This is a genomic window from Corallococcus exiguus (genome assembly GCF_009909105.1).
In the GTDB taxonomy this organism is placed as follows: Bacteria; Myxococcota; Myxococcia; order Myxococcales; family Myxococcaceae; genus Corallococcus; species Corallococcus exiguus.
In genome coordinates this window covers 170,145-227,815 of sequence record NZ_JAAAPK010000013.1, presented here as the reverse complement: position 1 = coordinate 227,815, position 57,671 = coordinate 170,145, and the positions used below count along the sequence as shown (strand labels likewise).

Genomic DNA, 57,671 nt, shown 5'->3' with positions numbered 1-57,671 from the left:
TCCGCCCCTCGCCCACCACGGTGCCGTTGCAGAGGAGCCGCACCACGGCCGGCCCTCCTGGAATCCCCGGCGTCTCACAGGTGAACTCCATCCGAAGCTCGGCCTCGCCGCCAGGCAGTGCTGTCCCGGAGAGGATGTCGAAGCGCTCGAACCCGAACCAGTTGTAGTGGTAGCGCATCCGCCCGTCCTCCACGAACAGGCTCCATCCCGCGGTGTCCCCGCCCAGGCACACCAGCACGCCCTCGGCGCGCCCCTCGGGAAGCCGCGCGTGGAGGGTGATGGCGTGGTCGACGTTCGCCAGCTTGGGGCCGCTGCTCTCCGGCAGCCGCACCATGCCCGGGTAGAGGGTCAGCCGCCTGCGGCCGACGAAGAAGCCCGGCCGCAACGTCACATCCGCCCGCTCCGCGAAGCGGTCATCCAGAGGGAGGACGTCGTACTTCGCCGCTTCCAGCAGGAACAGGTCCTGAAGCTCGCGCAGCTTCTTGGGGTAGCGGGCCGCCAGGTCCTCGGACTGACTGAAGTCCTCATCGAGGTGGTACAGCTCCCAGGTGTCCTCATCGAAGCTGGCACTGCCCCGGGTGACCCAGGGGAGCCGCCCGTGCCGGCAGCAGGCAGTCCAGCCGTCGTGATAGAGCGCGCGGTTGCCCAGCATCTCGAAGTACTGCGTGGTGCGCGTGCTCTTCGCCTCCGCGTTGGCCCGGTCGAAGGTGTACGCCATGCTCACGCCTTCGATTGGCTTCTGCGGCACGCCATCGACGCTGACCGGCTCGCGGATTCCGACGGCCTCGAGGAGGGTGGGAACGACGTCGATGACGTGGTGGAACTGGAAGCGCTTCTGCCCCTTGTCGGCGATCCACGCCGGCCAGCTCACAATCATCCCGTTGCGGGTGCCCCCGAAATGGGACGCCACCTGCTTCATCCACTGGAACGGGGTGTCCCCGGCCCAGGCCCAGCCCACCGCGTAATGCGGCGTGGTTCCCGGCAGCCCCCACTCCCCCATCCGCGCGAGACTCGCCTCGATGGGCGGTTCGATGCCCTGCATGCTGGCGCTCTCGTTGAGGGTCCCGGTCAGTGCCCCCTCCGCGCTCGAGCCGTTGTCGCCGAGGATGTAGATGAAGAGCGTGTTCTCGAATTCCCCCAGCTCCTCGAGGACGTGCACCAGCCGGCCCACTTCGTGGTCGCAGTGCTCGAGGTAGTCCGCGTAGTTCTCGGCCTGGAGGCGGAGCAGTGCCTGCGCCTCGGCATCGAAGCGGTCCCAGGCCGGCAGCTCTTTCGGCCGGGGGGTCAGCCTCGTGCCCGGGGCGATGACGCCCAGCTCGAGCTGCCGCTGATAGACGACTTCGCGGTAGTGGTCCCAGCCCATGTCGAAGCGACCGGCATTTCGCCCGCGCCAGTCGAGGGGCGGCTGGTGCGGGCCGTGCGCCGCGGCGGGGGCGAAGTGCACGAAGAACGGTCGCTCCGGGGCGATGGCCTTCTGCGCTCGCATCCAGGCGATGCAGTCGTTCGCGAGGTCCCGCGTGAGCTGGTAGCCCTGTTCCGGCGTGCCAGTGGGATTGACGGGGGTCGTGTTCCGGTAGAGCGCCGGATAGAACTGGTCCGTCCCTCCGCCGAGGAACCCGTAGAAGTAGTCGAAGCCGCGCCGGGTGGGCCAGTGCGTGAAGGGCCCCGCGGCGGAGGCCTGGTTCAGCGGAGTGGAGTGATTCTTGCCCCACCAACCGGTGGCGTAGCCGTTGGGCGCAAGCAACTCCGCGATGGTCGCGCAGCTCCGCGAGAGGACTCCGCTGTAACCCGGATAGCCGGTGGCCATCTCCCCCACCACCCCGAAGGAGGCCGAGTGGTGGTTGCGGCCGGTGAGCAGCGCCGCCCGTGTGGGCGCGCAGAGCGCGGTGGTGTGGAACTGGCAGTAGGTGAGGCCCTCCTTCGCCAGCCGCTCCGAGGTGGGCATGCGCACGAGCCCTCCGTAGCTGCTCGGCCACGCGTAGCCCACGTCGTCCAGCAGCACGAGCACGATGTTCGGCGCGCCCGGCGGCGCCCGCTGGAAGCTGGGGGAGTCGGGTTCCGAGTCCTTCCAGGTCATCCCGATCTTCGCATCCGGGAAGCGGTGCTCGGGCCTCGGGTAGGTGTCCCGTTCAATCCGCCTCGGAGTCCGCTCCTTTTTCTTCGCCATCGTCGCGTGCCTCCTCCCGAGAGATGAGGACGACGAACGAGACTGCAAGCCGCGGGCTCGGTCCGGCCATCCGTCCGTGTGACGCTCACGCGGGGCGCGCAGGCGAGGAGCATCCAGCATGCGGCCCGCTGCATGGCACCAAGGTGGGGGCGGCAGCCGTGAGCCGGGCCTTGCCTGGCGGGCCGGTTGCGCGGTCGTCCCGGAGCGCTTGCGGTTTCGTGCGGGCACAGTGACCTTCAAGGAATGAGGGTCGGGTTCCTTCAGGCGCTGTCGAGCATCGGGATCCTGGTGTTCTCCGTATGCACCATGCTCGCCGTCGGACTGAACCACACGCTCCGCGAGATATCTGCCCCGCTGCTCGATTCGCGTGGAGCCATCCGCGCGCTGGTGGCGAACTTCGTACTCGTCCCACTGCTCGCGTACGGCGTGGTGCAGGTGGTCCCCTTGGACAGCTCCCATGCCACCGGCTTCATGCTCATCGGCATGGCGGCGGGTGCTCTATTCCTCATGAGGCTCACCGCGGCTGCGGGCGGCAACATGCCGTTGAGCGCGTCACTGACGGTGCTCCTCATGCTGGCCACCGTCCTCTACATGCCCCTGGTGGTCCCGCGGGTGGTGCCGGACGTGAGGGTGCGTCCGGCGGCAATCGCGTTGCCGCTGCTGTGGACGATGATTCTTCCCCTGGGCGCGGGGCTCTACGTCCGGGCCCGGCACCAGACGCTGGCGGAACGGCTCCGGCCCTGGTTGGGCAAGCTCGCCATGGTGGCGTTGGCCGTGCTGGTCGCGGCAACCCTCGTGGCCAACTTCGGGGGCGTCGTGCACATCATCAGCACTGGCGCCATCCTCGCCCCGCTGATCCTGATTCCGGGCGCCTTCGGCATCGGCTGGGTCTTCGGCCGCGAGTACCGCGGAGGACACGTGGTGTTGGGGCTGGGCACCGGGCAACGCAACATCGCCGCGGCGATGGTGGTGGCCACCCAGGGGATGGGGGATCAGAACGCCGAAGTGATGGTCGTCGTCTCCTCGCTGGTCGGGTTCGCGGTCCTCTTCCCGATTGCGTGGCTCCTCGCGTGGCGAGGCCGGCGGCAGCGGCCGCTGCGGCACGGGGGCATGGTCCGCGCCTGAGCGATGGGCAGCTCCTGCGTGGCGTGCACGTGCGTTTTCGGGCCACGTCCGGCAGTCCGGTAGGATGCTGGGGCCATCACCGGTCGCGCGGTGCTCCCATGAAACACAGGCTCGTCGACTACTTCCGCCGCATCGCGCCTCTGTCGGACGAGGAAGCCGGGGCCATCCTGGACAGCATGGTGGTGACGGCCTGCCCGAAAGGCGCGCACCTGATCATGGCCGGCCAGGTCTGCACCGAGGCCTACTTCGTCCTCCAGGGCTGTGTCCGCCAGGACCTTCTGCATCTCCCGGAGGGTGATGCAGAAGGTCCTGGCGGAGCAGCAGGAGCGGTTCGCGTCCTATCTCACGGATACCCCGGAGCAGCGCTACCTCAAGCTCACGAGGACGCGGCCGGACCTCCTCCAGCGGATTCCCCAGTACCAGCTGGCCAGCTACATCGGCGTGAAGCCCGAGTCGCTGAGCCGGATCCGAAAGCGCATCGCCACGCACGGCAAGCCGGCTACGCCGCGACGGAAGGCGTGACCGTCCGGAACCCCCTGGTGATGAGCCAGCCACCGAGGAACAGCTCGAACAGGCCCCCGGGTCCGGAGAAGAAGATGCCCCACGGCAGCCCGAAGAGCTCGAGCACGGCCCCCAGCGCCAGGAATCCGTAGCCCACCGCGCCCACCAGCGGGAGCAACGCGGGAAGAAGCCGCGAGCGGTACAGCGACATGCAGAACGCCACGCTGCCGGCCCCCAGGTTCGAGTCGGCCTTGGAAGGAAGCCTCGGCAGCACCTTCACCTCGTGTCGTCCGTCTTGCGTGCGCCTGCCCGACGCTCGTGCTCGGAGCTCGGCGGGGGATGGCGGCTTCGGTTTCGGCATCGTTGGGTCCTCCTCGCTCAATTGAACGGGCGCAGAGAGAGAGGACGCAACTCCAGACGCCGGGTCGAGAACAGCGGCAGGTGACAGGCCCCCATCCAGTCGTGCGCATACTCCATGCACTGCGGCCGGGTGTCCCCTGCGTGCAGGATTGCTCGGCATCGATGCGCAGAAATCCTCGCGCCGTACCCGGCCCCATGAGTCCGCTGTCGCCCAGCACCTCCGCACTCCAGCCTGATACGCCCCGCCTCCACAGCGAGCGTACCTTGCGCCCTCGAATCAGGTGGGCCTTGCCGCCGCATCACACGGGTGCGCGCGGGACCAGGGTTCCAGATTTGACAAGCGTGAGCGGCGGCACTCTGGAGCCTTACAGGTGGCTACCTACGCGGCAATCCCAGCGATTGGTCAGTCCATCCTGGCTCTGCTCGAGCAATCTCGACCCAAGCCTGAGTTCGAGGGCGCGAAGTTCGACCTGTACCAGGCCGCCAACTTCAAGTCCCCCATGAAGGAGGGCGTCTCCCTTTTCCTCTACCGAATCGCTCCCAGCACCGTCCGGCGCAACCTGACAGGGCGTACGGACGCGAAGGGGCGGCGGACCCGGCGGCCGCTGCCGCTCGATCTCTACTACCTGCTCACGCCCTGGGCCCCCACCGCCACGAGACAGCACCTGCTGCTCGGCTGGTGCATGCGGACGCTGGAGGACACGCCCACCCTCAACTCCAGCTTCCTCAATGAGCATGGGCGGCCCGCGGCCGACACCTTCCTCCCGGACGAGACGGTGACGCTCGTCTACGAGCCGCTCTCCGTCCAGGACATGCTCAATGTCTGGGAGATCGGCAAGCCCGACATCCAGATCTCCGCGACGTACATCGCGCGCATGGTGGTGATCGAGTCCGCCATGACAGACACGGAGCTGCCCCTCATCCAGACTCGCGAGCTCGAGGTGAGGAGGCTCGAAGGCCCATGAGACCCTCCTCCCAGGTCATCGATCGCGTGACACGGACAGCTCCGCTGGGGGTGTGCTTCCGCGACGAGGTGTCAGGAGCAGTCGTAGGCGAGGGCCTGGCCGTGAGCGCCTACCCCCAGGGGCAGCCCTCCTCGCGCCGCTCCTCGGTGGTGAACCGCTCCGGCATCCATGTGCTCATGGACCTGCCCGGGCTGCGCGAGCTGGAGTTCGGCGCGGGAGATGCCGCCTGGTGGCAGGGATTGACCGGGCGCAAGCGCTACACCGTCGAGGTGAGGGACGAGCAGCACCGCTTCCTGCCTCTCTCCTTCCAGGTGGACCTGCCCCACCGGGGCCTCTTCCAGCTCGACCAGCGCCCCTTCGTACCGCTCTTCTCAGCGCCCGCGCGCCAGGTGGAGTCCACGCTGGCGGTGGTGCGCGCGGAGCTCTGGGACACCCAGGCCAAGGCTCCCGCGGCGTGGGCGTTGGTGCAGGCCACCCTCCCCGGCGGGCGGCAGGTGCGCGGCGTGGCGGACGAGGAGGGCCGGGTCGCCCTCTTCTTCCAGTACCCGGCCCCGGTGGATTCCCCCACCGGCCCCCCTCCGCCATCCGGCAGCCCGCCGTTGCTGGAGCAGCAGTGGACGCTGCGGCTGAGGGCCTTCCATGCCCACCGCGCGCCCGGGCCCGAGCTCCCGGACCTCCGCGACACCCTGCGCCAACTGGACAGCGCGCCAGCGCGGCTGTGGCCGAACCTCGACGGCCCCCAGGAGCTGCTCGAGCCCACCCTCCTCTACGGCCGCGAGCTCGTCGTGCGCACCGAAGGCGAGCCGCGCTCCCGCCTGCGGCTCACGGGTTCACCTCTCTAGGAAAGACCGATGCCTGAATATCTCGCGCCTGGCGTATTCGTTGAAGAGACCAGCTTCCGCTCCAAGTCCATTGAAGGCGTGAGCACGACCACCACCGGCTTCATTGGCCCCACCCGCTATGGGCCCGTGGACCTGGAGCCCGGCCTCATCACCAGCATGGTGGAGTTCGAGCGCGTCTACGGGAACCGCCAACAGCTCGGCTTCCTCAACGCGGGCACGCTTCACAACTACGTATGGCACGCGGTGCGCGCCTTCTTCGAGGAGGGCGGGAAGCGGCTCTACGTGAGCCGGGTGTTCCGGCAGAAGAGTTCCACCAAGGCCGAAGGCGAGGCCTATGCAGGCTTCAAGGCCGAAACCAAGCTCGTCGCCACCAACCCGTCCTATGACGACGGCCACGCGCGCGGGCTGCTGGCCGGCGAGGCAACGGACGCCAAGAAGCAGGTCGTCGTCCACGGCCGCTATCCGGGCTCGTCCGGCAACCTGCGCGTGCGCTTCACGCTGCGCACGGGGCAGAACGTGCTGTCCTTCGAGGACAGCAAGCCTCGCGTCAGCGCGCTGCAGGACCGCGACGTGGTGGTGCTGCGCGACTTCACCACCTCCGACGGCGGGACACCGGACCCGGGCGCCTTCTTCCAGGCGCGCTGGAACGAGCAGACGCAGGGCTGGGACCTGAAGTCCGACAAGGACACGGTCACGGCGCTGTCCAGCATCACCGATCCAGGCAACCAGCTGCGCATCATCACCGTGACGATGGCCGTCATCCCCACGGACGAGCCGGCGTCGTCCCAGGTGTGGGCCGGGCTGGCGCTGGACAAGGCGCACACGCGCGACGGTGCGGAGGACTCGTTGCATGCGCGCTTCGACGTCGACGCCGCGGACCTGGAGCGCAACCGGGACATCCCCATCGTCATCGCGCCGGGAAGCGACCTGGGAGACGGGCACCAGATGTTGACCGCGCTGCTGAAAGCCGACGCCACCGTCGCCGCGAAACTGAAGGAGCCAGACTCCACGGACTCCGAGCGCTCGGTGGAGGTGCTGCTGCAGGGTGGCAACGACGGCGAGCGGCCGAGCTCGGACGACTACAAGGGCGAGGAGATCGTCAACACCACGCGCAAGAACGGCCTCGTGCAGTTCGAGGACCTGGAGGACATCTCCATCGTGGCCGCGCCGGGATCGACGCTCGGTTACGACAAGAGCTATGGCCCTCAGTCGGCCGCCATCATCGGCCTGCTCATCTCCCACTGCCAGCGGATGAAGTACCGCATCGCGGTGCTCGACAGCGGCAACGGCCAGACGCTCGCCCAGGTGCGCGCGCAGCGGGCGAAGTTCGACTCCAGCCACGCGGCGCTCTACTACCCGTGGGTGAAGGTGCTGGACCCCGTCACGCGCCAGCCCATCTTCTTGCCCCCCAGCGGCTTCGTGGCCGGCATCTTCGCGCGCAATGACATCAACCGCGCCGTCTACAAGGCCCCCGCCAACGAGGTGGTGAACGGGGCGCTGGGCTTCGAGGTGAACCTGAACAAGTCGCAGCAGGAGGTCCTCAACCCCGAGGGCATCAACGCCTTCCGCTTCTTCGAGGGGCGTGGCTACCGGCTGTGGGGCGCTCGCACCATCAGCTCCGACCCCGAGTGGAAGTACGTCAACCTGCGCCGCTACTTCGCCTACCTGGAGCGCTCCATCGACAAGGGCACCCAGTGGGCGGTGTTCGAGCCGAACGGCGAGCAGCTCTGGGCCAACGTGCGGCGCACCATCGAGGACTTCCTGCTCAATGAATGGCAAACGGGCGCGCTGCTCGGGGACAAGCCAGAGAAGGCGTACTTCGTGAAGTGCGACCGCAGCACCATGACCCAGAACGACCTGGATAACGGTCGGTTGATCTGCCTCATCGGCGTGGCGCCGCTGCGCCCGGCCGAGTTCGTCATCTTCCGCATCGGCCAGTGGACCGGCGACCGGAAGTAGTCCCCTGGGAGGTTTGAGAAATGGCGATCCAACGAGAGCGTCCCTATGTGCAGTTCAACTTCCTGGTGGACCTGGGCACCGGCACGACAGACGGGGCAGACGCCGGCTTCCAGGAGATCTCCAACGTGGGCATGGAGGTCACCGTCGCGGAGTACCGCAACGGCAACGAGAAGGAGAACAGCGTCCGGAAGATCACCGGCCTGAACAAGGCCACGGACGTCACCATGAAGCGGGGCGTGATTGGCTCACTCACTCTCTACGTGTGGCTGAATCAGCTGCGCAACGGAGAGGCCAACGCGCTGCGCACCGTCACCATCCAGTTGCAGAACGAGGACCACACGGCGGTGGTGCAGACGTGGAAGCTCTTGCGCGCGCGGATCATCAAGCACGTGAGCGGCCCCTTCAACGCGAAGGGCACGGACGTGGCGATTGAAGAGCTGACCATCGCCTACGAGCGCCTGGAGATGGAGTGACGTGAGCCGCCCCGCCGCCAGACGCCTTCCGGGCATCCGCTTCGAAATCCAGGCGCCGCCCGTGACGGATGCGCTGCCACGGATGGACGTGGCTGCCTTCGTGGGCTTCGCCGCCTCCGGCCCGCTGCACGTGCCGGTGGTGGTGGAGGACGTGGCGGACTTCGAGGCGGTGTTCGGCGCGGCGCCCCTGCTGGCCTGGGACGCAGCGCGGGGCGAGCCGGTCCACGCGCACCTGGCCTCCGCGGTGCGGGCCTTCTTCCGCAACGGCGGCCGGCGGTGCTGGGTGGTGCGCGTGGCCGGCCCGGAGGCGCTTGCCAACAGCTTCCCCGTGCCAGGACTGCTGCGCCGCTCGGCCCGTGGGGAGTTGTCCCCCGCGCTGGCGCGGGCCCGCTCGGAGGGGAGCTGGTCGGACGCCGTCCAGGTGGCGGCCAGCATCACCGTCGAGCCCCTGGAGCTCCTCGAGCGGCCCACCCTCGATGGTCAGGGGGTGTTGACCGTCACGGCCCCTGGGGGTGTGGCCGTGGGCGACCTCCTGCGCGTCCACTTCGGAGGCACCGGCGTCATGCTGCTCCTCGCGGTGGAGACCGTGGAGATGCCGGGCCGGGCTCCCACGGGCACCCCTGTCAGCCTGGCGCTTCCACTGGTGACGGCCCGCGTGAGGACACGCCTTTTCCAGTGGCTGCAGGAGGGCGTGGGACTCGCTCCGGACACCTCCGCTGTGTCGTGGACGCGCGGAGAAGGGGACACGGTGTCCATTCCCGTCACCCACGTGGCGGACCCGGGCAAGGACGTCTCCCCCCGCCTCCTTACGCTCACCCTGAAGGTGGCCCCCGAGCAGGCGCCACCGCCCGGCGCGGTGTTGCGGGTGCAGTCTGGTGGCTCCGAGTGCTGGCTGCCGGTGCAGGCGGTGGAGGAGGAGCTGCAACCCGGGCTGGGTACAGGGAGCACCGTGAAGGTGTCCGGCCTTGCATCCCAGGTGCTGCTCTCGCCACCGGCGGTATCCTCGGCTCCAGCCCGGTGTGAGCGGCTGACGCTGAGCCTGTGGACCCGGCAGGGCGCGCAGAAGCCAGCGGGGCTGGAGCAGCTCGGCTTCTGCCCCCCGCACCCGCGCCACTGGGGCGCGCTGCCCATGGACGCGGAGCGCGCCCGGTGGGAGGACTCGCAGCTCGCCCCCTCCCGGCGCCCCGAGGAACGGCTGCCCCAGGACTGGCGCCAGGGTGTGCCCGAAGCCCGCTTCCCTCTCGCGGGGCCCGCATCCGGGAAGGAGGGCTTCTCCTCCCGACCGGAGCTGGCGGGACAACCCCTGGACTGGAAGGGGGACTTCTCCTTCCCGCTGGGGTTGACGGACCAGCCCACGGCGTACGTGGGCTGCACGCCGCCCGCGGGTGATGCGCTCGAGCGGGATGGGCTGAGCACGTTCAGCGCGGAGCTGTTCCTGGACGAGGGCTTGAAGGGCCTGGGCCCCGAGACGCTCCTGGACGAGGCGGGCTGGCTGCACGACCTGAGCAGCAAGCCACGGGCGCTCCGGGGCATCCACGCGGTGCTGGACCGGGACGAGGTCAGCCTGGTGGCGGTGCCAGACGCGGCACACCGGCCCTGGGAGCGCGTCCCCGGCCCGGACGCTTCGTCCCCCGCACCGGCGGCCCCTCTGAAGGAGCCAGCCTGGGGCACCTTCCTCGGCTGCGCCCTCCAGCCCCTGCCCGCCCCCGCCCCCCTGGTGGCCAGGCCCACCCACCCCGCGGCCGAGCAGGTCTTCACCCTGAGCTGGGCGCAGGTGCCCGGGACGGACGTGACCTATGTGCTGGAGGAGGCCACCCGGCGGGACTTCGTCGATGCCTGGGAGGCGTACCGGGGCCGGGACATCCAACGCACCATCTATGGCCTCCCCGCCGGCATCCGCTACTACCGCGTGCACGCCGAACAAGCCGGTGCCGCCGGTCCGCCGGCGACGGGCGTGGCCGTCACCGTGACGCCCCCCGTGAGCTGGCGGCTGAAGTCCTCGTTCTCGGCCGGGCCGCTGCTCGCGGTGCACCGGGCCCTGCTGCGCATGGCGTGCGCGCGCGGGGATCTGCTGGCCGTGCTGGCCCTCCCCGAGCACTACCTCGAGGACGATGCGCTGGCGCACGCGGTGCAGCTCCAGTCCCCGCTGGCCAGGGCCACCGAGGGCGTCCAGGCGCTGGGCTTCGCGGAGGAGCACGCCCTGAGCTACGGCGCCCTCTATCACCCGTGGCTCCTCGTCTCAGAGGAAGGCCAGCCCCCGCCGCCGCGCCGCATGCCTCCGGACGGGACGGCGTGCGGCGTGCTGGCACGGCGAGCGATGGAGCGCGGAGCGTGGGTGGCCCCGGCCAACGAGCCCTGGCGCGGCGTGGTGGCGCTCACGCCGCCGCTCGCCCGGGAGCGGTGGTTGGACCTCCAGGAGGCCCGGGTGAACGTGGTGCGCCAGGAGCCTCGGGCCTTCCTCACCCTGTCCGCGGACACGCTCGCGCTGGAGCCGGGGGTGCAACCCATCTCCGTGCGGCGGCTGCTCTCCCTGCTGCGGCGGGCGGTGCTCCGGCTGGGAGCGGATTATGTCTTCGAGCCCAACGAGCCCAGCTTCCACCGGCGGGTGCAGCGCGGCTTCGAGGCGCTGCTCGGAGAGCTCTTCACCCGGGGCGCCTTCGCCGGGAAGACGCGCGAGGGCGCCTTCCAGGTGGTGACGGGGGACGCGCTCAACACGCCCGCCCAGATGGATCAGGGCCGCTTCTTCGTGGACATCAAGGTGGCACCGTCCACGCCCCTCACCTTCCTGAACGTGCGGCTCGTCCAGAGCGGTGAGCACGGGCTCGTCACGGAGGCACGCTAGGCCATGTCCACTCCCCAGGACGAGACCACCATCGCCCCGTTCACCGCGTTCGCCTTCGCGGTGGAGATCGACATCCGGGACGTCAGCCAGAAGGCGTGCAGCGCCGCCTTCTCCGAATGCGACGGCCTGGAGATGACGATGGACGTGAAGACGATTCGCGAGGGCGGCAACAACGGCCGGCAGATCCGCCTCACGGGTCCGCTCGGCTTCGGGCAGCTCACGCTCAAGCGGGGGATGACCGCCAGCTTCGACCTGTGGGACTGGTTCGAGGCCGTGCAGCTGCGGCCCCGGCTGCGCGCCAACGCAGAGGTGGTGGTGTTCGCTCCGGGGCCGGGGCAGGTGGAGCGCGCGCGCTTCATCCTGTCGCGCTGCCTGCCGGTGAAGCTCAAGGCGCCGGCCCTCAATGCCAAGGATGGGGCGGTGGCCATCGAGGAGTTGCAGCTCGCCTACGAGTCGCTCACCCGCAAGCGCATTCCCGGAGGTGTCTGAGCCATGCCCGAGCCCACTCCCCTGGCCAAGGCCGAGCTGCGCCAGCTCAACGCCAAATTCACGGAGGAAATCGAGCGCGGCACCTGGACCCAGGTGCAGTTCAATCCGGAGACGCTGAAGGTCAGCTTCGCCAATCAGGTGCCCACGCCCTCCGGCACCGGAGACCAGCGCGGCACGCCGGGCCGGCAGTACGTGGGCGCCGGCACCACCAAGCTCGCCGTCCAGCTCTGGTTCGATGTCACCCATCCGGAGCACGTCGACGCGAAGCTGGATGACGTCCGCAAGCTGACCCAGAAGGTCGCCTTCTTCATCACCCCCAAGAAGGAGGGGGAGGACTTCATTCCTCCCGCCGTCCGCTTCCTCTGGGGCACCTTCGAGTTCGACGGCGTCATGGAGTCGTTGGAGGAGTCGCTCGAGTTCTTCTCCCCCGAGGGAAAGCCGCTCCGGGCGAGCGTGTCCTTCACCCTCACGCAGCAGAAGGTCACCGTCTTCTCCTTCCGTGCCGTCAAGGGCACTCCCGGGAGTGCCCGGACGCCGAGCGGCATGCCTCCGGGCACCGTGCCGATGGTCCAGGCGGCCGCCGGCGCCACGCTGCAGGGCCTGGCGTCCGCGGAGGGCGATGGCGCGGACTGGCGCGCCATCGCCAGCGCCAACGGCATCGAGAACCCGCGGCTGCTCCAGCCAGGGTTGCTCCTCGACCTGAAGGCGGGAGTGGGACTGGGAACCGGGGCGCAGGCGGGCTTCACCTTCAATGAAGGCTGACCGAGGAGCGGACCATGGCCGTCGTCATCAATGACTTCGAAGTCGTCCCCGAAACAGCCCCCGTGCCACGGCCCTCCGCCCAGCCCGAGCCCGGCGGCACGCCCCCTTCCGCGCCCGAAAAGGCAGCGGAGTTCGCCCTTCTCTTCCACCGCGAGTTGGAGCGCCAGCGCCGCGTGCGCGTGTACTAGCCATGGCCGACGGTACCGACTCCAGCCAACTCAAGACGTCCCGCCCCACCTTCCATGTGGATGGACAGGCGCAACCCACGCTCACGGGCGGGTTGCTCCTGCTCCGCATCGCGGAGAACACCCAGGGCCTGTACCGGTGCGAGGCGACGTTCGGCAACTGGGGTCCCTCCGGGGGCGGCACCGGCTTCCTCTACTTCGATCGGCGGATGCTCGACTTCGGCAAGCCCTTCCAGGTGCGGCTTGGCCAGGCGGTGCTCTTCGACGGCCGCATCACCGCGCTCGAGGCCCGCTTCCCCGAAGCCAGTCCCCCGGAGCTGACGGTGCTCGCCGAGGACCGGCTGCAAGAGCTGCGGATGACCCGGCGGACCCAGACGTACGAGGGCCTCAGCGACGCGGCCGTCATCGAGGAGGTGGCCCGCCGGCATAGTCTCACCGCGCAGGTGGACGTGAGGGGCCCCACCTACAAGGTGCTCGCCCAGGTGAACCAGAGCGACCTGGCCTTCCTGCGCGAGCGGTGCCGGACGCTCGACGCGGAGCTGTGGGTGGAAGGCTCCACCCTGCATGCGCAGACGCACGAGAAGCGCGCGGGCACGCCGCTCGTGCTGGGCTACCACAATGAGCTGCGCGAGTTCAGCGTCCTCGCGGATCTGGCCGGGCAGCGCAGCGAAGTGATGGTGGGCGGCTGGGACGTGCGGGGAAAGGAAGCGCTGAAGCACGTGGCCACGGACTCGGTGCTCGGCGCCGAGTTGGACGGCGGACTCAGCGGTGCGAGCGTCCTCGGCTCCGCCCTGGGCGAGCGCAAGGAGGTGCTCGTCCACACCGTTCCCCTCAACAGTGACGAGGCCCGTGCCCGCGCGGAGACCTTCTTCCGGCTCTCCGCACGGCGCTTCCTGGTGGGCCGGGGCATCGCGGAGCCCAACCCCCGGCTGCGGGCCGGAGCGCGCGTGGAGCTGCGAGGGCTGGGGCAGCTCTTCAGCGGCAAGTACTACCTGACGGACGTGACGGTGAGCTTCGACGGCACGCGCGGCCTGCGCACCGAGTTCGTGGGCGAGCGTCCGGGGCTGGGCAAGGAATAGGGGGCCGGCATGTACGACAGGACAGCCTTCGAGGCCATCATTGATGAGCGGGTGCCGGAGGGGCTCGGCGGGCGCTTCTACGGCCTCTATCCGGCCCTCGTCAGCGACGTGAAGGACCCGGACAACCAGGGCCGCGTGAAGGTGACGCTCCCCTGGGCCCCGGACTCCGGCGGCGCGCGCTACGAGGCCTGGGCCCGGCTGGCCACCCTCATGGGCGGCAACAACCGCGGCACCTGGTTCGTCCCGGACTTCAACGACGAGGTCCTGGTGGGCTTCGAGGCCGGCGACCCCCGCCGCCCCTTCGTGGTGGGCGCACTCTGGAATGGAGGAGATCGCCCACCGGAGAGCATGGATGGCGCCGGGAAGAACGCGCGCAAGGTCATCTGCTCACGCAACGGGGTGAAGCTCACCCTCGACGATACGGACGGCCAGGAGACGCTCATCCTGGAGACGCCCGCCGGCCAGAAGGTGACGCTCAAGGACGGGCCCGCCTCCATCGAGGCCCAGGACGCCAACGGCAACTCCCTGAAGATGGAGGCCAGCGGCATCACCCTCACCAGTTCGGGGAAGGTGACGGTGACGGCGAGCACGGCGGAGCTCTCCGTCAGCATGCTCACGGTGAACGCCGGCATGTCGAAGTTCAGCGGCGTGGTGCAGGCGGACACCGTCATCACCAACAGCGTGGTCAGCACCTCGTATACGCCCGGCGCGGGGAACATCTGGTGATGGCCGGGCTCCTTCCCCATCAGGTCCAGTGGGTGACCGCCTCGCCGCTGTGGAGCACGGCGAGCAGTGAGCCTCCGCGGATGCGGGCGCCCCAGCTCCTGTGCTTCGAGTCGGACCGCTTCATGGAGGAGCTCGCCACCCGGCTGCAGGCGCTCCCCGGGCCGGATCTCTCCGCGCTCGTGCCCAGCCCCGGGGGCGACGTGGCCCAGCCACTCAAGCTCTTCCAACCGGCGCACGGGCGCTTCTACCTGGTGTCGGCGAGCCTCGTCTGCCGGCTGGCCGGACTGCCCGACCATGTCGTCGATGCCACGCGGAGCGAGCGCATCGCCTTCGTGCTCCGCCGCATCGACCCGAGTGGCGCCGAGCAGGCCTGGGTTCCCGATCCCCAGGACGCCACGAGGCAGCGGCACCTCTGGGTCTCCCGCTCCCGCGGGGCGGAGAAGCAGCTCGCCACGGACGAGGAGCTCTTCCCCATGTTCCCGGTGAACTTCACCGTTGAAGGCCGCCGCCGTCGGCTGCTGGCGGGCTTCGTTCCCACATCGAGCCACGAGACCTTTCAGTCCGCGGGCTCCTTCGCCCCCGCGGATGCCGAGGGCAACCCGCTGGAGCGCCGGGCCCTGGAGCAGGTGGTGGAGCCCTACGCGTTCCTCCAGGCCATCCCCAGCACCCAGGCCGAGACGGAGCCGGAGCAGGACGCGTCACGCTTCCTCTTGCTGGACCTGGCCACCTTCCTCCAGGAGACCCTCCCTTCGCTCTGGGCCGCGCTCGACACGGGCGTCCCACCGCCGGGCGCCTCGCCCGCGAGGGCGCTCTACGACACGCTGGCGAGCCACCGCGCAGGCAGCAACTCCGCGCCCACCTGGCGCGAGGCGCTGAGCACCGCATGGAAGGAGCGCGAGCCCATCTCCTCCGGCCAGCGAGGATCGCTCGGCACCAACCTGCGCTTCAGCACCCTTCCGGCCGCCACGCTGCGGACGCAGCTCGCCCAGGCGCTGGCGGCGAGTCCCCGCGCCCCCACCCAGCCCTCCGGAGAGGTGGCCAGGCTGGAGCGGCCCGGAGAGAGCCGGTACGTCATCCGCTGCGTCTACCAGCGGCCACGCTGCGGGGCCCTCCAGCCGCCCGTCATCAGTGAGCCCACGGTGAGCTTCACCCTCGCGGCCTTCTTCGAGCCGGATGCTCCCGCCCGGCCGGTGCAGATCACCCTGCCCGTGGACACCAGCATCGCCGGGCTGCGCAAGTTCAAGAAGAACGTCAGCTTCGTCCTGTCCGCGAAGCTGCGCAGGCAGATGTCTCGCGTGGGCGAGCTGAAGGCTGTGATGGACAAGAAGCTCCCCGAGGAAACCCCCATCGAACTCGGGGAGATCTGCTCGTTCTCCATCCCGATCATCACGCTCTGCGCCTTCATGCTCCTGATGATCTTCATCAGCCTCCTCAACATCGTCTTCTGGTGGATGCCCTTCCTGAAGCGCTGCCTGCCCACGGTGAAAGCGACGTGAACGCCATGGATACCGGAAAGCTGCTGGGGCGAGGCATCAGCTTCCCCCCGAGGGTCGGGCCCGACGGCCGCATGCAATGGTCCGAGGGCGAGCGCAACGTGCGCGAGTCCATCCAGGTCATCCTCACGACGGAGCGGCGCGAGCGCCTCTTTTCGCCCGAGTTCGGCGGGAGCCTCGGCCAGTTCCTCTTCGAGCCGAACACCGCCACCACGCGTCACCGCATCGCCGAGCGCATCACCCGCGAGCTGGCCCAATGGGAGCCCCGCATCACGGTGGAGTCCGTCATCGTCGACGAGGACCCGGCCGACTCCCGCACCGCCACCGCCACCATCACCTACCGGCTCGTCGCCACCCAGGCGCGTGAGCGGGTCAGCCTGACCGTGACGCTCGTCGGATGAGGAGGCCGCCATGTCACTGACCCTTCCCAACCTGGACGACCGCCGCTACCAGGACCTGCTCGACGAGGCCCTGGCCCGCATCCCGGTCCACAACCCCGAGTGGACCAACTTCAACAAGAGCGACCCGGGCATCACCCTGGTCGAGCTCTTCGCCTTCCTCACCGAGAACCTCCTCTTCCGCGCCAACCAGATCCCGGAGCGCAACCGCAAGAAGTTCCTCTCGCTGCTGGGCATCCCGCTGCAGCCGGCCACCCCCGCCCGGGGGCTCGTCACCTTCACCAACGAGCGCGGCCCGCGTCAGGTCTTCACCCTCAATGCCGGCGTGGAGGTGCGCGCCGGCCAGGTGCCCTTCCGCACCACGCGCGGGCTGGACGTGCTGCCCATCGACGCCCAGGTCTTCTACAAGAAGCAGGTCACACCGGATGCGCAGATGCTCGCCCACTACACCGAGCTCTACGCGTCCTTCAACGCCACGCCCCCCGCCGCCGACCTGCGGCTGTACGCCACCACGCCCTTCTCTCCGCGGGGGACCGAGCCGGTGGACCTGGGCGCGGAGGCGATTGATCGAACGCTGTGGGTGGCCCTGATGCTCCGCGAAGCGGATCGGCCCCGGGCGGGAGAGGACTGGGAGCACAAGCGCGGGGAGGCACGCGAGGCGCTGCTCGGGAAGACCCTCAGCCTGGGCCTCGTCCCGGTGGTGGACGAGGAGGGCAGGAGCGTGTCCCCGGGAAACGGCTCGGCCCCGGGCGGGCAGCCGGCGGTGCTCCAGTTCCAGCTTCCCAGCCTGCCCCCGCGCGGAGAGCTCCCGGGGCGCCCGGGCCAGCGCAACGCGAGCTACCGGTCGCTCACCTCCCTCGAGGTGCCCACCGGGCCCGCCGTGGCCGACATCCCCCTGCCCTCCTCTCGCGAGGAGCTGGAGCTGTGGACGAACCTGGATCCGCTGGAGGCGGGCACGCTGGACTTCCCGCCCGCGCTCGACAACGAGGTGCTGGAGCAGCGCGTCCTCACCTGGCTGCGCATCACCAGCCCGGCGCCGGCCCGGCTGAAGCTGCTCTGGGTGGGCCTCAACACCGCCGAGGTGCTCCAGCGCGCCCAGGTGCTCAACGAGGTGCTGCCCCCGGGCAACGGCGAGCCGGATCAGGAGAAGAAGCTCTCGCGGGCGCCGGTGCTCCCGGGCACGGTGCGGCTCTCCGTCGCGCCGCCCAACGGCCAGCCCGAGCCGTGGAGCGAGACAGACGACCTGATGAGCGCGGGCCCGGAGGTGGCAGTGAGGGGTCCGCGCCTGCCCACGGGAACCACCCCTCCGCGCAACCCGCGGGTGAAGGTGTTCACGGTGGATGCGGAGGCGGGGCTCCTCCGCTTCGGCGATGGCCTGCGCGGGGCCCGGCCACCGTTGGAGGCGGAGCTGCGGGTGGACTACGACCACGGTCTTGGCAGCGCCGGCAACCTGGGACCGGATGCCATCACCAGCGGGCCCTCGCTGCCGGCGGGCTTCAAGGTCACCAACCCGCTGCCCACCTGGGGGGGCTCGGACGCGGAGACGACGCGCGAGGGAGAGAAGCAGATCACCCGCCATCTCCAGAACCGGGACAGGCTGGTGAGCGCCCGCGACTTCGAGACGCTCACGCTGCGCACGCCTGGCGTGGCCGTGGGCCGCGTGGAGGTCCTCCCCGCCTTCCACCCGCTCCTGCCCTCCGACACGCCCGGCAATGCCCCGGGAGCCGTCACCCTCCTGGTCATCCCCAGGAACGAGCCGGAGCCTCCCCCGGCTTCCGGGCCGGACCACTTCCTGGAGGCCATCTCCTGCTGGCTCGCGCCCCGCCGGCTCGTCACCACCGAGCTCTTCATCCTGCGGCCGGCCTACAAGGACATCTGGGTGACCCTGGGCATCGACGTGGTGGCCGGGATGTCTCCCGCCACCGTGCGCGAGAAGGTGAAGCAGGCGCTGCTGGACTTCCTGTCGCCCCTGCCCCCTCCGGGCGTGGAGCTGCTCGAGGACGAGGTGTCGCTCGCCGCCACCCCGCAGCACTCCACCGCGAGCCGGGGCTGGCCGCTGCGCAAGGCCGTGGTCGCGCTGGAGTTGGTGGCGGTGGCCAGCCGCGTCCCGGGCGTGGCGTGGGTGACGAAGGTGCGCCTGGCCCCGAGCGGCGGCGGCGAGCTGGACTCCATCCCCATGGACGGCCTGCAGCTCCCGCGCGTGGCCGGCATCTCCGTAGGAGTGGGTGAAGCCCCCCCGCTGGAGGAGCTGCGGGGCACCAGCGCCCCTGTCGCCGAGCGTCCCTTCATCCCGGTCCCCATCGTCCCCGAGGAGTGCCGGTAATGGACGCCAACGGCACCCGCTTCCAGCTGCTGCTCGGGCGCGACGACTGGGCGCGCTGCCTCCAGGTGGACGCTCCGCCAGGGACGACGCTTCCCCGGCTGGGAGATATCTGGAGCCGCATCGAGAAGAAGGAAGACCCACCGAGCCCGCCCCGACTGGCCTGGGACGCCGAGGCCGCGGAGCTCACCCTCCAACCCAAGCTGTTCCACTTCCTCGCCGCGCCACGCGATGTCGCGCCCGGGCTCGAGGCCCGCCGCGGCGCCGGGCGTGACCGGTACGGCAACACCTATTGGATTGGGGACGACCGGCGCTCGTTGCGGGTGCAGTCGAGCGGCTCGGGAACGGTCAGCCTCTTCTGGCCGGAGGAGCTCCCCTCGGCGGGGCCGTCCCAGGAAGGTGGCTTCGGGCCGGTGCAACCACCCGCGCCACCCGCGCCTCCGCTCCTCTGCGGGCTGGCCGTCACCTCCCACCACTACCTCGTGGTGGGCTCCGTCGAGCCGGCCGGGCTGCTGGTGTTCGACCTGCACGCTGGCGGGCCCCCCCTGCGCATCCTCTGGCCACCCGGAGTGGCCGACCCCTTCGACCTCGCGGCCACGCCCGATGGCGGAGTGCTCGTGCTGGATCAGGACCACCGCCGCTACTGGCGGCTGGACGCGGGCTTCCATGCACTGCCGTCCGGCGCGGACCTCGTCCTGGAGGAAGAGCGGGAGGAGACCTTCCAACCCACCGACAAGCGCTTCCTCCGGAAGACGCTGGCCCGGACCTTTCCCCAGGGCGTCTCACTGGAGGCGGCGTCACCGAGCCCGGCACCCGGTCCCATCGCCATCGAGGCGCTGGCGGACGGACGTGTGCTCGTCCTCGACCGCGGCGGCACGGACAGCCGCGTGCTGCTGTACAAGGACGGTGTCCTCCAGGGGAACCCCGTCCCCCTCGTCTTCGTGGGCCACGACTTCGCCTTCCTCCCGGCAGGGAGCGACGGCTCCGGCCCGGAGGCGACAAGCCAGATCCTGGGACGGCTCTACGTCGTCTCCGCGGAAGGCAACCAGACGTTCTCCTTCCTCGTCGAGGAGAAGAAGGCGGCCCCCGGACAGCTCCTCCTCACGCAGAGCACCGACTACTTCCCGATGCGCCTCTTCGGCGGCAAGGCGCTGGTGACCGGGCAGGGGCGGCTCTTCTACGACTTCCCCGACGGCTTCATTCCCCTCGTGCCCCAGCGCCGCCCGCGCTACGAGACGGAGGCCGTCCTCCTCACGCCCATCTTCGACGGACGCACGCCCGACTGCGTCTGGCATCGCCTGTTCCTCGATGCCTGCATGCCCCCGGGCACCTCCGTGCAGGTGCGCAGCCGCACGGCCAACGAGCTCGCGAAGGTGGAGCTCGCGCCGTGGAACCCGGAGCCCGGGTTCAATTACCTGCGCTCGGATGGCTCGGAGCTGCCCTGGGTGCCCCCCCCCTCCGGTGAGCACCGCGGCACCTGGGAGCTCCTCTTCCAGCGCGCCCGCGGCCGGCACCTGCAGGTCGAGCTCACCCTGCGCGGTCCCGGCAACGCCACCCCGCGCGTCCAGGCCCTGCGCGCGTACTACCCGCGCTTCTCGTACGCCGAGCGCTACCTGCCCGCCATCTACCGGCAGGAGCCGGACGCGGCCAGCTTCCTGGAGCGCTTCCTCGCCAACATGGAAGGCTTCTTCACCACCCTGGAAGACCGCATCGCCGCGGCGCAGGTGCTCTTCGATGCGCGCACCGCCCCGGCCGAGACGCTGGACTGGCTGGCGGGATGGTTCGGCCTGGTGCTGGACCCCGCCTGGGACGAGCCCCGGCGGCGGTTGCTGCTCCGCCACGCGGTGGACTTCTTCCAATGGCGTGGCACGCCGCGCGGCCTGCGCATGGCGCTCCGGCTGGCGCTCGACGACTGCCCGGACGAGTCCATCTTCCAGGAGAAGGAGCCGCTGGGCTCGCCCATCCGCATCGTCGAGCACTTCCGCGCGGTGCAGGTCGCGGCGGTGCCTCAGCCCCAGGCCAGTACGAGCGGCATCCGCGCGGTGGTGGTGCGAACACGCTGGGAGCCCTCCCAGGGCGGCGCGTCCCTCACCGAGCGCTACCGGAAGGCCCTGGCGGAGGCCGGGCTCTCCCCGGAGCCCCAGCGCTTCCCCCTGCAGGCGCCCGAGGACGCGGGCGCCGCGGAGGTGTGGCACACGTTCAGCCGGACGGTGCTGGGCTTCGTCCCCGCCTCCAGCCCCGAGAACGAGAAGCAGTGGCGGCAGTTCCTCGCCCGGCGCTACCGCCGCATGGGCGAGCTGAATGGCGCCTGGGGCACGGGCTACGCGGACCTCTCCCAGGTATCGCTGCCATCCACGCTGCCCGGGGATGGGGCTGCCCTGGTGGACTGGTACCAGTTCTCCAGCGTGGTGCTCCCCCTGCTGCGCGCGGCCCATCGCTTCAGCGTGGTGCTGCCCGTGCCTGGGGGGCAGACCGCGGAGCAGCACCTCACGCGCAGGGAACAGGCGAGGCGCCTGGTGGAGCTGGAGAAGCCGGCGCACACCGTCTTCGACGTGAAGTTCTACTGGACCCTGGTCCGGGTGGGCGACGCACGCCTGGGCGTGGACACGCTCGTCACGCTCGGAAGCCGCGCGCCAGAGCTGATGCTGGCGATGGTGCTCGGGCGCGGGCACCTGTCCGAATCCTATCTGGCCGCGGGCCACCCGCAGGATGTCGCCGACCGGCACATCCTCGGGAGAGACCGGCTCGCGAGCATTCCGACCCACAGGAGTGATCTCCGATGAGCACATTCGGCGCCGTCTCCACGGCCGCTCGGCGCGCCCCGATGGACCCGACCAAGCACGTCAACTACGAGCTCGGCATGGTCCTGGGCGTGGACGACTTCACCCAGGAGTTCGCCTACCTCTCCGAGCGGGATCGCTGGCTGGCGAGGGACCTGCTGGGCTACGGGACCGTCTGGGGCCTGGCGGTGACGACGGGCCTGGGCACGCGCGGCCCGGAGGCCCGGGTCTCCCAGGGTGTGGCGGTGAGCCCGCGCGGCCAGCTCCTGCGGGTGGCGCCCGCCCAGTGCGCGTCCCTCGACGACTGGCTGAGGACACGCACCCAGGAAGTGACGGATCGGCTCTCGGGATCGCCAGAAGGCACGCCGCTCAAGGTGTACGTCGTCCTCGGCTACGACGCCTGCACCACGGACCCCGTGCCCATTCCGGGCGAGCCCTGTCGCTCCGAGAGCGACTCGATGAAGGACTCCCGCATCGCCGACAGCTTCAAGCTGGAGCTGAGCTTCGAGCCGCCCAGGCAGTTCGAGGAAGATGCCCTGCGGGACCTGGTGCGCTGGCTGCGCGCCCACGTCCAGGTATCGCCCACGCCTGGCACCTCGCTCCCGCTGAAGGACTTCCTGAAGGCACTGCGAGACGCGGCAAAGCCCGCCCCTCCGGTGGACGGAGAGCCGGTCCCGCCCCCCCCTCCACCGGGGAGCCCGCCGGCCCCACTGCGGGATCCACCTTCCCCCCTGGTGGTGCTCGCGGACGACCTGTGCACCTATCTGCGCGCGGCGCTCCGCGTCTGGGTGACGGAGCTGTGGCCCGGGCGGCGCACCAACTGGCTGGGCGAGACGAACAGCTGCGTGGAGCGTCTGCCCTCCGCACCGCCCGGCGGCGAGGACTCCGTGCTGCTCGCGGAGCTGGGCCTGCCGGTGGTCCGCGAGCTGGGTGGCGGGCCGTGGAAGATCTCCTCCCATCTCGAGGAGCTCGTCATCGAAGAGGGTCAGCGCCCCTTCCTGGTGCACCTGCGGCTCCTCCAGGAGTGGCTGCTCTGCGGGCTGCGCCCCACCGAACCCACCGCACCCACGTCAGGGGTGTCCGTCGTCGCCGCGGGCCTCGTCCCGCCCACGCCACTCGCCCCGTCGTTCAACGGGCTGACCACCACCGCCACCGATGATGGCTCCGTCACCCTCACCTTCAAAGACTACCGGGACCCCACGGACCACGGGTTCCAGTACGTCGTCAAAGCGCTCCTGGCCTCCTCGAACCTGGTGAACGCGCCCGCCGTCACGTTCGGCGGATTCCAGGCCAAGGGCTTCGTCCTCAACGTCTCCGACGAGGGGAAACCGGTCCCCCGGCAAACCCTGGCCCAGCTCCAGCTCATCGTCGAGGTGAGCCGGTACGAGCACGAGTGACGCGAGCCATCCCAAGGAGAGCCAATCCATGTCCCTGACGCTCGATACGCCTCTCAAGCTCGACGTGCCCTTCCTGGAGGACGGCATCCGCTCGACCCACTTCTTCAACGGGCGGCTGCTCTCCGGCGAGGACCTGAGCCAGGAGCAGCAGGCCCGCGACGGGGGCCTGCAGCAGCTCGGCCGCGCCCTGGGCGAGGGCATCGCCAGCGGCCTGCGGGTGACCGCCCCCATTGGCGGCAGCACGAGAACGGATCCGATCGTCACCGTGGAGCCGGGCGTGTCCATCAACCGCCTGGGCCAGGTGCTCGAGCTGCGCCGTCAGATCCGGGTGAACCTGCGCGAAGGCGCCGTCGAGGGCCCCCTTCCCGCGCCGGTGGGCCCGGGCGGATTCAAGGCGTGCGAGCGGCCCGCGGCGGGCATCCATGTGGCCGGCACGGGGGTGTACCTGCTGGTCATCGCTCCCGCCGAGGGCCGCGAGGGCACCGCGGTCGTCAGCGGCCTGGGCAGCATCGACGCGCCCTGCAATGCCAGGCGGCGCGTGGAGGGCGTGCGCTTCCGGCTCCTCCGGCTGGATATCCGCGACGCCGACCTGGCGGACACCGCGCGCCTGCGCAACCGGGTGGCCCACCACTGCTTCGGCACCACGGACCCGAAGGTGCTCGGGGCGCTCGTCCACCCCTTCGGGGTGCCCCCGGAGAGTTACGGGCTGCTCGATGCGCATCGCCCCCTCCGGCTCACCGCCTGTGACGTCCCCCTGGCGGTTATCCACTGGGAGGACGGGTTCGGATTCCGCTTCGTGGATCTGCACTCGGTGCGCCGCCGCCCCACGCGCATGCTGGACACCGGGCGCTGGTGGGCGCTGGTGGGCGATCGCCGGGACAGCGAAGCCGAGGCCCGGTTCCTCCAGTTCCAGGAGCAGATCGACCAGCTCGTCCAGGACACGCCGGAGACGGTGAGGGCCCTGGACCACTTCGAGTATCTCCCGCCGGCCGGGGTGCTCCCGCTCCGGCACAAGGCCTCGCGCGGCTTCGACTCGGCGCGCTTCTTCCAGGGGCTCACCGTTCGCGGCCCCATGTTCATCGAGGGCGCGCGCTTGGAACCGCTCCTGCGGCAGGCCCGGTCCTCTCCCTCCATCGTGCTCGAGCGGCCCGAGCACGAGCTCATCTGGCTCTACCTCGTCCGGGAGAACGTGCCGCCCTCGCCCGCTCCCGGACAAGAACCTCAGCCCTACCTGGTCTTCGCCAGCGGGCACCTCGCGTACCAGGGTGATGCCCGGTTCGACGTCGCACGGTGGGACTTTGCCCACCACGCACTGGACGTGCCCGCCCCAGGAGCGCGCACGGGGGGCTGATGGCCCTTCTTCCCGAAACGGACCTCGCCAGCAGCCTACAGGAGAGACAGACCCATGCCGTCACCCATTCAGAAGGTGAACCCAGGCGACCTCATCACGTCCGAGTTCATGAATCACCTGCTCGACCGGATCGACAACCTGGAGGAGCGCGTCGCGCGAATCGAGTCCGAGGGCGCAGCCTCCGGTGCAGTCGTCATCCTGGACATCCTCCCCGAGGGAATCGTGAGGGTGGGAGACGAGATGCGGCTCATCGGTCGCAACTTCGGCCTGCGCGAGCTGATCGTCGTCACACTGGCGGGCAAGCGCATCGAGCAGTTCAAGTCCGGCAGCGATTCCACACTCGTCTTCGACGTGCCGCCCATCGTGGGCATCAATGAGCAGGGGCAGCCTGTGTTGTTGACGCTGAACAACCCGCAGGGCTTCGCCTCTCAGACGGTCATGCTGGCGAACAGGCCCCAAACTCTGCCCAAGGGAGAGATCCACCTCTCGCTGTCCAAGCCGCCAGCGGGGAAACTCATACCGGACGGCTCGACCTATTCCTTCGTCTTCGCCCTCACGGCCTTCAGCAACATGGACGAGACCTTCATCCTCGAGCCAAGCCTGGACGTGGGCTGGCCAGTGGCGGTGGTCGGCCCTACCGGGGCGCTAGGACCAAAGGCCGAGTTCTTCATTCACCAGGGAGGCTTCCCCGAGGGAACGAAGCTGAGCGTCACCGTCCAGGTCACCATTCCCAGCACTGCGTCGATAGGCACGCTGGCACACCTACAGCTGACCTCCAAGTCCAAGATCAATCAGGAATTTATCAATAGTTCGGCGAGCCTGCCCCTCATCGTAGGTGAGGCTTCGTCGCCCGCGCCTGCGTTCTCGGTGAGCCTCATCAGTGTCAGAGAAGGCTCGGTGCAGGGGGAGTTCGTCGTGGTGCCCGCCGACACACCCGACTTCCTCCTATTCAGAGCCGATGTGCCCAAGGGCTCCTATTCCATCAAGCTCGCAATCTCCAAAAACCCTCACGACCTCTGGAAAATCGAGAGCCGGATGACGCCCCCAGATTCGTTCACCGCGGACCAACCGGGGTTCGTCGACCTCAATACGAGGCTCACGGGCAAGACCGGCGCCGAGGCCACAGACCTGGTGGTGACGGTCATATCCACAACCAACCCCGCTGTGTTTGGCGAAATGATCCAACGGATCAAGCTGGCCTGAGAATCACCCATTCCCCTCACAAAGGAGCTGCACGCCATGAACACCCTGAGGATGAGAAGCTGGATAGGCAACCCCCTCCAGGTGCTCCTGCTGATAGGCTTGGTGGCGGCACCAGCCGAGGTGCTCGCGCAGAAGCTCTGTTTCCGAGACATCACCGGGCTGCCCGGTACTCCTGCCACGCCCAGCATCGACGGTGAGGTGAACGGGGACCCTGGGTGGAACAATGCGTTTCGCTATGTCTTCGAGAACGGAACGAACGGCCCCCACGCCGCCGTCCAGGGGTTGCGCAGCGCCACCGATCTCTACCTCTCCTTCGAAGTGCAAAATGATCCGACCGTGGACAACGCTGACGTCATCGTCCTGACGTTCAACTCCGGAGCGATGGATGAGTTCCATCGCATCCACATCTTTCCGTTCCCTCCAGGCCTGATGCATGGCCCAGGACAGCCGGTCCGGGAGCTCGCCTACAACATGGGGATGTCTGACGACGGAGCCACGGTCACCTGGGGCGAGAAGACCCATCCCGGCTGGATCGAAGCGCGCCGCGCCTCATCCGATGCGGGAGCAGGATCCCTCAAAAGCTGGAACGTCGAGATGCGAATCCCAATCAACAGGTTTGATGGAAACAGCATCGGCCTGCCCCAAGGCGTAGACTTCAGCTTCTTCTTCGCCATCCTCCGCGTCGACACGACGCGCACGCCGACGAAGCTCAAGGACACGGTGTCCCCATTCCGGTGGCCGCCCACTGCCCCAATACCGGCATTCTGGGACCTCGATCTGTCGACCCCGTCAGCGAATACGTGGGGCCTGGCCAACCTCGGCGGCGGCGGCTGCGGGGGCGTGTTCTTCGGGTGGAATGACATCGAGACCGACAGAAATCCGACCAGCAAGATCAGCTTGGACAAGCCGAACAAGTTCTCGGTCACCCCGCACAACAACTCGGCGGACCCAGCCCAGCAGGTCAGCGCCACCTTCAAGATCGCTAACTTTGGCATCTCGGCTGCGGGGTTCGCACCCTGGGCTTTGATTGGGGCCACTCCCGCGCGGGACATCCCCGCCAACACAGCGAATACCAAACTCGAAACCGGACCATGGGTGCTCAGCGACAAACAGAAAGAGGAGTACGACAAAAGCGACGCAACCAGACACCAGTGCATCTATGTGGAACTGGATGCCAAGCCGGGGGCGGGGAAGGTTGTGAACTTCGTCAACCGGAGCGCCTCTCGGAACATGGATTTCGGCCTGGGCTCTGTCTACAAGCGCACAGCCACCATCGACACCCGGGGCTTCAGTCAGCTCGTTGACGCGAAACCCCTCCCAGGATGCAAGCCCGTCTACCGGATGGAGCTGGTTACCTCACCCTCTGTACGCGAGCAGCTTGTCCGTACCCCGGAGGGTCTCCAGCACCGCGAGGAGATGAACCTGCTGTATCACGGATACATCCAGACGGACCGTATCATCCGCATCAACCAAACAGACTACCAAGAGAGCCTCCCAGTGGCATCGTACGGCTACGCCGTCGTGCACACGCGGCCCGCGACCCCGGAGGAGGAAAGATCGGACACGGCCCGCGATACGCCAGTGGTTACCCAGAAGGCTCTCACGGCTCCCGCGCCAAAGCTCTTCCAGCCCGAAGAGCTCATCCCTGGCCACCACTGGAAGCTCGATACCACCCTCCAGGATTCCTCCCGCCCTCCCACGCCACCGAACTGTCCCGGATTGAAGGTGACCATCCCTCCCGCCGGCCGCCCCGGGGAGGGCCCGAAGAGCCAGGTGATCACGATGGAGATCCCCCAGGATGAGGCCGTGCTGCTCGGCACCCGGGCCGAGTATCAGGACAAGCCGACACACCCCCCGCTCAGCGGCTGCGGGTGCAAGCGTGCAGGACAGACAGCCGGATCCACGGCCATGCTCGGGCTGCTCGCGCTCGGCTTCCTGTCCAGCCGGAGGAGGCGCGGCAAGAATGAATGAGAGGGGGGAGGTAGGCAGGGACGTCATTGGCCGTCTGACGCTGCGAAGCAGCTCCGACGAACCGCTCTCCGCTCGCTTGAAGCTGGGGCGCCTGCTGAACACTGTCCACCTCTCCCCGGCGGGACTCCCGCCCTCGGCCATTGTCTGCATCCGCCACCTGCGCGATCCAAAGCCCGGTGCGCTGTCGCTGCGGCGGCACGCCCTGGGCCCTCCGTCCGACTGGGAAAGGGCCCTCCAGCAGGCGCTGCGCGAGCGCCTCTCCCAGGCCGTGCGTTCAGCCCTCGGCGCCGTACCCGCCAACGCAGAGGCCGTGCTCTTCGCCGACCCCGCGGAGCTCCTGGCCTGTCTGGCGAGCGAAGTCAGCCAAGGCACCGCCGCTACGCACTGGTGGTGGCGAGGCCTGTTCCCCGGCGCGGACCTGGCACGAACCGTGGTGGCCGAGTGGATGCGTCAGCCTGAGTACGTGCCAGCCGCGCTGGAGCTCGGCACCCGGCGGGGCGAGTCCCAGCCAGTGCTTGAGCTGTTCACCGAGGACGAGGCCTGTACCCTTCTCACCCGGGTGGTCCAGGTCCATGGGCTGCCAGGGCCGCTCGTCGCGCAGGCTGTCTTCAAGGCTCCTGTAGCCGGCGGGGAAATGACGTCATCCTCCGGCCCCAGCCCTGCGCAGGAGCGCACAGTCGCGGGGACTGACGCGGCCTTCGCGCCATGGGAACCCTGGGCGCCAGAGGTGCGCATGCTGGGGCTTGGGCGGCAAAGGCAGACACTGCTCGGAGTGGCGCTGATGCTTCGACGCGCGCCCACGGAGGTGCGGCGCCCGTCCTTCGTCGCCAAGGTGATGGACTGGCGTGATGCCTCTCCTCGGACCGGGGTCCATACCCTGCCACGGCCGCCTACGCGCTCCGTACCGACCACCTCCGAGCACCCGGCTGCGCAGGCGCCCATCTCAGACAGGCGTCCGACAGCCCGGCACGACAGGGACGCCCACGCGGAGACGGGCCTCCTCGACATCAGCTCTGGCCAAACACAGGAACGGCCTGCCGTCCCACCAGCGCCCCACGCCTCCCGTCCGCCAGCACCCGGGCCCGCCACGGTCCCTGGCCTCGCCCCCGCGACGTCACTCCCACCGGAGTCGCGGGCCTCCACGACCTCCAGGCGCTCCGCGCCAGAGCCCGCCCAGCTCCCCTCCTCCACCTTCCCGCATCCTCCGGGCCGTGGATGGGGGCTGCCCATCTCCACGAAGCTGGGCGGCGTCTTCTATCTGGTCAATCTGAGCCTCTTCCTGGAGCTCTATGGGGACTTCACGCAACCGGCGCGCCCTGGCCTTCCCTTCTCCGTCTGGGACTTCGTCGCGCTGCTCGGCCGCCGGCTGCTCACGGACCCCATGCCCACGGACCCCATGTGGCGGGTGCTGGCCCGGCTCTCCTCCCGCGAGCCGGGCGAGGCTTTCGGCAACGCATTCGAGCCACCGGACACATGGCGCATCCCAGCAGGCTGGCTGAGCGCCTTCCGCCCACAGGAAGCCACTGAGTGGACGTGGGACCTCGAAGGTGGGCGGCTGCGTGTGCGCCATCCCGAGGGCTTCCTCGTGCTGGACGTGCCATGCGAAGGCGAGGATGCCGAAGCCCAGGTGCAACGTGAGACGGCCCCCTATTCCCAGGTGGCCGCGTTCACGCTGGCTCGCACCGGCTTCCCCCTCCCGGTCGCACCGGAGGCCAAGCACCTGGAGCAGTGGCTGGGTTGGCTCGAGCCCTACGTCCGCGCCCGGCTGGCGCGTGCGCTGGGCCTGGATGACGCGGAGGAACTGGAGCGCACGCTGCTCCTCCACGAAGCCCGGCTCCACGTGACGGAGAGCCACGTGGACGTGGTGTTCGCGCTCTCACAGCTCCCGCTGGCCGTGCGCATCGCCGGGCTGGATCGGAACATCGGGTGGATTCCGGCCGCCGGGCGCCACCTCTTCTTCCACTTCGAGTGAGCGGAGGCGCCATGACCGACCCATCGATCCCCGCTCCACCTTCCGACGCCCTGGAGCACTTCAAGCTGTACTTCTTCGCCGCCGCCACGCGGGTGCTGGCCCGGGCCGCGCGTGTGCTGGACGGCGAGGATGCGCTGCTCGCGCGCTTCCCCTTCCTGACCCACTACCGCGCCGAGCTCACGGCGCTGGGCATCAGCACGCTGGAGCTGGAGGAAGGTCGCGATCCCTGGCCCGAGGCCATCGCCGCGTGGGAATCGGACCTCTCCGGTCACCTGCCCCTGCGAGCGCTGCGCGAGGCGGCGGAGCTGGACCACGAGGCGCTGACGCTGCTGCTGACGGTGGGCATGGTGGAGGAGGACGCGCGCTTCGGGGCCTTCTTCTCCGCTCTGCAGGGCACTCCGGGCCTGCACCGCCCTACCCTGGGTCTGCTCAACGCGGGGTGGCGCGGCGAGGAGGACCATGGCCAGGTGCGCGCCCGGCTGAGCCGCCTGGGCGGGCTGGGCCTGGTGGAGGTGGCCAATCGGGAGGCGCCTCGCTCAGAGTGGGCGCTCCATGTGCCCGGCCCCATCTGGGACGCGCTGCGCGGCGAGGTGCCGGAGACGCTCACCCCCTGGATGCGACACCACGGCCTCCCGGTGCTCGAGCGCGATGAGCCGCTCCTCATCCCGGACGCGCTCCGGGATGCGCTCGGGCGCCTGCCGGCGCTGCTGGCTTCAGGCGAGGTCCGGGCGCTGCTGGTGCGCGGCCCGCGACACAACGGCCGGCGCACCCTGCTGCGCTCGGTGGCGCGCGCGCTGGGCCGTGGCGTGCTGGAGGTGGAGGGCCCGCGGAAGGCGGACGACGAGCGCTGGCGCATGGTGGGCGCGCTGGCCACGCTGCTGCACGCCCTGCCGGTGGCGCTGCTGGAGCCAGCCCCGGGAGAAACGGCCGAGGTCCCCCTGTTGGCGGGCCTGAGCGGGCCGCTGGCCGTGGTGCTGGGCCAACTGGGGGGCGTCTCCGGCCAGGGCGTGGACCGCGCGCTCACGCTGTCGGTGGACATGCCCGCCCCCGAGGAGCGCGCACTGCACTGGGAGCGAGGCCTCACCGGACGGCCGTGCTCCAGCCTGGGGGAGCTCAGCACCCGCTTTCGCCTCACGCGCGGCAACATCCGGCGCGCGGCACGGCTGGCACAGGCCCACGCGGCGCTCTCCGGGCGCGAGTCGGTAGGCCCCGAGGACGTGCGTGAGGCGGGCCGCGCCCTGAACCGGGAGGCGCTGGACACGCTCGCCGTGCGCCTGACCGCGATGGGGGACTGGGGTCAGCTCGCCGTGGGCGGCGAGACGCTGCGCGAGCTGCGCCTCCTGGAGACGCGCTGCCGCAACCGCGAGCGGCTGGCGGGGGCCGTGAGCGACACGCTCGCGCGCCAGCTCACCCCGGGCGTGCGCGCCCTCTTCCAGGGGCCGAGCGGCACGGGCAAGACGCTGGCCGCGCGTCTCATCGCCTCGGCGCTCCAGCTCGACGTGTACCGGGTGGAGCTGTCCTCGGTGGTGAACAAGTACATCGGCGAGACGGAGAAGAACCTGGCCCGCATCTTCGCGCTCGCCGAGGAGCTGGACGTGGTGCTGCTCTTCGACGAGGGCGATGCGCTCTTCGCCCGGCGCACGGGGGTAGGCTCCTCCACGGACCGCTACGCCAACCTGGAGACGAACTACCTGCTCCAGCGCATCGAGTCCTTCGAGGGCATCCTCCTCGTCACCACCAACGCGGCGGACGCCATCGACCCGGCCTTCCAGCGGCGCATGGACGTGGTGGTGGACTTCCGCGCGCCGGCCCCCTCCGAGCGCTGGGCCATCTGGCAGCTGCACCTGCCAGCCGCGCACGCGGTGGACGCGGGCCTGCTGCACGAGGTGGCCGCGCACTGCGACCTGAGCGGCGGACAGATCCGCAACGCGGTGCTGCACGCATCGCTGCTCGCGCTGGAGGACGGCGGCACGTTCAGCTCGGCGCACCTGGAAGCCGGGGTCGCGCGCGAGTACCGCAAGGCCGGTGACGTGTGCCCGCTGCGCCGCCCTGGCGCGACCTCCCTCCGAGGCTGAATCCCAATGCCTTCCACCCGAGCTCCCGCCCGAGGTCCCGCGGCCGCCCCCGAGCGCGCAGCGGCCCCCCTGCGCCCGAGCAGGGGTACCACCTCCGTGGATGCCCCCGGCGGCGCGGCCATCAGGGTGAGCAGCGAGGCCAGGACGGAGCCTCGTCTCCGCAAGGTCATCGAGTCCCTCCAGAAGCGGGCGGCACGCGCCAGCACACTCACGGGACCAGGCAGCGTGCCTGGAGCGCCAACGGGAGGAGCGCCCCTTGCGCCCAGCGTCCGAGACACGCTCGAGAGCACCCTTCAGACGGACCTGCAATCCGTCCGGGTGCACACGGGAGCCCGCGCACAGGACGCGGCGGCGAGCCTGTCCGCACGGGCCTTCACCTTCGGGAATCATGTCTTCCTGGGCCCTGGTGAGCGGGCCACGGATGCCGGCCTGCTGGCGCACGAGGCCGCCCACGTCGTGCAACAGCAGGGCGCCCCCGTGGTGCAGCGCTCGGCGCCAGGGCAAGGAGGGGCCCACGAGCAGGAAGCGCAACGGGCCTCCGAGGCCGTGGGGCGTGGCGAGCCGTTCAACGTGCGGGAGCGGACCAGCGGCTTCCGGGCGCAGCGATTGGGTATCGGCAATCCGCTCAACTACTTCGCTGAGAAGGCGAACAACATTCCCGGCTTCCGGATGTTCACCGTCGCCCTGGGAATGAACCCCATCAACATGACGCCGGTGGACCGGAGCGCCGCCAACGTCATGAGAGCGGCGGTGGAGCTCATCCCCGGCGGCGCGCTCATCACCGAGGCCCTCAACAACCATGGGGTCTTCGACCGCGCTGGCAGCTGGGTCGAGCAACAGATCCGGTCGCTGGGGCTGAATGGGAACGAGATCCATGCGGCGCTGACCCGGTTCGTCGAATCACTGAAACTGGCCGACCTCCTCGACCCGGGCGGGGTGTGGGAGCGTGCCCAGCGCATCTTCACCGAACCCATTCAGCGCCTCACCGGGTTCCTCGGCGGGCTCGTGAGCGGCATTGGCCAGCTCATCAAGGATGCCATCTTGCGGCCGCTGGCACGGCTGGCGGAGGGCACCCGCGGCTACGACCTGCTCAAGGCGGTGCTGCGCCAGGATCCGATCACAGGAGAGCCTGTCCAGGCCGATGCCGAGGCCCTGATCGGCGGCTTCATGAAGCTGATTGGTCAGGAGGAGACCTGGGAGAACCTCAAGCGTGGCAACGCGGTGGGCCGCGCGTGGGCGTGGTTCCAGGGGGCGCTCGGCGAGCTGCTGGGCTTCGTCCGGCAGGTTCCCGGGCAGTTCCTCTCTGCGCTGCGCTCGCTGGAGATTGCCGACATCGTGCTCCTGCCGCGCGCCTTCGCGAAGGTGGCGAGCGCCTTCGGTGGGTTCATCGGGAGGTTCCTGAGCTGGGCGGGGAACGCTGTCTGGAACCTGCTGGAGATCATCTTCTCCGTCGTGGCGCCGAAGGTGATGCCGTACCTGCGCCGCGCGGCGGCGACGTTCCGGACGATCCTGCGCGACCCGATTGGCTTCATCGGCAACCTGGTGAAGGCGGGGCTCCAGGGCTTGCGGCAGTTCGCGGGGCGGTTCCTCACGCACCTGCGTGCGTCACTGATTGGCTGGCTCACCGGGGCGATGAGCGGGGCGGGCATCTACATCCCGCAGGGATTCACGCTGGTGGAGGTGCTCAAGTTCGTCCTGAGCGTGCTGAGGCTGACATGGCAGAGCCTCCGCCAGAAGCTGATGCGCGCCGTGGGCGAGCCAGCGGTGCGGGCGATGGAGACGACGTTCGACCTCGTCCGGACGCTCGTCACCCAGGGGCCGGCGGCCGCGTGGGAGCAGATCCAGCAGAGCGTGTCGAACCTGCGCGACATGGTCATGGAGCAGGTCATGACCTTCGTGCGGGACCGGGTGGTGCAGGCGGCCATCACGCGCCTGGTGACGAGCCTCAACCCGGCGGGCGCGTTCATCCAGGCAATCATCGCCACCTACAACACGGTGATGTTCTTCGTGGAGCGGATGAGCCAGATTGCCCAGGTCGCCGCGTCCGTCATCGACTCGCTCGCCGCGATTGCCAGTGGCGCGATTGGTGCCGCGGCGAACCGTGTCGAGCAGACGATGGCCGGGCTGCTCACCCTGGTCATCAGCTTCCTGGCGCGCATCGCGGGACTCGGGCGGGTGAGCGACGCGGTGACGAACGTGATCAACGCCGTGCGCCAGCCCATCGACCGCGGGTTGGACCGGGTGGTGGATTGGATTGTCGCACAGGCGAAGAAGCTGGGACGGTTCGTCGCTCAGGCGGGGCTGCCGCAAGACCCGGCCCAGAGGTTGCAACTAGGAATGCAGACCGCAGTGGCTGCAGTAAGGAGGCTCGCTTCGGGACACGTGAGCCGTGCAATGATTGACCCTGCGCTCGCCGTAATCAGGCTCAGATACGGCTTCAAGTCGTTGACGCCGTTGCTAGAGGGCGGTGTCTGGCAGCTCGAGGGGGAAATCAATCCCAAGACGAAGCTCACCACCGAAGTCAAAGAAAACCTGCTTAAAGAGGCAAGGAATCAATTCCTCGCCACCTTCAAGTCCGGAGAGCTGAATAAGTTCCTACAAACGGAGGGAAAGCTCGGTAGAACAAGTGCAGTGACGCTCATGTCCTCCTGGGAGGGCACGGTGCTCTTCGTGTCCAGATCTCGCGCAGGAGACGCCGCGCCCATCATGAGCTTCAACATCAGGCTCATCCCCAAAGACGCGCGACAGACTGTCAGAGAAAATAGGACCAGCCTTACCAACGAGGAGCAAATAAGGTCATACCGGCCAATCGTGGCAAGCATCCTCGGTGCCGACATCGCAACTCGGTACGACACAATAATCCGTGCCGACGACTATCGCGACCGGATGCGAGTCGCCATTGCCGGAAAATTCATGAACAATCTGCCAGGCCTGCACGGCGTTTTCGAGAGCGGGACGATTCCATCGAAGCACAACCAGATCAGAGGACACATCTTCGAACTCTGGTGCGAACAGAATCTCGGCATGTCGCGCCCTGGCCCCATCTTCGTTATAACAGACGCCGAAATGATCAAGAAAATCAAGCGCAACCAGATTCGGGCCGACGGAGCCATCGGCAATGCGTTGGTCGACAGCAAGGCAAGGACGTCGAGAAAGGCACCAAGCAATGAAGACATGAGGCAAATGGACTGCTACGAATACATCATAAATCAGCCCAAAAACAAGGTCATCGACTCTCAAGCCAATACGATATACCCAGGTCCGTATCGCAAGGTAATCTACATCTTCAGCACTCCAGATCTCATTCCCTACTGGCTACCCGTGCTTGAGAAACGCATCACCCAGGGCCGCGTGACGGCTCGAGCCTGACAAGCGATGAACTACTATCTTCAAATCAAACTACAAGACAACGTCCTACACGAACTAGGCACGAATGAGAGCAGGCTTCGCGCATTGACGCCCCGGCTTGATGAATTCGACCTATTGCGAGACCTGAAATATTTCAAGCCCAAGAAGAAAGACCGATTTGTGCCATTCTCACAATGGTCAGAAATCAAACAGGCACCCAGGGACTATGTCCACATTGCCAATTCTGAAACGCCAGAACGGGCGACCAAGTCATTGGAGCTAAACATCCTGTTCGATAAGATTTCTCTCGAAGTCGCGACCACAGACCAAGGCCGAGAATCCTACCAGCAACTAAAGGATAATCTTGAGCGTTTCTGCTCACTGACCGTGGAGTGCGCGATCGCCCTGGGCGCGTGGAGTGGCATTCGTGTCTTGGGGGTCAAATACAAGTATCCCCAACCGCCACGGAGCATGGTATCGATTCCGGACGATGCAGTGCTTGACGTCATCAACACCAGACCGGCGAGGCCGATGGCCGAACTGGCTCGCTTGCTGGACGCGCTTCGTGCGGAACCCCCTCGCAATGCTTCCGTAAAAAGCTTGGGTGCTCACATGATTGTCGACTGGTTGAATAGACCCTCGGCTGAACCTAACAGGGTGGCCGAGGCCATGTCGTCACGACTGTCCTGGTACTACGAGCATGTCCCTTTTCAGAGAATGGAAGACTACAATGAGCTAGGGGATGAGATGGTTCTCCTGTTCAAGCCAGCCAAGGACCCATTTTATACGTTTTATTTTCCTTTCAGTGGTTCGGCCTACAAGGCCCTCGTGGACCTTCCCGAGGATCTTCAGCAGGATGAGTCGATCGCTTCAATGCTTCGCGACATGAAGAAGGGCAAGACGAAGGGTGGGCGCAGGTTGTCCTCTGTCACCCTTATCGTCCCATCCAGAGAACAGGCAATGAAGCTCCGCGAGCGAGCGCAGGCGCTCGGGTTCGCAGGGACGGCGTATCCTGACAAGGGTAGCCTCTGGAGCCCGCATTCAGACGGGGAATGAAGAAATCAAGGACCGGAGCCGCATCACCAGCACCTGGAACTTCGTGACCTCCTGCTGCGGCCCCGCGATGAACGCCAGGTCCGCGCAGTTGCCATCGGCAGCCTGTCCCACCGGCTGCCCCGCCTGCGTGAACTGATACCGCTCCCCCCACGCTGGCGCGCACCACGATGCTCACGGGGCGGGCCCTTAAGGACGACGGTCTGCTCCACCTGCATCGGCGTGAAGTCCGAGTCGCCGAGCCGTATCCGCAAGCGCATCGCCACGCGCGGCAAGCAGGCTACGCCGCGACGGCAGGCGTGACCGTCCGGCCCCCCCTGGTGATGAGCCAGCCACCGAGGAACAGCTCGAACAGGCCCCCGGGCCCGGAGAAGAAGATGCCCCACGGCAGCCCGAAGAGCTCGAGCACGGCCCCCAGCGCCAGGAATCCGTAGCCCACCGCGCCCACCAGCGGGAGCAACGCGGGAAGAAGCCGCGAGCGGTACAGCGACATGCAGAACGCCACGCTGCCGGCCCCCAGGATGATCATCGCGATCTGGTACGCCCAGAAGTTCCCCTTCGACAGAAGGTTGAGCAGGGGCATCCACTCCGGCGTCGTCTGCCCTTGCGCGGAGTCTCCGAGCTGGAGGATGCACAGCAGGAACACCACTCCGACGATGAGGGTCAGCGCCTCCATCACCCGCGTGCAGACATACGCGACGGCGATGCCCGGGCTCCGCTCGCGGAGGATGGGAAAAAACAGCACGCCAATTCCGACGACGAGGAGGGAGTTCAACAGGAGCAGCAGCGCTCCCCCGACGAACAGCGTCCTCTGTTCGGCCAGTTGCTCCGGATCCTTCAGGGCGGAGGTGACGAGCGCGGTGCCGATTCCGTAGGCGAAGAACGGAAGGAGAAAGAGGACTCCCAGGGAACGGGAGTGATGGCGGGAGATGTTCATCGCGAGGGCTCCAGAACGTTCAGCGACGTTGTGGCCTCCAGACTGGCGGGGGGCGCCCTCGACCGCATTGATGAGGATCAATAAATGGGCAAGGTTCCGCTTCAGGCGCAGGAGGTGCCTTGTGAGGAGGTACGCGGTCCGCTCCGCGTACCCCGAGCGTGCAGCAGAGAGCTGGCGCCTCACTTCACCGCGATGGCGGCAAGGCGCCCATTGCTCCCGGCGATGAACAGAATCCCATCCCTGTCCACGGCCAAGCGCCGCCAGTGGGGTCTTTCCACACGCGCATCCCCACGCGGAGGTCCAGCGCGTACGTGTTCGAGAAGGTGCTGACGAGGATCAGACTGTACATCAGAACGGTCTCCCCTTCCGGCGTACCCTCTGGCGGCACCCAGGTCCAGAGCAGCGAGCCATCCGCCTCGGCATGCGCCTCCACCTGGGGGCCGTTGAGCACATACAGCACGCCGTCCGAGACCGTGACGTTGCCCGTGAAGGCAGCCTTCCGCGTCCACCCCATCCACCGGTTCAGCATGCCACCGATGTACGCGAAGACCTGATTGTCGGCGCCTGCGGGGTCCACGTGTCATCGAAGGTGGCTCCGACGAACCACAGCTGCTCTCCGCTGGTCGCATTGAAGCCATACATGGCCTAGCCTGCCATGAACACGATCTCTCGGCTGGTCACGGGGGCGTTATAGCGACCCCACTGGTTGCCATACCCGCGCTGGAACCGGATGTCGCCGTTGGCGGCATTGACGGCGTAATTGAACACGTTCAGCTGCTTGCCACCATGGTAGTGGGTGACGAAGATCAAGCCGCCGCCTTCGGCGACGGGGCCTGGTCTCGAGGCCCGCAGCCACCCACGCGCCAGGCCTTGGAGCGAAGGTTCGAGGAAGCGCAATCCCTGACGCCGAACACACCGTACTGGCAGCCAGCGCCGTTCCAATGTGCTCCCCTCAAAGGTTCTCACGATGACGTGACATCCTTCTTCTCTTCCACCCTGTCGGACACCGTGTCCGCATCCTTGTTGGTGTCCACCGAGGCGGATCATGCCCATCATGTGACGATGGATACGGAAGTCGTGGTGGCGCTGATTGCAGCGGCGGCCGGCCTGTTCACGTCTGGATGGACCCTGCATCGCCAGGACGCGTCCAACCGGAAACTTGCCCTGCTGCAGAACAAGTTCACCCAGGAAGCAGCGACGCAACAGCGACAGTTCGCCGCGAAAGAGCACCTGGAGAAATACAGGGAACCGCTTCTAGCGACCGCCGGAGACCTATTCCACAGAATCCGGAACATCCGGGAGCATGGCTTCCTGGTGTACCTCCGCTCAAACAACGAGCAACGGAGCCGCATCGCCCTGCTTGGCACGCTCTATCGGTTCGGCAAGTACTGGGCCGTCGTAGACGAGCTATACCGCACGGTCAACATCCTCCGCTTCCAGACCGAGGAAGAGACCAGGAGCGTGGATCTGCTCCTTTCTGAGATTGGCTCCACATTCGCGAGCGACCAGATCGATAGAGACAGATTGATGGTGTGGCGCGAGGAGCAACGCGCGATCGCCGAAATGATGCGGCCAGATGAACGGGCGGATGCTCTCGCGGTCATCGGGTTTTCTTCTTTCGTCGACAAATACCCGACCCGTCTCGAGTCCTGGTTGTCGGCTCTCGAACGAGACCTTCGGACAGAGGGGATCGAGGGGAGTAAGCGGCTGGAGAAGTTACAGAACCTTCTGGGTCAGCTCGTGGAACAACTCGAAGCCGGAAGGGCCTACGCAGCCTGATTCTCCCGTCGTGGTTCGGAACAGGCTTCCAAGAAGGAGGCGAAGGCGGAACCGAAGGCGCTTGCAGACAAGAACGCGCTGACCTGCAAGGAGGCGCTCACGGGGTTCATGGCGAGTCCCCCGAATCGAAGCGATCCTCTGCCTCTTCATCCGTGTCGCCCCACGCCACCGGAACCGGAGGGGACACGGCCAATGTCTCTCGCACCCACGCGAGCTGTGCGGACTTCTCCCTGGCCAGGAGCGGCCCGGGCGAGGCGGCGGTGAGCGCCGGCTGCTGGCTGAGCGGCTGCAGCTCACGCTCGTAGTCACACGGACCAATCCGCATCAGGGTGCAGAGGACGCAGGCGCCCTTGGGGCGCCGCAGGTGCCCGGTCTGTGGATTCATGGCGAGCCGTCCCGCCCTCGCCTCCTCCAGGAGTTGCTCGATGACCCGCGCTCGGGACTTCTCGAAGTCGGCGGAGTCCCCGGTGATGTGAGGCGCGAAGATGACTCGCGCCCCCAGCTCGCTGCCATCCGGCGCGGCGCCGAACCTCAGGCGGATCTCCCGGGACATCAGCGACTCCAGCGGCTCCCCCGGCTGGGGATTTCCCTTCACGAAGAGAGACTTCAACTCGGAGATGAGCGCGTTCGCGGTGCTCTGGCTGAAGCACAGCAGCACGGAGGGTAGGCTCTGGAAGAGCTGTCGGAGGAAATACCTCCGCTCACGGAAGCACTCACTGACGATGCCATCCCGCTGGGCGACCGTCATCGGGGGCAGCGTCGGATCCTCCGGGGAGGCTCTCGTGGTCCACTTCGCCGAGGGACACGCCACCATGTTCCCGTAGGAGAGATCCTCCCCTACCCGGAGCTTGTGGCCCCTCCAGCCCATCTCCTCCGCCACGGCGTCCAGCAGCCCCTGATACGTCTCATACATCTTCTGGGGCTGGAGCTCGAGGGGCACCCGGCGAGCACCGCTCTCGTCTTCAGGCACTTGAAGCTCGAAGTCGGAGTACGGGGTGTCCTGCGCACCGCCGCCGAAGCGCTCGTAGTCGGCGCGCGGCACCTCCAGCTTGTCCACCGCGCGGTACCGGAAGTAGTGCGCGTATTGCTGGTAGTCGTCGAACAGCGGGTAGAGCGACTGGCGCTTCGCGCTCCACCACGCCGGGAGATTGGGGTTGATCCCCACCGCCATGATGGGGGCCTTGCGGCAGCCACTCAGCGCCTCGGGGACCAGGGGGGCGCGCCCTACGTACTTCGCCGGGTGGACGATGCCTGGATCGGGCGGCGGGCTGTCCTCCACGTAGTCGTAGCTGTGGTAGCTCCCCCACCGACGGAAATAGGCGCAGGGATGGGGCGGCCGGAGGGGTTCCTGCGCCGAGCGCATGGCGTTGCAGGGCATGAGCTCGTAGATGAGCTCGACCTCGATCGGAAGATTGCTCGTGGACATATGTCCCCCCGACTCGAATGTATGCCTCGCCCGAGTACAGTGAGGGCTCCCTGACGGTCAGGAGACCCCCTGGTGAAAACGCTCCCCCTGCTTCCCCTGCTCTTCGCCTGTGTCGCGGCGCCCGGCGGCCTCGCGCTCGCGGCGGCGCCCCCGCCCACGGTCCTCGCGGGCCTGGACGCGCTGTACCCCGAACTCGATGCGCTCTACCGCGACCTGCACCAGACGCCCGAGCTGTCACTCCAGGAGGAGAAGACGGCGGCGAAGCTGGCCGAGCGCCTGCGCAAGCTCGGCTTCGAGGTGACGCCGAAGGTGGGCGGGCACGGCGTGGTGGCCCTGTTGCGCAACGGCAAGGGCCCCACGGTGATGCTGCGCACGGACCTGGACGGGCTTCCGGTGGAGGAGAAGACGGGGCTGCCCTACGCCAGCAAGACGAAGGCGAAGGATGCAGGCGGGACGGAAGTCTCGGTGATGCACGCGTGCGGGCACGACGTGCACATGACGTCATGGATTGGCACGGCCACGCTGCTGGCGCGAACGAAGGACCGGTGGCGTGGCACGTTGATGCTGGTGGGGCAGCCGGCCGAGGAGATTGGAGCCGGGGCCCGGCAGATGCTGGCGGACGGCCTGTTCACGCGCTTCCCCAAGCCGGACGTCGCCGTGGCCATGCACACAGTGGCCAACGCCGCGGCGGGGATGGTGCAGTTCACCCCCGGCTATGCGCTGGCGAGCGTGGACTCGGTGGACGTCACCCTCTACGGCAAGGGCGGGCACGGTGCGTACCCGCACACCACCGTGGACCCGGTGGTGATGGCGGCGCGCACCGTCCTCTCGCTGCAGACGCTCGTCAGCCGGGAGAAGAGCCCGCTGGAGCCGGCCGTGCTCACGGTGGGCTCCATCCACGGTGGCACCAAGAGCAACATCATCCCGGACGAGGTGCGCCTGCAGATCACGCTGCGCACGTACAAGCCGGAGGTGCGCAAGGCGCTGCTGGCTGGCATCGAGCGCATCGCCAAGGCGGAGGCGATGGCATCTGGAGCGCCCCGTCCCCCCACCGTCAACGTCACCGAAGGCACGCCCGCCACCTACAATGACCCGGAACTCACGAAGCGGCTGGTGGCCGCGGTGGGCAAGGTGCTGGGCGAGAAGAACCTCAGCGAGACGCCATCCGTCATGGGCGGAGAGGACTTCTCCGAATACGGCCGCGCGGGCGTGCCCTCCGTGATGCTGTGGCTGGGCATCACCGAACCCAAACGCTTCGCCGAGGCCAAGGGCACGGAGGAGGCGCTGCCCTCCCCGCACTCGCCCCTCTACGCGCCGGACCGCGAGCGCGCGCTGCGCACCGGCGTCACCCTGATGACCACCTCCGCGCTGGAGCTGCTGGGCAAACCCTGACGTCCCCACCCGGGCGCCTCGGGCTTTTCATCCGTTATTGACGGAGTGCCAATAGAGGCCTATCGTTTCGCTTAGCGAGGCGCCCGACCCTCATCCTCCGCGCGCCCCTCCGCCTCGCCGCCAGCAAAGTCCGCCGCGAAGCAGGAGGAGTTCATGCGCGTTGAGAGAAGGCCGTTCGTCGGAAGCGGCGCCGCCGTGCCATTCGTTCGCATGCTGTCTGTCTTGGCGACGTTGGCGGTGCCTGGCGTCAGCGCCGCGAGTGATTTGCTGGGGAGCAGTCGAGGCGGCTCGGCGCAGTGGGACTTCTGCTATGGCAAGCCGGACAGTGCGCTCTTGCCGGTGGACCCTCGGACCCTGGTGCAGCCCGGCATCAGTGACGGGCGGGCGGTGCACTTCAATGCCTACTGGAAGAATTGTCATGTCGACCCGGAGGCCGTGAAGGAGCAGGGAGCAGCGAAGAGCTGTGGCGAACTGCGTGCGCGCTTCGCGCATGGCGAGGGGCTGCTGACCAATGGCCATCCCGGCGTGGGCGTGCTGTTCACCGGCACCAACTACACGCGGCCCGAGGCTGCGTTCGGCATCGCTACCTTCTCCGCGGCGCAGTACAACGAGCTGTGGCGCGTCTGGGGCTTTCTCTTCCGTCCCGACAACTTCGACACCCTGGTCGCCCAGCGCTACGGGTCGGGGCAGAGCACCGCCCGCAATCCCTATCCATTGCCCGGGCAGCTTCCGAATCTCTCCAACGGCGGGAGCGGACAACTGCCGCAGATGCTCACGCAGCTTCGCAACCCGGATGGGAGCTGGAGCGGCCGCATCGGCGTCACCTGTCACGCCTGCCACAGCGGCATGGTGGGCAAACCCGGGGATGGCCCGGGCCTCGGGGTGCAGGTGGGCGGCGGCAGCAGCCTGGCGGACCTGGACCTGTTCCTGAGCGACCTGTTGCCCCTGGGCTACCCCGCGTCGCTCGCCACGTTCCTGAACCTCAACCGGACCCGTGGAACCAACAACGCCAGCGACATCAACCTCGCCTTCCTGTTCCCGGACGAGAACCTGCTGACGCCTTCCGAGGTGATTGGCCTCATCAACTCCGGCTCGACCGCCGGAATGGATACGCCCGCCTGGTGGAACATGGGGCACCGGCCGGTGAAGTTCGTCGACGGTGTCTTCCCCATGGATGCGCCGCGCGTGGACATGGTGTTCTACACGCCGTTCATTGGCCTGTTCGGAAGCGCCGGCGGGCCGCTGAGTGAAGCGGGCCAGGACTGGATGCGGACCAACGGCCCGGCGCTCAACACCTGGGTCGACTCCCTCAAGTCACCGCCCTATCCACTGCCCATCAACCAGACGCTGGCCGAGCAGGGGGCGGTGCTGTTCCACACGCTCGACATGTGGGCACCGGCGCGCAACAACACCGTGCCGCGGCCCCAGGGCAACGGTTCGTGCGCGAGCTGCCATGGGGCCTACTCGCCCCGCTACGTCAACAACCCGGCCTTCCTGGCGACACCGGCGCTGGAGGGCATGGCGAGCTACATCGCCCCACTGAGAATCATTGGCACCGACCCGGTCCGGGTGAATACCAACAACGCGGCGGTTCAGTCCGCGGGCGCCAAGAACTTCTTCGGCTATCCCTCAACGGCTGGCACCGCCAACGACTGTGGTCCGCAGAACCAGCCGCACATCCGTGGCAATCGGGAACTCGGCTACCTCGCGCCGCCGCTGTACGGGGTCTGGGCCACCTCGCCGTACTTGCACAACGGCTCGGTTCCCAATGTCTGGGAGGTGCTCAAGCCCGCCGACCGCAAGCCCATCTGGCGCCGGGTCTCCGCGCCGCCGCGGTGGGATCAGCCGCTGAGCCTCATGGGCTTCGACACGGACCTGCAACGCGCCTACGACTCCACCAAGCTCGGCTGGAAGTACGACACCATCCCCTGCAAGTGGCGCACGCCCCTGAATCCAGCGGTGTCGCCGTACATCAACTGCCAGCCGGGCGACGAGTTCACCACTCCCCTGGCGCAGGAGATGATGAACGTGCTCTTCAGCAACCTGGCTCTTTCCTGGAACATCCTCTTCCCGCCCACCCGCACGCGGCAGCAGCTCGAGGACCGGAAGATCTACAACACCAACGCCTTTGGCCAGGACAACGGCGGCCACGAGTTCAACTCCGTGCTCACCGACCCGGAGCGTCTGGCCATCATCGAGTACCTCAAGACGCTCTGACTTGAGAAGATGGGGCCCCGCCGTCGCGCGGGGCTCCCATGAAGAACAAGCTCGTCGACTACTTCCGCCGCATCGCTCCTCTGTCGGACGAGGAAGCCCAGGCCATCCTGGACAGCATGGTGGTGAAGAGCTGTTCGAAAGGCACGCACCTGCTCATGGCGGGCCAGGTCTCCACCGAGGCCTACTTCGTCCTCCAGGGCTGCGTCCGCCAGTACTCCCTCGTCGACGGGGAGGAGCGGAGCAACGGGTTCTTCACCGAGGACGAATGGGTCCTCTCGATTCACAGCATGATGAACCGGACCCCGGCGGATCACTTCATGGTCTGCGCGGAAGACACCACGGTGGTCGTGGGCACCGAGCAACGCGAGGGGGACCTGTATCGGCGCTTCCCTCGCTTCGAGAGCATCTCCCGGAGGGTGATGCAGAAGGTCCTGGCGGAGCAGCAGGAGCGGTTCGCTTCCTATCTCACCGAGACGCCGGAGCAGCGCTACCTCAAGCTCTCGAAGACGCGGCCGGACATCCTCCAGCGGATTCCCCAGTACCAGCTGGCCAGCTACATCGGCGTGAAGCCCGAGTCGCTGAGCCGGATCCGGAAGCGCATCGCCACGCGCGGCAAGCCGGCTACGCCGCGACGGAGGGCGTGACCGTCCGGAACCTCCTGGCGATGAGCCAGCCGCCCAGGATCAGCTCGAACAGGCCTCCGGGCCCGGAGAAGAGGATGCCCCACGGCAGCCCGAAGAGCTCCAGCACGGACCCCAGCGCCAGAAGCCCGTAGCCCACCGCGCCCAACAGCGGGAGCCACGAGGGAAGAAGCCGGGAGCGGTACAGCGACAGGCAGAACGCCACGCTGCCGGCGCCCAGGATGATCATCGCGAGCTGGTACGCCCAGACGTTCCCCTTCGAGAGAAGGTTGAACAGCGTCGCTTGCTCCGGCGGTGCGGATTCTCCGAGCTGGAGGATGCACAGCAGGAACACCACTCCGACGATGAGGGTCAGCGCCTCCATCACCCGCGTGCAGACGTAGGCGACGGCGATGCCCGGGCTCCGCTCACGGAGGATGGGAAAGAACAGCACGCCAATTCCGACGACGAAGAGGGAGTTCAACAGCAGCAGCAGCACGCCCCCGACAAACAGCGTCCTCTGTCCGGCCAGCAGCTCCGGCTCTTTCAGGACGGAGGTGACGAGCGCGGTGCCGATGCCGTAGGCAAGAAACGGCAAGAGGAAGAGTGCGCCCAGGGAACGGGAGTGAAGGCGGGAGATGTTCATCGCGAGGGCTCCAGAACGTTCAGCGACGTTGTGGCCTCCAGAGTGGAGAGGGGCGCCCTCGCCCGCATTGATGTGGGTCAATAAACCGGGACACCTCTCATTGGCGCACAGGTCGATGACGAGCCGTCGCGTCCCGGCGGTCCGCATCCTGCTGAAGGCGTCCTGGGTGAAGGCGAAGTAGCGCGCCTTGTCCGGCCAGGAGAACGAGCCCAGCGTGAGTGCTCGCGCCCATCCGCCCTCGCGCGAAGCGGCGGGCTCCGTCCGGAAGCCGCTGAGGCCCAGCGACTTCCTGCCTCGGGTTTTCCGGCCATTCCCATGGAAAGGAACGCGCTGACAGCCCCTGCGGGTGATGGCTCTCCTGTACAGTGTGGTACGAAAGATCCAGTTCTGAAACCGGAGGCTGCGTTGAAGTTGTTTCGAGTGTGCCTGACTTCGCTGTTGGTGTTGGCCGTCGCGTGCGGCGGTGATTCGGATTCTCCGGAGGCGCCCGACGCCGGGCAGTCCCGGCCGGACTCGGGCACCGGGACGCCCGACTCGGGCCATCCGCTGCCGGACTCCGGCACCGAGACACCGGACTCCGGTACGGAAACGCCGGACTCCGGCACCGAGACGCCGGATTCCGGCACGGAGACTCCTGACTCGGGCACGGAGACGCCCGACGCGGGCTCCGAGACTCCGGACTCGGGCACCGAGACGCCTGACGCCGGCACCGAGCCGACCGACGCGGGCTCCGGGAATCCGGACGCGGGCGGGCCCACCGAGGTGAACGTCATCGACAACGGTGGCTTCGAGGAATGGTCCGGTGCGCTTCCGGCGCGGTGGTCCGGGAGCACGACGAACATCGAAGAAGTGGTGCGGAAGGTCACGACGCAGCCCTTCGAGGGCGTGAACGCGGCCCAGCTGATCAACACCTCGGCCACCCACAGGCGCTTCACCACCGTGGCGAAGTCCATGGCCGCGGGCCGCTACTCCTGCACCTACCAGGCGCGGGGAACCGGTGACGTCCGCAACGCCTGGTTCGGCACTGACTACTCCAGCTACTCGTCCTACACCTCCGTCGACTCCCGGTCGTGGACCCAGGTGAGCTACAACTTCAACCTGGCCAGCTCCGTCTTCGACACCTTCGAGCTCATCTTCAGCGTCCGGAACACCAGCGGCGATCACCTGCTCATCGACGACGTCCGCTGTGTGCGGGCCCCCGAGCCGTGCGATTCGGTCACCTGCGATGCCTGGGCGCGTTGCGACAACACCACCGTGACCTGCAAGCCGCTCTCCGGCCGCTGCGACGACGCCACGAACTGCAGCGAGTGGCAGTCCTGCGACGCGACCCACACCTGCGTGACCGCCGAGGACCGCTGCACCCGCCACGCGGATTGCGCGGGGACCCCGGCGACGCCCGTCTGCGACACCGCCTCCCACCTCTGCATCGAGGGCGACCCCTGCGCCGGCGTCACGTGCAGCAACCCGGCGACGAGCTGCAACCCCAGCACGGGCGTGTGCGAGCTGGCCGAAGGCGCCTGCTTCACGACGTATGACTGCCGCGGCGCCCTGCCCGCCTGCGACCCGGCCACCCGCCGCTGCGTCGCGGCCGAGCACTCCGCGAACATCATCCGCAACGGCGGCTTCGAGAACTGGAGCACCCGCTCCATCCCCTACTACGGGAACAACTACGTCCCGGACTACTGGTACGGGCTGGACAACGGCCTCACGGACCCGGGTTCGGAGATCAAGCCCTCGCGCCTCGCGCGCTACACGAGCGCGGTGCACGGCGGCTCGGCGGCGCTGCAGTTCGTGGTGCCCATCCAGATCGCGGAGCGTTTCACGACCGAGAAGTTCAACGTGCCGGTGGGCAACTACTCCTGCTCGTACCGGGTGCGCGGCCACGGCAGCATCCGCCACCGCAGCTATTCGAGCGGCGGCTGGAGCCCGCAGACGGACTTCGTCACCGTGGACAGCGATGAGTGGCAGCCGGTGTTCTTCCGCTTCACCGGCAACGTGCGCGACTGGCGCCTGTTCTTCTATCCGAGCCGCAGCGTCGCCGACCGCGACCACCTCCAGGTCGACGACGTCGTCTGCACGAAGGACTAGCGGCTGACGCCCTCCGGAACGGAGGCGATGCTCCGCCGAGCGGCATCGCCTCCCGAACCGGCCCGGGCGGCCTCACCACTGCGTCCAGTAGGAATACCCGTAGCCGTTGATCTTCAGGTCGGAGCTGGCGATCTGCTTCATCAGACCGTCAAGCCGCGCCAGATCCGCCTCGGCGAAGCCGCGGCTGTCCTCCATGCCCTGCTCCTCCAGGCCCGCTTGCTTCGTGGCCTCCCGGGTCCGGCCCTGAAGGTCCGCTGAGGTCCTCCAGGGATGGATGAGGTTGTCGCTGGCATCGTTGCCCGCCCGCTGTGCGGCGACGATGTACTTGCCGGTCCGCGTGGGGGGTTGGGTCAACAACAGGCGGTCGTAGCGAGGCCCCACGTCCTTGTTGCCCGTGGGCTTCGTGTGCCACAGCTCCATGCGGGCGCGCTCCTTGTTGCCCTCCTCCTCCATGTAGATCACCCGGTTCCCCGCCAGCGCGAACGCCTCCAGGTTTCCGCTGCGCATTCCCACGTGCACCAGCGCCCCCCATTTCGCATCCACCATCCGGGCCGCCGTGCGGTTGAGATAGTCGAACAGGTGGAGCTGCAGGATGCGCGGGTTCATCAGCCGCCGGTTCTTCTCTGGCACGCCGAGCATCAGGCGCGTCCACTCCGGTGTGGACCAGACCTCCCGCAGGTCCCACTCGACCAGCTCCGCGTTGGGCACGGGCTTGTTCCGCTTCTGGGCGTTCCAGGAACGATCTCCGGCGAGGATCACCCCCAGCCCCCGCGCATGGGCCAGCTCGATCATCTGCCCCAACCCATGGTAGCTGGTGTCGTGCTGGGGATGCGGGCCGCCCCGCTTGCCAGAGAACCGCGACCACAGCACGACATAGCGATCGGCGGCCCGCACCTTCTTGTTATGGAACCACCCCAGCAGGTTGTTGTTGGGCGTATCCATCACGCCCCCGAACTTCTTCTGAACGAGCTGCCAGGCATCCCGGGCCAGCTTCACCAGGGCCGGCCGAGGCTCCGAGCCGAGGAGCCGGGTGCCCTTGGCGATGTCATCGAAGGCGGTCGTGGAGATGCCATCCAGTTCCGGCAGCTCGGCGTCGCCATGGATGGCGGGATGAAGCCCCCGGACGGAGTTCCTCGCGTTGACAAAGGCATACAGCGCCGCCTCCCTCTGCTGTCGCGCCGTGCCTCGAGTGAGCTTCCCGTACCAGTGATTGGTGTCATCCACGGGCAGCGTGAAGATCTGGTACTCCCGCTGCGGCCCCAGCGAGTCGCGCAGGAAGCGCTCCATGTCCGCGGACTTGCACCGGCCTCGCGGATCCCAACGGTCAATCGTGTGCAGGCGGAACTGATGATCGAGCAGGGGCTCGTTCACCAGGGGAGAGAGGCCGGCGAACTGATTGACGGCCGCGAGGGTATAGACATTTCCGGGTGACGCCACGGCCTGCTGGCCGCTCAGGTCCAGGTTGCGCAGCCAATGGTTCTGTCGGGTGTCCGACCAGGCCACCTCCTGGAGCAGCAGCACGCCATGGTCCGGGTTGGCGAGCAGGGCGATGGTGATGCCAAAGAGGTCTCCCGTCGCGTTGCCGCCCGCGACGATGAGGTGCTTGATGGGCGTGGGCGGAACGGCGGGCCGCTGCTGCCGCATGGTCAGCACGGTGGGGTGGAGGAAGACGGCCGAGCGGGGCACCACGGTCGTACGGGCCGCCCCACCTACGCGGACGGTCACCTCGTTCCCCTGGACGTGCTCGACCGCTCCATACAGATGGGGTGGCGGTCCCCTGCGGACTTCGACCTGGACACCAGTGCTGAGCATGGCGCGGCTCCTTCAGTCCGCCGGCCCTGGGCGGACGGGTGAAACAGCAGCCCAGTGTCCATCCGTCCGTCAGACATTGAGAAGGTCCCTACAAGTCACCCTCCCATCAGGTCCTTTTCGCGAACCGCGGCGGCGCTCCGCCTCCCTCCACGGCTTGACGGCGGCAGTATCCGTAAGCAATAACGGACCTCATGGATGACGTCGCGAAGCAGGGAACGGGGGCGCTCGGCTCGCGACTGCGGCGGGTGGTGGAGCGGATGGACCGCGACGTCCACGCCATCTACCAGGCCGCGGGCGTGCGCTTCGAGCCGCGCTGGTACGCGGTCTTCACATCCCTGCGAGACCACGGCCCGCTGACGGTGGGAGAGCTGGCGGAGCGGCTGGGCGTCACGCACGCGGCCGTCAGCCAGGTGCGCACGGCGCTGGAGCGCGAGCGGCTCATCACCGGCGAGGCGGACCCCGTGGACGGCCGGCGGCAGCGCTTGAAGCTCACCGCGCACGGCCGCAAGACCGCCGCGAAGCTCGCGCCGCTGTGGGCCGCCATCCAGACCGCGGCCACGGCGCTCCTCGATGAAGGGGCGCCCCAGCTGCTCGCGGAGCTGAATGGATTGGAGCGCGCGCTCGACCACCGCGGCCTGCGCGCGCGGGTGGGTGACCTGCTGCACCTCGAAGATTCAGACGCACCTGGAGCGACCCATGAAGCCAAGCGCTGACCGTCTGTTCATCGCAGTGACCGCCCTGTGGCTTGTGACAAGCCCCCGGCCCTCCTTCGCGCAGCCTCCCGCCAGTGGCGCCGTCACTGCCCCAGCGCGGCTCACCGCCGCGGAGCGCGACGCGGCGCTGTCCTCCATCCAGGCGGAGCTCCAGCGGACCTACGTCTTCCCGGAGAAGCGCGCGGCGCTCGTCGAGCGTCTGGACCGGGAGCGGAAGGCGGGACGCTACAGCGTGGACTCGCCAGCGGAGTTCGCCGAGCGTGTCACCGCCGACCTGACGGATGCCAGCAAGGACCGGCACCTGTACCTGGTGAACGATGCCGCGCGGTACACCGCCGCGAAGGCGCCCAGGGTGCGGGAGACGGACACCGACGCGTACTGGCGCCAGCGGGCCCTGCGCGAACACCACGGCCTCACGGAGCTGCGCGTGCTGCCGGGCAACGTGCGCTACCTGAAGGTCGCCGGGTTCCACTGGGTCCAGGACGAGACCGGCACGGCCTATGACGACGCCCTGCGGTTCCTGAAGGACGGGGACGCCATCATCATCGACCTGCGGGACAACGGAGGTGGCACCCACGCGGCGGTGCGCTACCTGGTCAGCCACTTCCTCGATGGGGACGTGCCTCTGCTGACCTTTCTCGCGGGCTCCAAGCCTCCCGAGCAGTCCCGGACGCTGGAGCACCTTCCCGCCGGCAGGTTGATGGGCAAGCCCTTGTACGTGCTGATCAACCCGCGCGTGGCTTCAGCGGGGGAAGAGTTCGCCTATCACGTCCAGCAGCTCAAGCTGGGGGAGCTGATCGGCTCCAGGACCGCGGGGGCCGCCAACAACAACTCGCTCGTGCCCGTCGCGCCCTGCTTCGTGCTCAGCGTCTCGCATGGGCGTCCTGTCCACGCGGTCAGCCAGACGAACTGGGAGGGCGTGGGCATTGCTCCGGACGTGGAGACACCTCCCGAGCAGGCCCTGGAGGTCGCGCAGTCCCGCGCCTTGAAGAAGCTGCTGGCGACTTCCGGCCTCACTCCGGCGCTTCGCTCCGAATACACCTGGGCCCAGACGACGGTCGAAGCCGGACTGCATCCGGTCTCCGTCCCGCCGCAGGCCCTGAAGTCCCTGGCCGGCCGCTTCGGACCGAATGAGGTGTCCTGGAAGGACGGAGCACTGTGGCTCCGCCGTGGAAGCCGGCCTCCCGTCCGCCTCACGCCCCTGACAGCGGAGGGGCTGTTCTCCGTGGAAGGCTATGAGGTCCTGCGCGCGCGGCTGACCGGCAAGGCGCTGGAGCTGCTCTGGAGCGACACCCCGGAGCCGACCGTGTTCGCGCGCGGTTGACGCCCCCTCCCTTCGCGTCAGCTGACGTGGAATGGCATCTGCCGCTCGAACTCGCGGCTGGGGACTCCGATGACGGAGTACGCCGGTGACTGGATGGGCGGCATGAGGCCCAGGATGCGGCGGTGGAAGGTCGAGTAGCTGGCCTTGAACTTCCCTCCGTTCCACACGCGCAGCAGGTTGGCCGTGAAGAGGCCGTTGTGGACGCCGTCGCTGGAGAGCTGGTTGTCCTGGCAGCCGGAGATGAGCAGCACCGTGGCCTTGAGCGTCAGCCTCGGATCCTCCTTGGGCAGCCCCTTCAGGATGGCGTCGTACATCGCCTTGTTGTCGCGGTACGTGCGCTGCTCGATGCCCAGGGGCATCTCCTTGAAGCGCCGCTCCGTGGGCTCCGTGCTCCGCAACGAATCCGCCAGCAGCTGCAGGCTGCCGCTGGAGCGCAGGGCCGCATAGGCCACGCTGCTCACCGAACCGCTGTGGCAGCTGTCGGAGAGCATGAAGACCCGCACGCCCGCCTTGAGCTTCCCCATCGCCTGGTAGATCTCGTCGTCGACGAGCTCCCCGTCATACAGACACCACGTCTCATCCAGCCCGTCGTCCTCATCTCCGTTCATGTCGGGGAGCTGACCGCCGTGCCCCGAGTAGGTGAAGAGCAGCAGGTCCCCCGCCTGGAGCACCGACGCCGCCTCGCCCACCTCCGCCAGCACCTTCGCGCGCGTGGCGTCCTTCGTGAGGAAGGGGCGGACGCGGCTGAACTCCTGCGCCTTCGCGATGCTGACCATGTCCTCGGCGTCCGCTTCGCACGCCTGCAGCTGGCCATCCCAGCCCGCGTAGTGCTTCGGATCCACCGCGTTCAAACCGATGTTGATGGAATATCCCTGCGCCATGACAGTCTTTGCCTCCTTCACTCACGGTGGAGACGGACGGCCGGGATGGCAGGGAGGGGGCGGGGCGCGCCGCGTCCTTCCGGCCCTGTCCCGACCGGGAACCCGAGGCTCGCTCCCTCCGCTCCCGTGTGACACGACGGGTTACTCAGCGCGTCCGGCTGTGACCTGACACGCCACGCGGACTGGCCTCACGGCTCCCTGCCCAGAGGAGGAGCCACCGGGTCGACGGGTGGCTCGGTGAGTGCATGAACGACCCGCGCCGGGCTTTACCGGAACCGGCACGCAGTCATCCCCCACCTACGAGAGATCTCTCCATGATGATGAAGCTGACGGGCCGCCTGCTGACGGCCGCGCTCCTGAGTGTCACGGCTGCGGGCTGCCAGGGTGAAGAGCCCACCACGAGCACGGGTGACTCGCTCGCCACGCAGGAAGCGAAGGCCGAGCGGACCTGTATCGAAGGCTTCGAGGGCATCAAGAACTGCGCGACGGGCCGCGCGACGCTCACGAACACCGGCAAGAGCATCGCCGTGTCCAACCTGACCAACGTGAAGACGGACGGCTTCTCCAGCGAGTTCCCTCGCGCCGTCGACTGGGTGCTGAAGACGGAGCTGGGTGGCGTGGGCGCCGCGGGCCAGGGCTTCACGCTCGCCGCGCGTGACGGCGACCAGGTGGTCAGCACCATCAGCGTCCAGCCGGGCAAGGACCGCGATCAGGTGACCCTGCGGCCCTCGTTCACGGGCCGGTCGGGCGGTTCGCCCTTCACCGTCAACCTGTGGCGCGGCAACATGCTGATGAACTCGCATTACTTCGAGCCCGATTACGGCGTCGGCTCGGTGTGGTACCAGATCCACATCGGGCTCACGCGGTACGACTTCGGCTTCAAGAACCACGGCATGGGGAGCAGCATGTACGGCCGCGTCGCCCCGGGCGCCTGCAGCTGGACCTTCCGCGGCACCGGTGACGCCTTCACGCTGGATGTGGATGGCAAGCCCGTCAGCGGCGACTTCCTGGAGATCGTCGAGGACATCGGCGACGGCCACTATCCGTACACCGGCTTCTCCTCCATCGACGTGAAGGCCGCCGCCAGCACCTTCAACATCCTGGGCGAGTCCACCGTCGCCGCGAAGTAACCGGCTTTGACGCGCCGGACAGGGCCCTCCCTTGTCCGGCGGCCGGATATCAGACACGTTGACAGTGCATTAGGCTCGGGGCCGCATGGTCAAGATTACCGGCTCCCCTGGCCCCAAGGCGACGCGCGTCGCGAGTGTGGACACGCCTGTCACGCAGGCGCCCTCCGCCGCGACCGTGGCGCCCTCGCGCCCCTCCAGCGCCACTTCGTCCATGGCCGCCGCGGTCTCGGCGGGCGCGAAGTCTCCAGCGCAGCAGAAGACGGAGCAGCAGCTCTCCGCGCTCCCGGAGGGCCCCACGCGGCAGGCCCTGTTGAAGGCGCTTTCGAGCGGCCTGCCTCCCGCCGACGCGGGCGCGATCGCCTCGGCGGTGGGCGGACTCAGCCCCGCGCAACAGAAGGAGCTGTCGGGCCTGCTGTCGAAGGCGGGGGTCAGCACCAAGGCCTCGCCCCGCTCCGACGCGGACGCGGAGCGCACCTTCCTCCTCAAGGCCGTGGCGGGCGGCGCTTCTGGCGCGACGCTCAAGCGCCTGGCGGATCAGATTCGAGGGCGGCCCCCTTCCCACCAGGGCTTCTCCTTCAACCCGCTGTCCGCGTCCGCGGGGGCCACGAAGCGCTCGGCCCCCACCAGCGCCGTGGACACCGCCGCGGCGAAGCTCAAGACGGCGATGGATGACATCTGGGGCACCGACGAGGCCGCCGTCTTCGAGGTCCTGGAGGGCCTGGATGCATCCCAGCTCAAGCAGGTGGCGGAGAAGTACGAGAAGCTGACCAGCACCCCTCTGGAAGACGCGCTCCACCTGGAGCTCGAGGGCGCGGACCTGAAGCGCGCGCTCACTGCGCTCCAGCCCCAAGCACCGGCCGCTCACTCCGCGCCAGTGCAGGCCTCCACCAAGGCCGCCGCGACCACGAAGGTCGCCGCCGCGTCCGTCAGCGACATCCAGAAGAACCTCGACGCCATCCAGGTGACGGCCAAGGACGAGGGCACCCTCCAGCGCGGCAACGCCGTGGAGCTCAACGACCTCATCCCCCGCAATGTCGCGACCCTGAAGCCCCCCAAGGCGAAGGCCTACGCTCCGTTGAAGAAGGCGGTGGAGGCGCGCAACAAGGCGGAGGCCGCCGTCAACGCGGCCACCACCGAGCCCGCGAAGAAGGCCGCGCAGGAGAAGCTCAAGACCGCGGAGGAGACCGTCAAGGCCGAGGGCGAGAAGGTCAAGGAGTGGCTCAGGAAGAACATTGGCGACAATCCCGCCCTCCGCGATGCCAAGGCGGCGGTGAAGGTCTCCGAACGCGCGCTCGCCGGGCTGGAGGCGAAGCAGAAGAAGGCGAAGGTTCCCAAGGACCCCGCCGAAGCGGAGACGTTCCGGCAGTCCCAGAAGACGGCGCTCGACGCGGCGAAGGCGAAGGTCACCGACGCGCAGGCCCGGATGAAGACCGTGAAGGACGGGCTGCTCGCTCGGGTCGACGCGTACGCGCCCATGGTCGGCGTCAAGCAGACCCGCTCGGACGTCACCGTGAATGGGACGACCGTGCGCATGCGGGATGGCCGTGAGACCGCCTACACGAACTCGTGGAACGCGGTGGATGGCGGCGCCGTCTCCGGGGACTCGGCCGCGCAGGTCACATCCCAGTTGGAGAAGAGCGGCATCAGCGAGGACCGGCAGAAGGTCCTCGAGTCCATCTCCGGCCTGGAGGGCACCTTCAGCAAGGTGAACACCTGGGACATCGGGCGCGTGTCGTGGGGCTTCACCCAGTGGACGCTCGGTAAGAATGGCAACGGCACGCTCGCCGAGTTCATGCGGGACCTGAAGAAGACCGACCCGGCCCAGTACGAGAAGAGCTTCGGCAAGTTCGGCATCGACATTGGCAAGGAGGGCGTGGTGCTCACCCGGCCGGACGGCACGGTGCTCAAGGGCGTCGCCGCGGCCGAGGCCATCCGCACCGACGTGAAGCTGTCCGCCATCTTCATGGCCGCGGGCGCCGACCCGGCCATGCAGCAGGCTCAAATCAAGTTCGCCAACGAGGGGAAGATCTCCGGCACCCGCGACAGGCCGGTGTCCGTGACGGGCAAGGACGCGGAGGGCCATCCCAAGAGCGCGAAGCTGAAGCTCAAGGACGTCGTCACCAGCGAGTACGGCACCGCCATCATGACCGACCTGGCGGTCAACGCCGGGTCGGGCGGAAAGGTCGCCGCCGCCGCGCTGGAGAAGTACGTGAAGGACAAGGGCGTGGACCCCGCCAAGGTGAAGGAATGGGGGCCGGACGCGGAGAAGGCCATCATCGCCGCGCTGGAGCACGCCTCGCGCTCGGAGCGGCTGGCGCACCATGCGAAGGCGGGGTTCAGCAAGGAGCCCGGTTCCTTCACGGACTGATGCAAGGAAGGCCCCTTCCCCACGCATGCGGGAAAGGGGCCCGATACTTCAAGACGACCGGGGGTGCTTCAGCTCCGGCGGCGACGGCGGCTCACCGCCAGCGGCAGACCCGCCAGCGCGAGCGCCCAGAACGGAGCGCTGCTCGCGGCGGCGCAACCCCCGCCCTCGTCTTCGTCGCCACCCGGCTCTTGCACCACGGGCGTGCCGTTGCCCACCTTGATGCTCAGCTTCGTGGCCGCCGCGCGGTCGCCGTCGCTCTTCTGGTCCGCGTTCGCCGAGTTGCCCGCGCCGAAGAGGTTGAGGGTGACGTCCGTGGCGGGCGCGACGAGCGAGAAGTTGAAGCGCAGCTCCGTGCCCGTGAAGGCCTGGGGCGCGGAGTGGGCCAGCTCGCTGCCCAGCTTCTTCATCCCGGTGCCGGCCACGAGGCTGGCTCCCGCGTCGTCCACGGCGATGCCCGCGCCGCCCGTCTTCCCGGCCCCGCCCCGGATGATGAGGGTGTACTGGCCGGTGGCGCCCTTCTCCAGCGTCGAGGGGCCCTCGAACTCCACGGTGGGGGCCTCACCGCCCTTGTGGCAGGTGTTGCAGGTCGCCGTGTCCTTGCCGGAGTTGCCGCTGATGCCCGTGCTGGTGGCGAAGGCGGACGTCGCCCCCAACAGCGCAATGACAAACACGCCCGCGTGGCGCATCGAATTGCCGTTCATGGTCTTGGGTCCTGGGACTAGCGCAGCTGGAGGAAGGAAAAGGACAGGCCCGGCGTCTTCACCGTGGCCTTGCCGTTGTCGCCCAGCACCCGGAAGGTGGTGGACGAGGCGCCGGCCCCGAACTCGGTGTAGAGCGTCTGGTTCTCCGACTCGAAGAGGAAGACGCTGCCGGAGGTGGACGGGAAGTCAGCCTTCCGCGTCGCGGTCAGCGTGGCCAGGTTCAGCTCCCACCACTGCCAGCCGGTGCCGCTCGCGAGCGTGCGCGGATGCGAACCCTCCGACACCGGAGTGATGCTCTCATCGAGCACGCGCACGTACGCCGTTCCCGGCGTGTGGCTCGGGATGAGCGCGCCCGCGGTGCCCCCGCCCACCAGCTCCGCCAGCGAGCGGTAGAAGGTCTTGTCGAAGTCGCGCGTCGTAGGATCGAACCGGAGCAGGCAGGGCTCCGGCGAGTCCGCGCCCACCACCCGGCGCGACGCCGCGCCGTACGCCTCCGTCGCGATGTAGACCTTGCCGTCGGTGCCGAGCGCGGCGTCGTGCGTGTAGCCGCAGCGGTCGTCCGTCGCGAGCGTGACGGAGTCCGTCGCCGTGTCGATGGAGACCACGCCCGCCTTCTTCGTGACGCTGCTGCCCTCCACCGGCCTCCAGCCCACGGGCATGATGATCTGCCCACCGGTCCGCACGACCGCGCCGGAGAACGCCATGACCGTGTTCGGGAGGACCAGGGCGTCCAGCGAGCGGGTGTCCGTCACGGTCATCGCCGTGGGGTTCCAGATGACGATCTTCGCGGCGTTACCGTCGAAGAAGTACGCCTTCGTCTCCGAGACGAACTGGAAGTTGGCCTGGTACTCGCCCAGCGACGTCACACCCTGGGCGCTGAAGCTCACGGTGCCCGAGGCCTCCAGCTTGCCGTCGCTGTTGAGCTTGTAGCGGGTCACCGTGGCGCTCTCGTCGCTCACCACGTAGACGGAGCCTTTCTTGGGGATGCCCACGCCCAGCGCGCGGCCGGAAATCTTGATGGCGCCGTCCAGCGACAGCGACGCGGCCTTCTCCGCGTCCGGCGTCACCAGGACGTAGCTGTCGGAGGGATCCTCCGCGAGCAGCTGGGTGGTGATGGCGTACAGCGGACCGTCCGTGTCCGTTCCTTCCTCTTCGTCGTCGCCGCAGCCCGCGAACAGGGACAGGGCGATCGCTGCGGTGGAGAGTCGCAAGGAACGCAAGGCAAACAGATGCTTCATCGGCAGTGGCCTCTTGGAGTGGGGGGATGAGCGCCTGCCCTTTCCAGCCGGGACGGGGACCCGGACATGAAAATGATAGGCATTCTCATTTTCATGTCCTCTAGAGATCTAGACGCGTGATGTCAAGAAAGAGACGTGTTCTCCTTGAATCAGGACTACCTGGGGTGATGTGGGAGCCGGAAGTCGAGCCCGGTACGCCGGTCCCGGCACTCGCCCCTATAGTCCTCTCATGAGGGACGCTTCCGCCCCGCTCCGCTCCATCGTCGCCCTGCCCCTGACGCAGGAGGGCTTCGCTCCCTTTGGCGACGTCGTGTCCGCCGGGCTCAAGAGCGGCGCGTCGGCGAACCAGGGCACCGCGGTGCGCTTCGACTGGTCGGCGCGGCTGGAGAACGGTCGGCCGGGGGCGAAGCCCAACCTCGCGGTGTTCCGCTCCGTGCCGCAGCCGCTTCCCTTCACCGTGAAGCTGCTGGAACACCATCCCCAGTCCAGCCAGGCGTTCCTGCCCATGCGCTGCTCGCGCTTCCTGGTGTGCGTCGCGCCGACCGCGCCTTCGGGCGGGCCCG

Annotated in this window: 46 protein-coding genes (2 of these 46 cut by a window edge); 34 read left to right on the top strand and 12 right to left on the bottom strand. The window is 68.3% G+C overall.

Annotated elements, in window-relative coordinates; genetic code table 11:
- Positions 1 to 2,167 carry the 5' portion of an arylsulfatase gene (locus GTZ93_RS36765; protein ID WP_139923052.1) on the bottom strand. 203 nt of this gene lie to the left of the window's left edge, so 2,167 of the gene's 2,370 nt are visible here — the first part of the coding sequence; it begins with the start codon at positions 2,165 to 2,167; its stop codon lies off the left edge, out of view.
- 243 nt (positions 2,168 to 2,410) lie between these two features.
- Here GTZ93_RS36765 and GTZ93_RS36760 point away from each other — a divergent pair, with 243 nt between their 5' ends.
- Positions 2,411 to 3,292, top strand: coding sequence for a bile acid:sodium symporter family protein (locus tag GTZ93_RS36760; RefSeq protein ID WP_139923054.1), 882 nt, complete (start codon positions 2,411 to 2,413; stop codon positions 3,290 to 3,292).
- Between the two features lie 297 nt (positions 3,293 to 3,589).
- Complete coding sequence (locus GTZ93_RS43090; protein WP_257979503.1) at positions 3,590 to 3,814, top strand: cyclic nucleotide-binding domain-containing protein; 225 nt, start codon at positions 3,590 to 3,592, stop codon at positions 3,812 to 3,814.
- Here the strand turns inward: GTZ93_RS43090 and GTZ93_RS36750 are convergent.
- Positions 3,792 to 4,154, bottom strand: coding sequence for a DUF4386 domain-containing protein (locus GTZ93_RS36750; protein ID WP_261778957.1), 363 nt, complete (start codon positions 4,152 to 4,154; stop codon positions 3,792 to 3,794). The genes GTZ93_RS43090 and GTZ93_RS36750 overlap by 23 nt on opposite strands.
- Before the next feature lie 370 nt (positions 4,155 to 4,524).
- Between GTZ93_RS36750 and GTZ93_RS36745 the strand changes: the two genes are divergently transcribed.
- From GTZ93_RS36745 to GTZ93_RS36640, 22 genes are read left to right on the top strand one after another with little or no spacing between them, the layout of a single operon-like run.
- Positions 4,525 to 5,118, top strand: coding sequence for a Pvc16 family protein (locus GTZ93_RS36745; RefSeq protein ID WP_121717320.1), 594 nt, complete (start codon positions 4,525 to 4,527; stop codon positions 5,116 to 5,118).
- Entirely contained in the window at positions 5,115 to 5,960 is an 846-nt protein-coding gene (locus GTZ93_RS36740; RefSeq protein ID WP_161663279.1) for a hypothetical protein, read from the top strand. Before GTZ93_RS36745 ends, GTZ93_RS36740 begins: the two co-directional genes overlap by 4 nt.
- 9 nt (positions 5,961 to 5,969) lie before the next feature.
- Positions 5,970 to 7,919: a phage tail sheath family protein gene (locus GTZ93_RS36735; RefSeq protein ID WP_139923714.1), complete on the top strand. Its 1,950-nt coding sequence runs from the start codon at positions 5,970 to 5,972 to the stop codon at positions 7,917 to 7,919.
- Positions 7,920 to 7,939: 20 nt separating this feature from the next.
- Positions 7,940 to 8,392: a phage tail protein gene (locus GTZ93_RS36730; protein ID WP_139923716.1), complete on the top strand. Its 453-nt coding sequence runs from the start codon at positions 7,940 to 7,942 to the stop codon at positions 8,390 to 8,392.
- A gap of 1 nt (position 8,393) precedes the next feature.
- Entirely contained in the window at positions 8,394 to 11,234 is a 2,841-nt protein-coding gene (locus tag GTZ93_RS36725; RefSeq protein WP_161663278.1) for a hypothetical protein, read from the top strand.
- 3 nt (positions 11,235 to 11,237) lie between these two features.
- Positions 11,238 to 11,723: a phage tail protein gene (locus tag GTZ93_RS36720; protein ID WP_139921771.1), complete on the top strand. Its 486-nt coding sequence runs from the start codon at positions 11,238 to 11,240 to the stop codon at positions 11,721 to 11,723.
- Positions 11,724 to 11,726: 3 nt separating this feature from the next.
- Positions 11,727 to 12,485, top strand: coding sequence for a CIS tube protein (locus tag GTZ93_RS36715; protein WP_139921773.1), 759 nt, complete (start codon positions 11,727 to 11,729; stop codon positions 12,483 to 12,485).
- Positions 12,486 to 12,499: 14 nt separating this feature from the next.
- Positions 12,500 to 12,673, top strand: a complete 174-nt coding sequence (locus GTZ93_RS36710) for a hypothetical protein (protein ID WP_161663277.1) — start codon at positions 12,500 to 12,502, stop codon at positions 12,671 to 12,673.
- 2 nt (positions 12,674 to 12,675) lie between these two features.
- Positions 12,676 to 13,749, top strand: a complete 1,074-nt coding sequence (locus GTZ93_RS36705) for a phage late control D family protein (protein ID WP_139921775.1) — start codon at positions 12,676 to 12,678, stop codon at positions 13,747 to 13,749.
- Between the two features lie 9 nt (positions 13,750 to 13,758).
- Entirely contained in the window at positions 13,759 to 14,475 is a 717-nt protein-coding gene (locus tag GTZ93_RS36700; RefSeq protein WP_139921777.1) for a phage baseplate assembly protein V, read from the top strand.
- On the top strand, positions 14,475 to 15,971 hold the full coding sequence (locus GTZ93_RS36695; protein WP_139921779.1) for a hypothetical protein: 1,497 nt from the start codon (positions 14,475 to 14,477) through the stop codon (positions 15,969 to 15,971). Before GTZ93_RS36700 ends, GTZ93_RS36695 begins: the two co-directional genes overlap by 1 nt.
- 5 nt (positions 15,972 to 15,976) lie before the next feature.
- Positions 15,977 to 16,369, top strand: a complete 393-nt coding sequence (locus tag GTZ93_RS36690) for a GPW/gp25 family protein (protein WP_139921781.1) — start codon at positions 15,977 to 15,979, stop codon at positions 16,367 to 16,369.
- Between the two features lie 10 nt (positions 16,370 to 16,379).
- Positions 16,380 to 18,689: a baseplate J/gp47 family protein gene (locus GTZ93_RS36685; protein ID WP_139921783.1), complete on the top strand. Its 2,310-nt coding sequence runs from the start codon at positions 16,380 to 16,382 to the stop codon at positions 18,687 to 18,689.
- Positions 18,689 to 21,469, top strand: a complete 2,781-nt coding sequence (locus GTZ93_RS36680; RefSeq protein WP_139921785.1) for a phage tail protein — start codon at positions 18,689 to 18,691, stop codon at positions 21,467 to 21,469. The genes GTZ93_RS36685 and GTZ93_RS36680 overlap by 1 nt, the downstream gene beginning before the upstream one ends.
- On the top strand, positions 21,466 to 22,863 hold the full coding sequence (locus GTZ93_RS36675) for a hypothetical protein (RefSeq protein WP_161663276.1): 1,398 nt from the start codon (positions 21,466 to 21,468) through the stop codon (positions 22,861 to 22,863). The genes GTZ93_RS36680 and GTZ93_RS36675 overlap by 4 nt, the downstream gene beginning before the upstream one ends.
- 28 nt (positions 22,864 to 22,891) lie before the next feature.
- Positions 22,892 to 24,214 (top strand): hypothetical protein, encoded by a 1,323-nt coding sequence (locus GTZ93_RS36670; RefSeq protein WP_139922419.1) that lies wholly within the window; start codon positions 22,892 to 22,894, stop codon positions 24,212 to 24,214.
- 54 nt (positions 24,215 to 24,268) lie between these two features.
- Complete coding sequence (locus GTZ93_RS36665) at positions 24,269 to 25,417, top strand: IPT/TIG domain-containing protein (RefSeq protein WP_139922416.1); 1,149 nt, start codon at positions 24,269 to 24,271, stop codon at positions 25,415 to 25,417.
- Positions 25,418 to 25,453: 36 nt separating this feature from the next.
- Positions 25,454 to 27,388 (top strand): hypothetical protein, encoded by a 1,935-nt coding sequence (locus GTZ93_RS36660; protein WP_139922414.1) that lies wholly within the window; start codon positions 25,454 to 25,456, stop codon positions 27,386 to 27,388.
- Positions 27,381 to 29,360 (top strand): hypothetical protein, encoded by a 1,980-nt coding sequence (locus GTZ93_RS36655; RefSeq protein ID WP_139922411.1) that lies wholly within the window; start codon positions 27,381 to 27,383, stop codon positions 29,358 to 29,360. The genes GTZ93_RS36660 and GTZ93_RS36655 overlap by 8 nt, the downstream gene beginning before the upstream one ends.
- Positions 29,361 to 29,371: 11 nt before the next feature.
- Positions 29,372 to 31,435, top strand: coding sequence for an ATP-binding protein (locus GTZ93_RS36650; RefSeq protein ID WP_139922409.1), 2,064 nt, complete (start codon positions 29,372 to 29,374; stop codon positions 31,433 to 31,435).
- Between the two features lie 6 nt (positions 31,436 to 31,441).
- Positions 31,442 to 34,804: an eCIS core domain-containing protein gene (locus GTZ93_RS36645; protein WP_161663275.1), complete on the top strand. Its 3,363-nt coding sequence runs from the start codon at positions 31,442 to 31,444 to the stop codon at positions 34,802 to 34,804.
- Positions 34,805 to 34,810: 6 nt separating this feature from the next.
- On the top strand, positions 34,811 to 35,839 hold the full coding sequence (locus tag GTZ93_RS36640) for a hypothetical protein (RefSeq protein ID WP_139918001.1): 1,029 nt from the start codon (positions 34,811 to 34,813) through the stop codon (positions 35,837 to 35,839).
- On the opposite strand, the gene GTZ93_RS43085 is transcribed toward GTZ93_RS36640, so the two are convergent.
- The 4 genes from GTZ93_RS43085 to GTZ93_RS36625 form a co-directional block, all read right to left on the bottom strand.
- Positions 35,825 to 35,950: a hypothetical protein gene (locus tag GTZ93_RS43085; protein WP_257979148.1), complete on the bottom strand. Its 126-nt coding sequence runs from the start codon at positions 35,948 to 35,950 to the stop codon at positions 35,825 to 35,827. The genes GTZ93_RS36640 and GTZ93_RS43085 overlap by 15 nt on opposite strands.
- A gap of 166 nt (positions 35,951 to 36,116) precedes the next feature.
- Complete coding sequence (locus GTZ93_RS36635; RefSeq protein WP_139918002.1) at positions 36,117 to 36,773, bottom strand: DUF4386 domain-containing protein; 657 nt, start codon at positions 36,771 to 36,773, stop codon at positions 36,117 to 36,119.
- A 184-nt stretch (positions 36,774 to 36,957) separates the two neighbouring features.
- Positions 36,958 to 37,350 carry a hypothetical protein gene (locus GTZ93_RS36630; protein ID WP_139918004.1) on the bottom strand — a complete coding sequence of 131 codons (393 nt, stop codon included), beginning with the start codon at positions 37,348 to 37,350 and terminating at the stop codon, positions 36,958 to 36,960.
- A 68-nt stretch (positions 37,351 to 37,418) separates the two neighbouring features.
- The gene (locus tag GTZ93_RS36625; RefSeq protein ID WP_161663274.1) at positions 37,419 to 37,583 is read right to left on the bottom strand and encodes a hypothetical protein; all 165 of its coding nucleotides are present in this window, start codon (positions 37,581 to 37,583) and stop codon (positions 37,419 to 37,421) included.
- Positions 37,584 to 37,745: 162 nt separating this feature from the next.
- On the opposite strand from GTZ93_RS36625, the gene GTZ93_RS36620 reads away from it, so the two are divergent.
- Positions 37,746 to 38,552 carry a hypothetical protein gene (locus GTZ93_RS36620; RefSeq protein ID WP_121716814.1) on the top strand — a complete coding sequence of 269 codons (807 nt, stop codon included), beginning with the start codon at positions 37,746 to 37,748 and terminating at the stop codon, positions 38,550 to 38,552.
- 106 nt (positions 38,553 to 38,658) lie between these two features.
- Here GTZ93_RS36620 and GTZ93_RS36615 read toward each other — a convergent pair whose 3' ends face one another.
- Positions 38,659 to 39,978, bottom strand: coding sequence for a hypothetical protein (locus tag GTZ93_RS36615; protein WP_139918006.1), 1,320 nt, complete (start codon positions 39,976 to 39,978; stop codon positions 38,659 to 38,661).
- A gap of 72 nt (positions 39,979 to 40,050) precedes the next feature.
- On the opposite strand from GTZ93_RS36615, the gene GTZ93_RS36610 reads away from it, so the two are divergent.
- The 3 genes from GTZ93_RS36610 to GTZ93_RS36600 all read left to right on the top strand — a co-directional run bounded on the left by GTZ93_RS36610 (position 40,051) and on the right by GTZ93_RS36600 (position 44,231).
- On the top strand, positions 40,051 to 41,370 hold the full coding sequence (locus GTZ93_RS36610) for an amidohydrolase (protein ID WP_139918008.1): 1,320 nt from the start codon (positions 40,051 to 40,053) through the stop codon (positions 41,368 to 41,370).
- A gap of 195 nt (positions 41,371 to 41,565) precedes the next feature.
- Entirely contained in the window at positions 41,566 to 43,587 is a 2,022-nt protein-coding gene (roxB, locus tag GTZ93_RS36605) for a rubber dioxygenase RoxB (protein ID WP_257979149.1), read from the top strand.
- Between the two features lie 38 nt (positions 43,588 to 43,625).
- Positions 43,626 to 44,231: a Crp/Fnr family transcriptional regulator gene (locus GTZ93_RS36600; RefSeq protein ID WP_139918012.1), complete on the top strand. Its 606-nt coding sequence runs from the start codon at positions 43,626 to 43,628 to the stop codon at positions 44,229 to 44,231.
- On the opposite strand, the gene GTZ93_RS36595 is transcribed toward GTZ93_RS36600, so the two are convergent.
- Positions 44,209 to 44,853: a DUF4386 domain-containing protein gene (locus GTZ93_RS36595; protein WP_139918014.1), complete on the bottom strand. Its 645-nt coding sequence runs from the start codon at positions 44,851 to 44,853 to the stop codon at positions 44,209 to 44,211. The two genes, GTZ93_RS36600 and GTZ93_RS36595, sit on opposite strands and share 23 nt — an antisense overlap.
- 405 nt (positions 44,854 to 45,258) lie before the next feature.
- Here GTZ93_RS36595 and GTZ93_RS36590 point away from each other — a divergent pair, with 405 nt between their 5' ends.
- A complete protein-coding gene (locus GTZ93_RS36590; protein ID WP_139918016.1) occupies positions 45,259 to 46,941 on the top strand; it encodes an invertase recombinase-like protein in 1,683 nt (560 codons plus the stop codon).
- 72 nt (positions 46,942 to 47,013) lie between these two features.
- Here the strand turns inward: GTZ93_RS36590 and GTZ93_RS36585 are convergent, their stop codons facing one another.
- Positions 47,014 to 48,753, bottom strand: coding sequence for a hypothetical protein (locus GTZ93_RS36585; RefSeq protein WP_139918018.1), 1,740 nt, complete (start codon positions 48,751 to 48,753; stop codon positions 47,014 to 47,016).
- Between the two features lie 191 nt (positions 48,754 to 48,944).
- Between GTZ93_RS36585 and GTZ93_RS36580 the strand changes: the two genes are divergently transcribed.
- Positions 48,945 to 49,466, top strand: a complete 522-nt coding sequence (locus tag GTZ93_RS36580) for a MarR family winged helix-turn-helix transcriptional regulator (RefSeq protein WP_139918020.1) — start codon at positions 48,945 to 48,947, stop codon at positions 49,464 to 49,466.
- The gene (locus GTZ93_RS36575; protein WP_139918022.1) at positions 49,450 to 50,790 is read left to right on the top strand and encodes a S41 family peptidase; all 1,341 of its coding nucleotides are present in this window, start codon (positions 49,450 to 49,452) and stop codon (positions 50,788 to 50,790) included. Before GTZ93_RS36580 ends, GTZ93_RS36575 begins: the two co-directional genes overlap by 17 nt.
- Positions 50,791 to 50,807: 17 nt before the next feature.
- Here GTZ93_RS36575 and GTZ93_RS36570 read toward each other — a convergent pair whose 3' ends face one another.
- Positions 50,808 to 51,671: a caspase family protein gene (locus tag GTZ93_RS36570; protein ID WP_139918024.1), complete on the bottom strand. Its 864-nt coding sequence runs from the start codon at positions 51,669 to 51,671 to the stop codon at positions 50,808 to 50,810.
- A 314-nt stretch (positions 51,672 to 51,985) separates the two neighbouring features.
- Here GTZ93_RS36570 and GTZ93_RS36565 point away from each other — a divergent pair, with 314 nt between their 5' ends.
- The gene (locus GTZ93_RS36565; RefSeq protein WP_139918026.1) at positions 51,986 to 52,801 is read left to right on the top strand and encodes a hypothetical protein; all 816 of its coding nucleotides are present in this window, start codon (positions 51,986 to 51,988) and stop codon (positions 52,799 to 52,801) included.
- An 85-nt stretch (positions 52,802 to 52,886) separates the two neighbouring features.
- Positions 52,887 to 55,169 carry a hypothetical protein gene (locus GTZ93_RS36560; protein WP_139918028.1) on the top strand — a complete coding sequence of 761 codons (2,283 nt, stop codon included), beginning with the start codon at positions 52,887 to 52,889 and terminating at the stop codon, positions 55,167 to 55,169.
- A 68-nt stretch (positions 55,170 to 55,237) separates the two neighbouring features.
- Here the strand turns inward: GTZ93_RS36560 and GTZ93_RS36555 are convergent, their stop codons facing one another.
- A complete protein-coding gene (locus GTZ93_RS36555; protein ID WP_139918030.1) occupies positions 55,238 to 55,870 on the bottom strand; it encodes an MXAN_6652 family MXYO-CTERM-anchored protein in 633 nt (210 codons plus the stop codon).
- A 17-nt stretch (positions 55,871 to 55,887) separates the two neighbouring features.
- The gene (locus tag GTZ93_RS36550) at positions 55,888 to 57,108 is read right to left on the bottom strand and encodes an MxcI protein (protein WP_139918032.1); all 1,221 of its coding nucleotides are present in this window, start codon (positions 57,106 to 57,108) and stop codon (positions 55,888 to 55,890) included.
- 229 nt (positions 57,109 to 57,337) lie between these two features.
- On the opposite strand from GTZ93_RS36550, the gene GTZ93_RS36545 reads away from it, so the two are divergent.
- Positions 57,338 to 57,671, top strand: partial view of an ureidoglycolate lyase gene (locus tag GTZ93_RS36545; protein ID WP_139918034.1) — the 5' portion only. Its footprint extends 194 nt past the window's final position; only the first 334 of its 528 coding nucleotides appear in the window; its start codon is at positions 57,338 to 57,340; the stop codon falls past the right edge of the window.

Coding starts and splice junctions, on each gene's coding strand:
- GTZ93_RS36710 (WP_161663277.1), top strand. CDS start 12,500: ATGGCCGTCGTCATCAATGACTTCGAAGTCGTCCCCGAAACAGCCCCC.
- GTZ93_RS36595 (WP_139918014.1), bottom strand. CDS start 44,853: ATGAACATCTCCCGCCTTCACTCCCGTTCCCTGGGCGCACTCTTCCTC.
- GTZ93_RS36660 (WP_139922414.1), top strand. CDS start 25,454: ATGAACACCCTGAGGATGAGAAGCTGGATAGGCAACCCCCTCCAGGTG.
- GTZ93_RS36690 (WP_139921781.1), top strand. CDS start 15,977: ATGGATACCGGAAAGCTGCTGGGGCGAGGCATCAGCTTCCCCCCGAGG.
- GTZ93_RS36645 (WP_161663275.1), top strand. CDS start 31,442: ATGCCTTCCACCCGAGCTCCCGCCCGAGGTCCCGCGGCCGCCCCCGAG.
- GTZ93_RS36575 (WP_139918022.1), top strand. CDS start 49,450: ATGAAGCCAAGCGCTGACCGTCTGTTCATCGCAGTGACCGCCCTGTGG.
- GTZ93_RS36555 (WP_139918030.1), bottom strand. CDS start 55,870: ATGAACGGCAATTCGATGCGCCACGCGGGCGTGTTTGTCATTGCGCTG.
- GTZ93_RS36695 (WP_139921779.1), top strand. CDS start 14,475: ATGGCCGGGCTCCTTCCCCATCAGGTCCAGTGGGTGACCGCCTCGCCG.
- GTZ93_RS36740 (WP_161663279.1), top strand. CDS start 5,115: ATGAGACCCTCCTCCCAGGTCATCGATCGCGTGACACGGACAGCTCCG.
- GTZ93_RS36670 (WP_139922419.1), top strand. CDS start 22,892: ATGTCCCTGACGCTCGATACGCCTCTCAAGCTCGACGTGCCCTTCCTG.
- GTZ93_RS36570 (WP_139918024.1), bottom strand. CDS start 51,671: ATGGCGCAGGGATATTCCATCAACATCGGTTTGAACGCGGTGGATCCG.
- GTZ93_RS43090 (WP_257979503.1), top strand. CDS start 3,590: ATGCAGAAGGTCCTGGCGGAGCAGCAGGAGCGGTTCGCGTCCTATCTC.
- GTZ93_RS36720 (WP_139921771.1), top strand. CDS start 11,238: ATGTCCACTCCCCAGGACGAGACCACCATCGCCCCGTTCACCGCGTTC.
- GTZ93_RS36565 (WP_139918026.1), top strand. CDS start 51,986: ATGATGATGAAGCTGACGGGCCGCCTGCTGACGGCCGCGCTCCTGAGT.
- GTZ93_RS36640 (WP_139918001.1), top strand. CDS start 34,811: ATGAACTACTATCTTCAAATCAAACTACAAGACAACGTCCTACACGAA.
- GTZ93_RS36730 (WP_139923716.1), top strand. CDS start 7,940: ATGGCGATCCAACGAGAGCGTCCCTATGTGCAGTTCAACTTCCTGGTG.
- GTZ93_RS36700 (WP_139921777.1), top strand. CDS start 13,759: ATGTACGACAGGACAGCCTTCGAGGCCATCATTGATGAGCGGGTGCCG.
- GTZ93_RS36635 (WP_139918002.1), bottom strand. CDS start 36,773: ATGAACATCTCCCGCCATCACTCCCGTTCCCTGGGAGTCCTCTTTCTC.
- GTZ93_RS36750 (WP_261778957.1), bottom strand. CDS start 4,154: ATGCCGAAACCGAAGCCGCCATCCCCCGCCGAGCTCCGAGCACGAGCG.
- GTZ93_RS36675 (WP_161663276.1), top strand. CDS start 21,466: ATGAGCACATTCGGCGCCGTCTCCACGGCCGCTCGGCGCGCCCCGATG.
- GTZ93_RS36600 (WP_139918012.1), top strand. CDS start 43,626: ATGAAGAACAAGCTCGTCGACTACTTCCGCCGCATCGCTCCTCTGTCG.
- GTZ93_RS36580 (WP_139918020.1), top strand. CDS start 48,945: ATGGATGACGTCGCGAAGCAGGGAACGGGGGCGCTCGGCTCGCGACTG.
- GTZ93_RS36655 (WP_139922411.1), top strand. CDS start 27,381: ATGAATGAGAGGGGGGAGGTAGGCAGGGACGTCATTGGCCGTCTGACG.
- GTZ93_RS36665 (WP_139922416.1), top strand. CDS start 24,269: ATGCCGTCACCCATTCAGAAGGTGAACCCAGGCGACCTCATCACGTCC.
- GTZ93_RS36585 (WP_139918018.1), bottom strand. CDS start 48,753: ATGCTCAGCACTGGTGTCCAGGTCGAAGTCCGCAGGGGACCGCCACCC.
- GTZ93_RS36715 (WP_139921773.1), top strand. CDS start 11,727: ATGCCCGAGCCCACTCCCCTGGCCAAGGCCGAGCTGCGCCAGCTCAAC.
- GTZ93_RS36685 (WP_139921783.1), top strand. CDS start 16,380: ATGTCACTGACCCTTCCCAACCTGGACGACCGCCGCTACCAGGACCTG.
- GTZ93_RS36615 (WP_139918006.1), bottom strand. CDS start 39,978: ATGTCCACGAGCAATCTTCCGATCGAGGTCGAGCTCATCTACGAGCTC.
- GTZ93_RS36735 (WP_139923714.1), top strand. CDS start 5,970: ATGCCTGAATATCTCGCGCCTGGCGTATTCGTTGAAGAGACCAGCTTC.
- GTZ93_RS36550 (WP_139918032.1), bottom strand. CDS start 57,108: ATGAAGCATCTGTTTGCCTTGCGTTCCTTGCGACTCTCCACCGCAGCG.
- GTZ93_RS36560 (WP_139918028.1), top strand. CDS start 52,887: ATGGTCAAGATTACCGGCTCCCCTGGCCCCAAGGCGACGCGCGTCGCG.
- GTZ93_RS36760 (WP_139923054.1), top strand. CDS start 2,411: ATGAGGGTCGGGTTCCTTCAGGCGCTGTCGAGCATCGGGATCCTGGTG.
- GTZ93_RS36705 (WP_139921775.1), top strand. CDS start 12,676: ATGGCCGACGGTACCGACTCCAGCCAACTCAAGACGTCCCGCCCCACC.
- GTZ93_RS36680 (WP_139921785.1), top strand. CDS start 18,689: ATGGACGCCAACGGCACCCGCTTCCAGCTGCTGCTCGGGCGCGACGAC.
- GTZ93_RS36650 (WP_139922409.1), top strand. CDS start 29,372: ATGACCGACCCATCGATCCCCGCTCCACCTTCCGACGCCCTGGAGCAC.